Genomic DNA, 41,888 nt, shown 5'->3' with positions numbered 1-41,888 from the left:
TGGACGCCGGACCGCAACGCGGGCTTCTCGTCCTCCGACCCCGGCCGGCTCTTCCTGCCCACGATCATGGACCCGGTCTACGGCTACCAGGTCACGAACGTCGAGGCGTCCATGGCCTCGCCGTCCTCCCTGCTGCACTGGACCCGCCGGATGATCGAGATCCGCAAGCAGAACCCGGCGTTCGGCCTCGGCTCCTACACGGAGCTGCCGTCCACGAACCCGGCGGTGCTGGCCTTCCTGCGGGAGCACGAGGACGACCTGGTGCTGTGCGTGCACAACTTCTCCCGTTTCGCACAGCCCACGGAGCTGGATCTGAGCGCCTTCGCGGGGCGGCACCCGGTCGAGCTGTTCGGCGGGGTGCGCTTCCCGGCCATCGGCGACCTGCCGTATCTGCTGACCCTCGGAGGGCACGGCTTCTACTGGTTCCGGCTCCGGAAGGACGCCGCGTAGAACCCGGGGCGGGGCGGTTTCCCCCGCTCCGCCCGGGGCACGCATGAGTAACACCCCGCCCACCGGCGGCGCCCCCTGTGGCGCGCCGAAAGAGGGGAAGGACGCGACGCCATGTCGGAAGCCGTCACACGCACCGTCACGACACCGCCCGGGCTCCTTGCGTCACTGGATCCACTGCTGAGGGAGTGGCTGCCGCGGCAGCGCTGGTTCGCGGGCAAGGGCCGCCCGGTCACCGGGTTCGCCCTGGTCGCGGCCACCGAGCTGCTGCCGCCCGCCGCCAAGCTCGGCCTGTACCACCTGCTCGTACGCGCCCATCAGCCGCTCCAGCCGGGGCACGGCGGCCCCGAGCAGCCCGGCGACTGCTACCAGCTGCTCATAGGCGTGCGCGAGGCGCTGCCGCCCCGGCTGGCGCCCGCGCTGATCGGTCATGTCACACGGGGCCCGCTGGCCGGACATACGGTCTACGAGGCCCTGCACGACACCCGGCCCGCCGAACTGCTCCTGGAGGCGTTGCGCACCCAGGCCCGGATCGGCGGGCTCCGCTTCGAACGGGACCCGCGCCAGGAGATCCGGTCCGGCCTGGTGCCGCGCCTGATGACCGCCGAGCAGTCGAATTCGTCGGTCGTCTACGGAGATACGTTCATTCTGAAGCTGCTGCGCCGGATCGTGCCCGGGATCAACCCCGACCTGGAGCTGCCGCTGGCGCTGGCCCGCGAGGGCTGCCCCCGGGTGCCGCCGCCGACGGCCTGGCTGGTCGCGGACCCCGACGGCACACCGGGACCGCCGCCCGCGGGCGAACCGTACGTGCTGGGCGTGCTCCAGCCGTTCGTGCAGGGCGCGACGGACGGCTGGGAGCTGGCGCTGCGGGAGCTGGCCAAGGGCGAGGACTTCGCCGCCGAGGCGCGGGCGCTCGGGCGGGCCACCGCCGAGGTGCACACCGCGCTGTCCCGCGCGTTCCCCACGGTCACGCTGGGTCACGCCCAGCTTCGTTCGCTGGTGGACGGTATGGCCGAGCGGCTGGAGGCGGCCGTGCACGCGGTGCCGGCGCTGCGGCCGTACGCGGGCGGGCTGCGCTCGGCGTACACGGCGCTGGACGATCTGGCCTCCGAGGGCCGCTCCTGGACGGCTCAGCGGGTGCACGGCGACCTGCACCTCGGGCAGTGTCTGCGCTCCCCGGCCGGCCGGTGGTCGCTGATCGACTTCGAGGGGGAGCCCGCCCGGCCGCTGGCCGAACGGCGGATGCCGCAGCCGACCGTGCGGGACGTCGCCGGCATGCTGCGGTCCTTCGACTACGCGGCCCGTTCGGTGGACCCGCCGCAGCCGGACTGGGCCGTGCGATGCAGGGCCGCGTACTGCTCCGGGTACGCGGAGGCGGCGGGCCGGGACCCGCGCACCGAGCCGGTGCTGCTGCGCGCGTACGAGACCGACAAGGCGGTGTACGAAGTGCTCTACGAGGCCCGGCACCGCCCGGAGTGGCTGCCCGTACCGATGGCCGCGGTGCACAGGCTCGCCACGGCCGATCTGACCTGACCCATCCGACCCGCGTCCAGGAGGCTTCGCCCGTGACCCCCCGCCCCGAGTCCAGCGGTCCGCAGCATCCGGAGCGACCGGAGCAGCCGCGGCGACCGGCTGCCGTGCCGGCGAAGAAGGCGGCTCCGGCGAAGAGCCCGGCCGAGAAGGCGGGGAGCAAGAAGGCAGGGAGCAAGAAGGCGGGGAGCAAGAAGGCAGGGAGCAAGATGGGCGAGGCCAAGAAGGCCGGGACCGGAAAGGCCGCGGTGAAGAAGTCGGCCAGGAAGGCCCCGAAGAAGACGGTCGTGGTGGAGGCGGCCACCGCGCAGCCCCTCCCCCCGGACATGGAGATCGCCGTCTCCCCCGCCGTGACCGCCGGCGACCGTGACCGGCTGCTGAACGGAACCCATCACGCCCCGCACTCCGTGCTCGGCGCGCATCCGGTGCCGGGCGGGGTCGTCTTCCGGGCGTTCAGGCCGTACGCCCTCGCGGTGACCGTCGTCTCCGGGGGCCTGGCCGTCGAGCTGCACGACGACGGCGACGGCTTCTTCTCCGGTCTGCTGCCGCTGGGCGAGGTCCCGGCGTACCGGCTCCTCGTGACGTACGAGGGGACGGTGCACGAGACCGAGGACGCGTACCGGTTCCTGCCCACGCTCGGCGAACTCGATCTGCATCTGATCGGCGAGGGCCGCCACGAGGAGCTGTGGACGGTCCTCGGCGCGCACCCGACGACGCACCAGGGCGTCACGGGCACCCGCTTCTCGGTGTGGGCGCCGAACGCCCGCGGGGTGCGGGTGGCGGGCTCCTTCAACTTCTGGGACGCCACCGGTTTCCCCATGCGGTCGCTGGGCTCGACGGGCGTGTGGGAGCTGTTCGTGCCCGGGATCGGGGAGGGCGAGCTGTACAAGTTCGAGATCACCCGCCCCGACGGTTCGAAGACGCTGCGCGCCGACCCGCTGGCCCGCCGTACGGAGGTGCCGCCGGCCACGTCGTCGATCGTCACGTCGTCGGCGTACGAGTGGGGCGACGCGCAATGGCTGGAGCGGCGGGCCGAGGTGCCCGCGCACCGGGCGCCGTTCTCCGTGTACGAGCTGCATCTGGCGTCCTGGCGCCCCGGGTTGACGTACCGGCAGCTCGCCGAGCAGCTCCCCGCATATGTGAAGGACCTCGGCTTCACCCATGTCGAGCTGATGCCGGTCGCCGAGCACCCCTTCGGCGGCTCGTGGGGCTACCAGGTCACCGGGTTCTACGCGCCCACGGCCCGCCTCGGCACGCCGGACGACTTCCGGTACCTGGTCGACGCCCTGCACCGGGCCGGGATCGGGGTGCTGATGGACTGGGTGCCGGCGCACTTCCCGCGTGACGAGTGGGCGCTGGCGGAGTTCGACGGGCGGCCGCTGTACGAGCACGAGGATCCGCTGCGGGCGGCCCATCCCGACTGGGGCACGCTGGAGTTCGACTTCGGCCGGCGCGAGGTGCGCAACTTCCTTGTCGCCAACGCCCTTTACTGGTGCGAGGAGTTCCACATCGACGGGCTGCGGGTGGACGCGGTCGCCTCGATGCTCTACCTCGACTACTCACGCGAGCCGGGACAGTGGACGCCGAACGAGCGGGGCGGCCGGGAGAACCTGGACGCGGTGGCGTTCCTCCAGGAGATGAACGCGACCGTGTACCGCAGGGTGCCGGGGGTCGTGACTGTCGCGGAGGAGTCCACCGCCTGGGACGGCGTCACCCGCGCCACCCACCACGAGGGCCCGAGCGGCTTCGGCGGGCTGGGGTTCGGGCTGAAGTGGAACATGGGCTGGATGCACGACTCCTTGCAGTACATGAGCCACGGGCCGGTCCACCGCCGCTACCACCACGGCGAGATGACGTTCTCGATGGTGTACGCGTACAGCGAGAACTACGTGCTGCCGATCTCCCACGACGAAGTCGTCCACGGCAAGGGGTCGTTGGTGTCCAAGATGCCGGGCGACTGGTGGCAGCAGCGGGCCGACCTGCGGGCCTACCTGGGCTTCATGTGGGCGCATCCGGGCAAGCAGCTGCTCTTCATGGGGCAGGAGTTCGCGCAGGGCGCCGAATGGTCGGAGGCGCACGGCCCGGACTGGTGGCTGCTGGACCCGCACTACGGCGCCGAGGCCGACCATCGCGGGGTGCGCGATCTGGTGCGGGACCTCAACGCCGTGTACGGGCGCACCCCGGCGCTGTGGCAGGGCGACACCGAGCCGTCCGGTTTCCGGTGGGTGACGGGGGACGCGGCCGAGGACAACGTCTTCGCGTTCCTGCGCTACGACGCCGACGGCTCCCCGCTGCTCGCGGTGTCCCACTTCGCCCCGGTGGTACGGCACGACTACCGCGTCGGCGTCCCGGACGACGTGCCCGCTTGGCACGAGGCCCTGAACACGGACGCGGCCCGCTACGGCGGCACCGACGTCACCCACCCGGACCCCCTGAAGCCGGACCCCCAGGGCCGACACGGCTTCCCGGCCTCGATCCGCCTGACCCTGCCACCCCTGGCAACGGTATGGCTACGCCCGGCCTAGCATCAGCGGCCCTACGGGCGCGGGGCCGCATCCATGTGCGGCTACCGCCGCACGGACGCGACCGCCACAACACGCCCCCGACACCGGGCCCCGCCGCACCCTGACAGCACCGCGCGGGCCACACCCTCAGGGGCGCGGGCCCGCATCACCATGCGGCTACCGCCGCACGGGCGCGACCAGCCACAACGCACCCCGCACCCCGCACCCCGCACCCCGCACCCCGCACCCGCTACACCACATCCACCAACCCCTTCGGCAGCGCCTCAGCGTGCAGAATCCCCAGCCGCTGGGTGGCCCGGGTGAGCGCCACATACAGATCGCTCGTTCCATACCGCCCCGGCTCCACGACCAGCACGGAGTCGAACTCCAACCCCTTCGCCTGACGCGGGTCGAGCAGGACGACCGCCTGCGCCAGATCAGGTTCCGCACCCGCCGTCACCCCGTCGAGCCGGGCGGCCAGCCCACGATGCAACGCGCGCGGCGCGATGACCGCCAACCGCCCCTCCTCCGGCAGGAGTTCCGCAACCGCCCCGGCCACCGCCCCGGCCAAGTCATCCGTCGCACGCACCCAGGGCCGCAGGCCAGTGCTCCGCACCGAGCCCGGCGGCTCGAAATCCGGGTGCTCCGCACGGACGACCGCCGCGGCGACATCCATGATCTCGGCCGGCGTGCGGTAGTTGACGGCCAGCCGGTTGTGCTCCCACCGGTCCTCGACGTAGGGGGCGAGGATGTCCGCCCAGACGCCGACACCACCCGCCTCCGAGGTCTGGGCCGGGTCGCCGACCAGAGTCATCGCACGGGTCGGACTCCGCCGCATCAGCAGCCGCCACGCCATCGGGGAGAGCTCCTGCGCCTCGTCGACGATGATGTGCCCAAACGCCCAGGTGCGGTCGGCGGCGGCGCGTTCGGCGGCGCTGCGGTGGTCGTCCTCCTCGTGCCGTTCCGCGAAGCGTTCCGCGTCGATGATGTCGTGAGCGGACAGCACCTCGGAGGAGTCCGGGTCGGCGTCCTCCTTGTCCTCGAACTCGAAGGTGCGGGAGGCGTAGGACACGTCCAGGACGCCCTGCGCGAAGGCGATCTGCGTCCGCCGTTCGCGTTCGGCGTGCTCGCGGGCGAGCCGGTCGTCCTCACCGAGGAGTTCGGCGGCCTCGTCGAGCAGGGGCACGTCGGAGACGGTCCAGTGCCGGGTGACGGGCCGGCGGACCGCGGCGGCGTCCTCGTCGGACAGGTGGCCCTCGGGCGCGGCGAGGAGGTCGGCGACGAGGCGCTGCGGGGTGATCCGGGGCCACAACCGGTCGACGGCGGACCAGACTTCACGGTTGTCGGCGAGTTCGTCGCGGATCTGGGTGATGTCGCTGGGGTCGAGCAGGTTGGAGCCGTCGTAGGGGTCGGTGCCGATGCGTTCGGCGACCATGTCGGTGAGCGCGTTGAGGATGTGCCCCTCGAAGTGCTCCCGGGCCACGTTGTGCGGCAGGCCGGCGGCGCGGGTGCGCTCGCGGGCGACGTTCACCAGGCCGTCGTCGAGCATGAGGATCTCGCGGTCGTGCTCGATCGCGATCACGGGGTCGGGCAGCGCCTGCCGGTCGCGTACGGCGTCGGCGAGGACGTCGGCCATCGCGGCACGGCCCTTCACCGCGGCGGCCTCGGGGGTGTCGGTCCGGGTGGTCCGCACACCGGGGTACAGCTCGCCGACGGTCGCGAGGAGCACGCCGGTCTCGCCGAGGCTGGGCAGCACCTCGCCGATGTAGCCGAGGAACGCGGGGTTGGGGCCGACGATCAGGACGGCACGCCGGGCCAGCAGTTCGCGGTGCTCGTAGAGGAGGTAGGCGGCGCGGTGCAGGGCGACGGCGGTCTTGCCGGTGCCGGGGCCGCCCTCGACGACCAGGACGCCGCGGTGCGGGGCGCGGATGATGCGGTCCTGGTCGGCCTGGATGGTGCGCACGATGTCGCCCATGCGGCCGGTGCGTGCGGAGTTGAGCGCGGCGAGCAGGACGGCGTCGCCGGTCGGGTCCTCGTGGCCGGTGCGGGTGTCGTCGCCGAGGTCGAGGATCTCGTCGTGCAGGGCGGTGACCCGGCGGCCCTCGGTGGAGATGTGCCGGCGGCGCCGCAGCCCCATCGTGGTGTGGCCGGTGGCCAGGTAGAACGGGCGGGCGACGTCGGCACGCCAGTCGATGAGGACGGGGGTGCGTTCGGTGTCGTCGGCGCGCAGGCCGATCCGGCCGATGTGGTGGGTGTCGCCGGAGGTGAGGTCGATACGGCCGAAGCAGAGGGAGCCGTCTACGGCGTTCAGCGCGGCGAGCAGCCCGGAGCGCTCGGCGACGAGGATGTCCCGCTCCAGCCTGGCCTGCCTGGGGGTGTGGCCCTGTGCGAGGGCCTCCGTGACGGACACCTCGGCGTCGCCGCGCAGGGCGTCCACGCGTGCGTACAGTCCGTCGACGAATTGCTGTTCCTGCCGCAATTCATCGTCCGGCAATTCGGTGTTTGACAATTCCGCTCCCGCCCGGATACACTGTGGCTACTGAACTTCATTGCGGCTTCTTGCTTTTGAAGTCGCGAATCAATAAATATACGCAAAGAGAACCCCCGGGCGCAATTGCCCGGGGGTTCTCTTGTGTCAGGTGCCAGGTCAGAGCACGTCCGCCAGCTCCTCCAGGAGCCGCCGCTTCGGCCTTGCCCCCACCATCGACCGCAGCGGCTCCCCGCCCCGGAAGATGATGAAGGTCGGCATCGACAGCACCCTGTAGGCATGGGTCGTATCCGGATTGACGTCCACGTTCAGCTGGACGACCTTCAGCCGGCCCTCCTCCTCGGCGGCCAGTGCGCTCAGCACCGGCGCCATCTGCCGGCACGGCGGACACCAGTCGGCGGTGAACTCCACCAGCACCGGCAGCTCCGCCTCGATCACCTCTCGTCCGAAGTCCGCGTCCGTGACCTCCGGCACTCCGCTCACCGCAGCTCCCCTCCCAGTTCGCACACCGGTTCCGGACCGCCCGGAACCCCCGCGTCGGCGGCCAGCACGTCCCGCGCCGACTCCGCCCGCGCCAGCTGCTCCCCGACCTTCGCCCGTACGGCACTCAGCTCGCCGATCAGGGCGTCCAGCTCGTCCAGCTTGCGCCGGTAGACCTGGAGCGAGGCGGGGCAGGAGTCACCCTCGGGATGCCCGGCCCGCAGACACTCCACGAAGGGCCGGGTCTCCTCCAGACCGAACCCGAAGTCCTGGAGCGTGCGGATCTGCCGCAGCAGCTTCAGATCGCTCTCGTCGTAGGTCCGGTAACCGTTGCCGGTGCGCCGCGCGGACAGCAGCCCACGGGATTCGTAGTACCGCAGCGTGCGCGTGGTGGTCCCGGCGCGTGCGGCCAGCTCGCCGATTCGCATACGGACGAACGTAAGCCCTGACGCGGACGTCAAGGCAAGGGCTGCCCGGAGCCGGACATGACCGAGCGGCCGGGCTCACGGGGGTGGAGACCGGCCGCTCGGCGGCTGTGGAGGCCCGGATACGGGTGGCGGGCCTCCGGCCACCGGGCGGCTGAGCTACGGGGGGAGTGTCCCAGCCGCCCGGGTCTGCGGGGTGCGGTGCGGGCCGTCAGGCCTTGGCGAGCTCCTTCTCGCCGCCCTGCCCGGCGTGGACGTCGTCCGCGCCGGCGTGGTCGTCCAGGAGCGTCTGCTCGTCGAAGGGGGCCTTGCCGGCGAGGACCTCGTCCACCCGGTCCCGGTCGATCTCCTTCGTCCAGGTGCCGATCAGGACGGTGGCGACGGCGTTGCCCGCGAAGTTGGTGAGGGCGCGGGCCTCGCTCATGAAGCGGTCGATACCGACGATGAGGCCGATGCCGTCCACCAGGGCGGGCTTGTGCGACTGCAGACCGCCGGCCAGGGTGGCGAGACCCGCGCCGGAGACACCGGCCGCGCCCTTCGAGGCGACCAGCAGGAACAGCAGCAGCGGGATCTGCTCGCCGATCGACATCGGCGTACCCATGGCGTCCGAGATGAACAGCGAGGCCATGGTCATGTAGATCATGGTGCCGTCGAGGTTGAAGGAGTAGCCGGTCGGGACGGTGATGCCGACGACCGGCTTGCTGACGCCCAGGTGCTCCATCTTCGCGATGAGCCGGGGCAGCGCCGACTCGGACGAGGACGTGGACAGGATCAGCAGGAACTCGCGGCCCAGGTACTTGAAGAGCGAGAGGACGTTGACGCCCGCGACGACCCGCAGCATCGTGCCCAGCACCAGGAAGATGAACAGCACACAGGTGGTGTAGAAACCGAGCATCAGCACGGCCAGGCTCTTGAGCGCGTCGACTCCGGCCGAGCCGGTGACCGCGGCGATGGCGCCGAAGGCACCGATCGGGGCCGCCCACATGATCATCGCCAGGACGCGGAAGACGAGGCGCTGGATGTGCTCGATGCCGCGCAGGACGGGCTGTCCGGCGGAGCCCATGGCCTGCAGCGCGAAGCCGCAGAGCAGGGCGATCAGCAGGGTCTGCAGGACCTCGCCGGCGGTGAACGCCGAGACGATCGTGGTCGGGATGATGCCCATCAGGAAGTCGACGGTGCTCTTGGCCTCCGCGTCGACCTGCGCCTGGCCGGTCTCCTTGACGGCGTCGGTCACGGCGAGGCCGGTGCCCGGGTCCAGGATGTTGCCGACGATCAGGCCGATGGCGAGCGCCACGACCGACATCACCAGGAAGTAGGCCAGGGCGATACCGCCGACGGCGCCCACCTTGGCGGCCTTCCGCACCGAGCCGATGCCCAGGACGATGGTGCAGAAGATGATCGGCGAGATCATCATCTTGATCAGGTTCACGAACCCGGTGCCGAGCGGCTTCAGCTCGGTCGCGAAGTCGGGCGCGAGAAGACCGACGGCGATGCCGAGGGCGACGGCGATGATCACCGCTATGTAGAGAAAGTGCGTGCGGTCCCGCTTGGCTTTGGGTGCAGGTGCCGTAGCGGCAGTGGTGGTCACGGCGGCCCTCCTTGACGACGTCGTCGGCATCACCGGCGTGCGGCTCACGTCCGGGGAGATTCGGATCAGGGCCGGTGGACAGCCCTGGGGGAATGCCGTGACTATGTCTCGCCCTGTGAGCGCGGTCACCCTTCCGTTCATTTAGTTCACCGCACAACCGGAAGGCAGACTGGCAGGCATGCGCATCCCCCTCCCCCGGCCCCGCAGCCTCGCGGGTCAGCTCTTCGCCATGCAGGCCGTGCTCATCACGGTCGTCGTGGCCGGGTCCGCGCTGTTCACCTACGTCAGTGACCGCAGCCAGGCCGAACAGGCGGCGGAACGTCACGCCACCGCGGTGACCCGGTCCGTCGCCGACTCCCCGTCCGTACGGGAGGCGATCCGTACGCCCGACCCGTCCGCGAAGCTCCAGCCGTACGCGGTGGAGGTGGTGCGGGACACCGACGTCGACTTCGTCACGATCATGGATCCACGGGGTATCCGCTGGACGCACCCCGACCCGGACCAGATCGGCCTCGTCTTCCAGGGCAACACGGCCCCGGCGCTGGCGGGCCGTACGTTCACCGAGACCTACACCGGTACCCTCGGCCCGTCGGTCCGGGCGGTCACCCCGATCCTGGACGGCGAGCGGATCGTCGGCATGGTCAGCGCCGGCATAAGGGTCGAGCAGATCAGCCAGCGCGCCCAGGGACAGCTGACGGCACTGATCGTGGTCGCGGCCGGCGCCCTCGGACTCGGCGCGATCGGCACGTACGTCATCAACGCACGGCTGCGCCGGCACACCCACGGGATGAACGCGGACGAGCTCAGCCATATGCACGACTACCATCAGGCCGCGCTCCACGCCGTGCGCGAGGGGCTGCTGATGCTGGACGGGCAGTACAGGGTGGCGCTGATCAACGACGGCGGCCGGGAGCTGCTGGGTGTGAACCAGGACGAGGACGGAGCGGATGTCGTGGGCAGATCGGTGGCGGAGCTGGGCCTTCCGGCTCCGCTGACGGGCGCGCTGCTCGCCTCGGAGCCCCGGGTGGACGAGGTGCACCTGGCGGCGGACCGGGTCCTGGTGGTGAACACCTCGCCGGTCACCGGCGGCCAGCGGCGCGGCTCGGTGGTGACCCTGCGGGACGTGACCGAGCTCCAGTCGCTGACGGGTGAGCTGGATTCCGAGCGCGGCTTCACACAGGCACTGCGGTCGCAGGCGCACGAGGCGGCGAACCGGCTGCACACCGTGGTCTCGCTGATCGAGCTGGGCCGGGCGGACGAGGCGGTCGACTTCGCGACCGCGGAACTGGAACTGGCGCAGGCGCTCACCGACCAGGTGGTGGCGGCGGTGAGCGAACCGGTCCTCGCCGCGCTGCTGCTGGGCAAGACGGCCCAGGCGAACGAGCGCGGCGTGGAACTGGTCGTCTCGGACGACAGCCGCCTGGACGACGGCCTGCTCCCGGACACCCTGCCCGCCCGCGACCTGGTCACCATCCTCGGCAACCTCATCGACAACGCCGTGGACGCCGTACAGGGCGGCGTCGGCCCCCGGGTGACGGTGACGGCCCTGACCGAGGAGTCCGGCGCGGAGCTGATCCTGCGGGTCTGCGACACCGGCCCCGGAGTGGACCCGGACCACGCGGAGGCGGTCTTCCAGCGCGGCTTCACCACCAAACCGTCCGGCTCCGGCGGGCGCGGTCTGGGCCTCGCCCTGGTCAGCCAGGCGGTGGCCCGGCACGGCGGCTCCCTGTCGGTGGCCACCGCCGCCGGGGGAGGCGCGGCCTTCGAGGCCCGGCTGCCCCTGCGGGAGGCCGCCGTCACGAAGAGTCCGGGAGGCGCCGTATGAGCGGGGAGTCCATCAGAGTGCTGGTCGTCGAGGACGACCCGGTCGCCGCCGACGCCCACGTCATGTACGTCGACCGCGTCCCCGGCTTCGTCGCCGTGGGCAAGGCCCACACCGGCGCGGAGGCCCGGCGGGCGCTGGACCGCACCCCCGTCGACCTGCTCCTCCTCGACCTCCACCTGCCCGACGTGCACGGACTGCAGCTGGCCCGCTCCCTGCGCGCGGCCGGTCACCACGCCGACGTCATCGCGGTGACGTCGGCGCGGGACCTCGCGGTCGTACGCGAGGGGGTCTCCCTCGGCGTCGTCCAGTACGTCCTCAAGCCGTTCACCTTCGCGACCCTGCGGGACCGGCTGGTGCGGTACGCCGAGTTCCACGCGGCGGTGGGGGAGGCGAGCGGCCAGGACGAGGTCGACCGCGCCCTGGCGGCACTCCGCGCGCCGAGCCCGGCCGCCCTCCCCAAGGGCCTGAGCGCCCCGACCCTGGAACGGGTGACGGTGGCGCTCCGCGACGCGTCCGAAGGCCTGACGGCCACGGGGGTCGCCGACGCGGTCGGCATCTCCCGCATCACGGCCCGCCGGTATCTGGAGCATCTGGTGGACGCGGGCCGGGCGGCCCGGCGGCCGCAGTACGGGACGGTGGGCCGGCCCGAGTTGCAGTACCGGTGGGTGCGGGAGGCGGAGAAGGGGCGTTAGGGGGTGGTGGCAAGGGCACGGGCCTCGTCGGCTTCGGTGGGGGCGTCGGCCCGGGTGAAGGCATCGGCGGCCTGGCGCCAGGCTGCCCGGGCCTCGGCGGGGCGGTGGGCCGCCCTGTGGGCGAGGGCCAGGTTGTGGAGCGTCTGTCCTTCCCCGTACCAGTCCTCGAACTCCCGGCAGATCTCCAGGGACATGCCGTACGCCTCGATCGCCTTCTCCACCCGGCCCGCCTCGCACAGGGTGATACCGAGGTTGTGCCAGGCCTTGCCGCTCCGGTAACGGTCTCCGACGGCCCGGAGCAGGTCGAGGGCCCGGGTGATGGCGTCGGCCGACTCCTCCATCCGGCCCACTTCCCGCAACGCGCCGCCGAGGTTGTCCGACGCGATGGCCTCATGGTGGCGGTTGCCGACGGCCTGGTACAGATCGCGGGCCCGGGTGATGGCATCGGCCGACTCCTCCGTCCGGCCCGCATCCCGCAGCGCGCCGCCGAGGTTGTTCCACGCGCTCGCCTCATGGTGGCGGTCCCCGGTGGCCCGATACAGGTCGCGGGCACGGATGTGCGCGTCGACCGCCTCTCCTGCCCGGCCCACTTCCCGCAGCGCGAGCCCGAGGTGGTTCCAGGCAACGGCCTCGCTCAGCTGGTCCCCGGCGAGCTGAGCGGCCTCCCGTGCCGCCTCCGCGACGGCGACCCAGTCGTCGTAATGCCGCCGCCAGTCGAAGTACTCCCCCAGGCACTGGGCCAGCCGCACCGCCGCGTTCGCGAACCGTAACTCCCGCCCCCACCCCACCGCCGCCACCAGACCGGACCGCTCACCGTCCAGCCACGCCAACGCCTGCCCTCGTTCCGCGAAGCGCTCCGGCTCCTCCATCCCGGGCAGCCAGCGCAACCGGTCATCGGCCACGCCCGCCCACCGAGCGTAGAACTCCAGCACCCCCTCCCGCGCCGTCTCCCCTTCCTCCCTCAACTCGGCGTCGCCCGCCACCGTCCCCGCCCCGAACACCCGCACCAAGTCATGCAACCGCCACCAGCCGCGCTCACTCCCCCTCTCCACGAGGTGTGCACGGGCCAGGGCCTTCAGAGCCCGCACCGGAGACTCCTCGCCACCGACCAGCGCCGCGACGACCGCGTCACTCACCTCGGGTCCGGGCGCCAGAGAGAGCAGACGCAGCAACCGCGCCTGCTCGGACGGCAGTCGGCGGTACGAAAGCTCGAACGCGGCACGGACGCTGCGCTCGCCGTCGTGGAGGTGGTCGAGGCGATCGCGGGACTCGGCCATCTCGTCCACGAGTTCGGCGACCGGCTTGCCCGGGTCCTCCGCCAGCAGGGCGGCCGCGATCTGCAGGGCCAGCGGAAGGTGCCCGCAGAGCCCGGCAAGTCGCTCGGCCGTGTCGAGGTCGTCGGCCACCCGGCTGTCGTACGGGTCGGCGATCCGCAGTGCGCGGTCGAGGAGTTCGTACGCCTCCGCGGGGCCGAGCTGGTCCAACGGCACGAGTCGCGCCCCCAGTTGGGGCAGCCGGTCGCGTGAGGTGACCAGCACGTGGTGCCGGGGGTCACCGGGCAGGAGGGGCCGTACCTGGTCCGGCGAGGAGGCGTTGTCGGCCAGGACCAGCACCGGACCGCACTCGTGGGCCCGGCCGGCCAGCGTCGAGCGGTAGAGCGCCGCCCGTTCGTCCGTCGTGGTGGGGATGTGTTCCGGCGGGGTACCCAGGGCGCGCAGCAGGGCCTGGAGGGCACGGTCGGCGGTGACGGGGTCCCGGTCGTAGCCGTGCAGGTCGATGAAGAGAACGCCGCCGGGGAACCAGCCCCGTTCGCGGGCCAGGTGCGCGGTCTCGGCGGCGAGCGCGGTCTTGCCGATGCCGCCGAGACCGGACACGGCGGCGACGAGGGTCGCCGCCGGCTGCTCCCCGGCCGGGTCGAGCGCGCGCAGCAGTTCCTCCGTCTCCCGCTCCCGGCCGGCGAACCCACCGGGCCGCGCGGGCAGGCCGGCCATCGCCTCGGGAACGGCGGCCCCGCCGTGCTGGATCACGACCTGCACGCCGATCACCTCGCGCAGGAAGACCCCGCCCCGGAAGTCGGGGTGGTCACCGCCGTACCAGGACATCCCGCTTCCCGGCGCGGCCCGCTCCATGGCCCTCGCGACCGCGCCGGCAAGGCCCCGCGGATCGGCGGCGAGCAGGTCGGCCAGCGCCTCACCCCACTCCCGTACGGCATCCCGCCGTGCCGGATCCGCCGCCGCCCCGGCGATCTCCCGGGCGGATGCGCCGGCGTCGAGCCCCACTGCCCGCGCCAGCCTCTGAACCGCCCGGCGCCCGCCGTCCCCACCCGCGCCCCCTGCCAGGGCCACCAGCAGTGCCGCTTCCATAGGCCGTACTCGCTCCCGACGTATGACAGTGCGTCAAAAGTAACGCTGTGCGGCAGGCTTCACGCCGCCCTCGCGTACCACACGATCTGCGCGGCAAGCCCCGCCACGGCGAGTGCCTCCACCACGGACAAGGTGACCATCAGCCCGCCGCCGTCGCCGTTCACCCAGAACACGACCAGGGCGGCCAGCGGTACCGCGCAGAACGCCGTCAGGTCGATCACGGTCTGGATGGTCTTACGCGACCGGCGCCGGGTGTCGCTCCGGTGGTACGCCTCCCACCCGAACGTCGTGAAGCCGCTCCCGTGCGCGGTGAGGGCGGCCAGCCGGGGCCCCAGGTCGTCGCGGACGTAGAGGCCGATCGCCGAGATCTTCTCGTCGTTGACGAGGTAGGTCCAGCCGAGGACGACACACACCGGCGGCAGCGCCAGCAGCATCGAGGGCTGCTTGGCCTGGGCCGCGGCGGCGATGACGGCGGCCACCACGGCGAGGGTGACGTACAGCAGATTGTCGCGGAACCCGATCCGCGCCTTCTGCTCGTCCTTGACGCTCTGGTATTCGGCGAGCAGCAACTGCCCGACGGTGAGGTGCTGTTCCGGCACACCTGTCCCTTCTCCCAGCGGTAATTTATGACTATGCAGGAGATCCGGCCCACCGTTCTGGTCCTGACCGCACTTCCGCTCGAATACGCCGCCGTCCGCGCACACGTGGACGAGCGGGAGGAGCTGGTCCACCGCGACGGGACCCGAGTCGAGAAGGGCCGGCTACCCGGTACGCCCTGGCACGTCGCCCTCGCCGAGCTGGGCATGGGCGCCGAACGTGCCGCCGCTCTCACCACCCAGCTCATCAACTGGCTCGACCCGGAGGCGGTGTTCTTCGTCGGCGTCGCGGGCAGCTTGAAGGACGACGTCGAGATCGGCGACGTCGTCGTCGGCACGAAGGTGTACGAGATCCACGGCGGCAAGCGGACACCCGAGGGTTTCCAGGTCCGGCCGGAATCCCTGCCGGGCTCGCACGCGCTCGTCCAGGCGGCCCGTTCCGCCGTGCGGGACATGCCCGACGTACGGGCACACCTGCTGCCGATCGCCACGGGCGATGTCGTCCTGGCGGACGCCGAGTCGGAGATCGCCCGGTTCATCCGAAGGAACTACAACGACGCGGGCGCCATCGAGATGGAGGGCTCCGGAGCGGCTCACGCGGCCCATCTCAACGGCCAGGTGCACGCGCTGGTGGTCCGGGGCATCAGCGACCGCGCCGACGCCGAGAAGCACGAGGCCGACTCCTCGGGTTCGCAGAAGCGCGCGGCCGAGCAGGCGGCCTCGGTGACGGTGGCGGTGCTGCACAAGCACCGCCCCCGCGAGGGTTCCTCCGACTCCGAGGAGCGCCCCCATCGGCACGGGGACGGCGGAGCGACGTACGCCGGAGACCACATCGACTTCCGCGGCGGCACCTTCCACGGTCCCGTCACCGGCAAGCACGACGGCGGCCGGTAGGGGACCGTCCACGGCCCGGTCCTGCGGGCCACAGCCACCCTCCCGCCCGTCCGCTGGGCTTCACCGGCCGGTCGCAGGGCCTGGACCGCCTGCACCCGCACCTCTCCCCCAGCGCGGCCGTGCCGTGCCTGCACCCGCGCCGACGCCCCCACCGAAGCCGCCCAGGCCCGCGCCTGGGCCGGGGGCGATTGATTTGCGCCGCGCGGGAGTAAGTGGTTGAGGGGCCCATGTGTCGTACGGGGTTCCGAATCTCGAACGCATGGAGTCCCTGGGTTTGTTCGGGATGTCAACGGGGGGTTACGCATATGCCCGTTGAGCGTGCCGTTCGTGTGGTGCGGGGTCGGGGGGCGGGGTGCGGGCCGGGTGGGATCGAGGACCTGATCCGATGGTAGCCGTACCTTCGCACAATGCGTGATCCTGGCCGAACAGTCCGTAGTCAGCTTTCCTGTGCGGGCCTAATTTGTGGGCCGTGCATCGACTGCCCTCCGCTCGTACCGACCGCCATCCGCCCCCGCCGTTCAACGCGCCGGCCGCCCGTCGGCTGCGGGCCGGGCTGGGCATGGACCCCGACCATGTCGCCCACGCCCTGCGCGGCTCGTACGGGCTGCCGTATGTGACGTCCGCGCTCGTCGACGCGTGGGAGCGGGGGGCTGCCGCTCCGTCGCGTACCGAACTCAGTGCGCTTGCGGGGGTGTTGTGGTGTTCGCCCGGGGAGCTCATAGGGCGGCCGCGTACCTTGCGTGAGCATCGGGTGGCTCGGGGACTGGCGCCGGAGGATGTCGCGCGGGGGGTGGGGCATGAGCTTCATGTCTATCTGCGGATGGAGCAGACCGGTCGCTGGCGGGGCAGTGAGCGTCAGGTGGCGGCGTTGACCCGGCTTCTCGGCCTCTCGCTTGCCGACGTCGTCGCCGTCACCGGCAGGGAGGACAAGCTCGCGGAGCTGCTGCGGAGCGCGGTTACGGGGCGTTGGCAGCCGTACGTCCGGGCGGTGGGCAGGATCGCGCCGCTGGAACGGCGGCAGTTGGAGTCGGTTCTGCACCGGCTTCATCAGGAATACCGGGGGCACATGGCCGCCACCTTGAACTGGGCCGGGGACGACGACGCGGGGGAGAACGGGAGGGATTTCCTCAACCGGATCGTCGACCACTTCTGGGCTGCGGCGGACGTTCACTAGGGGTTTTCGCCCCCGCCGCCCCTTCCCTGGGGGCTCTGCCCCCAGACCCCCTTCGCGCAGTTCCCCGCGCCCCTGGGGGCAGCACCCTTCGCGCCCACGCGGCGGAGCCGTACATCGGCACGGCCCCGCGCCCCTTTCTTGGTGAGCCCTTAGAAGACCGACTCCGCCTCGTCCATTCGGTCCGACGGCACGGTCTTCAGTTCCGTTACCGCCTCGGCCAGCGGGACCATCACGATGTCCGTTCCGCGCAGGGACGTCATACGTCCGAAGTCGCCCCGGTGCGCGGCCTCCACCGCCTGCCAGCCGAAGCGGGTGGCGAGGACGCGGTCGTACGCCGTCGGGGTGCCGCCGCGCTGCACGTGGCCGAGGATGACCGGCTTGGACTCCTTGCCGAGCCGGCGCTCCAGCTCGTACGCCAGAGCCGTGCCGATGCCCTGGAAGCGCTCGTGGCCGAACTTGTCGATCTCGCCCTTGCCGTAGTCCATGGTGCCGTCGGCCGGGTGCGCGCCCTCGGCGACGCAGATCACCGCGAACTTCTTGCCGCGGGCGAAACGCTCCTCGACCATCTTGACCAGCTGCGCCGGGTCGAAGGGGCGCTCGGGCAGGCAGATGCCGTGGGCGCCGGCGGCCATGCCGGACTCCAGGGCGATCCAGCCCGCGTGCCGGCCCATGACCTCGACCACCATCACCCGCTGGTGGGACTCGGCGGTGGTCTTCAGGCGGTCCATCGCCTCCGTCGCGACACCGACCGCCGTGTCGAAGCCGAAGGTGCGGTCGGTGGAGGAGATGTCGTTGTCGATCGTCTTCGGGACGCCGACCACCGGCAGGCCCGCCTCCGACAGCATGTGCGCCGCCGTGAGCGTGCCCTCGCCGCCGATAGGGATCAGGGCGTCGATGCCGAAGTCGCGGATCATGTCGGACGCGTTCTCGCAGGCCTCGCGGAGCCGGTCGCGCTCCAGCCGGGAGGAGCCGAGTATCGTGCCGCCGCGCGCGAGGATGCCGCTGACCGCGTCGAGGTCGAGCGTGCGGTAGCGGCCGTCGAGCAGGCCGGAGTAGCCGTCCTCGAAGCCGATGACCTCGTCGCCGTAGTTGTCGACCGCCCGGTGCACGACCGACCGGATCACTGCGTTCAGACCAGGGCAGTCGCCGCCTGCGGTGAGGACTCCTATACGCATCGTGCTGTGTCTCCTGGTCGCTGTCGATACCTGTGAGCCAGTCTCGATTGTTTCATGTCCCCCGGAGCGGTGCCGACGCCCCACTGGTGGGCGCTGTAACCAGCGCCAGAGGTATTGTCAAGAGGGATCTACTCACCTCGGTGGGTGATTTTTATGGCCCCGCCGCGGCCCACCACGGCGCGCGGCGGAGCACGGTGTGACCCGGCGAAGCCCCTTGCGGCCCCCCGACGAAACGGAGAGCGCGCGTGACCCGCAGCGTGTACGTGACCGGCATCGACCGCGGCGACGGCCGACAGGTCGTCGACCTCGGCGTCATGGAGCTCCTGACCCGGCAGGTCGACCGGGTGGGTGTCTTCCGCCCCCTGGTGCACGACGGGCCCGACCGTCTCTTCGAGCTGCTGCGCGCCCGCTACCGTCTCTCCCAGGACCCGTCGACCGTCTACGGCCTCGACTACCACGAGGCGTCCGCCCTCCAGGCCGAGCAGGGCACCGACGAGCTGGTGTCCACCCTCGTCGACCGGTTCCACCGGGTCGCCCGGGACTACGACGTCGTCCTGGTCCTCGGCACCGACTACGCCGACACCCAGTTCCCGGACGAGCTGAGCCTGAACGCCCGGCTCGCCAACGAGTTCGGCGCCTCCGTCATCCCGGTCGTGGGCGGCCGTAAGCAGACCGCCGAGTCGGTGCGCGCCGAGACCACCAACGCCTACCGCGCCTACGACACCCTGGGCTGCGACGTGCTCGCCATGGTGGTCAACCGGGTCGACCGCGAGGACCGGGACGAGCTCGCCGAGCGGCTCGCCACCCGGCTGCCGGTGCCCTGCTACGTACTGCCGGACGAGCCCGCGCTGTCCGCGCCCACGGTCTCCCAGATCACGCACGCCCTCGGCGCGAAGGTGGTGCTGGGCGACGACTCCGGGCTCGCCCGTGACGCCCTGGACTTCATCTTCGGCGGCGCCATGCTGCCGAACTTCCTCGCCGCCCTCACCCCGGGCTGCCTCGTCGTCACGCCGGGCGACCGCGCCGACCTGGTCGTGGGCGCGCTGGCCGCGCACAGCGCCGGCACCCCGCCGATAGCCGGGGTGCTGCTCACCCTGGACGAGGTCCCCGCCGAGCACATCCTCACCCTCGCCGCCCGGCTCGCCCCCGGCACACCGGTGCTCTCGGTGCCGAGCACCAGCTTCCCCACCGCCGAACAGCTGTTCTCCCTGGAGGGCAAGCTGAACGCGGCCACCCCGCGCAAGGCGGAACGCGCCCTCGGCCTCTTCGAGCGGTACGCCGACACCGCCGACCTCACCAAGCGGGTCTCCGCACCCAGCAGCGACCGTGTCACCCCGATGATGTTCGAGCACAAGCTGCTGGAGCAGGCCCGCTCCGATCTGCGCCGGGTCGTGCTCCCCGAGGGCAGCGAGGAGCGCGTGCTGCACGCGGCGGAGGTGCTGCTGCGCCGGGGCGTGTGCGAGCTGACGCTGCTCGGTGACGTCGACCAGATCCGCAAGAAGGCCGCCGATCTGGGCATCGACCTCGGCGACACCCAGATCATCGACCCGACCACCTCGGAGCTGCGGGACACCTTCGCCGAGAAGTACGCGGCCCTGCGCGCCCACCGGGGCGTCACGGTCGAGCTGGCCTACGACGTCGTCTCCGACGTCAACTACTTCGGCACCCTGATGGTCGAGGAGGGGTTCGCCGACGGGATGGTGTCCGGCTCGGTGCACTCCACGGCGGCGACGATCCGGCCCGCCTTCGAGATCATCAAGACGAAGCCGGACGCGGACATCGTCTCCTCCGTCTTCTTCATGTGCCTGGCCGACAAGGTGCTCGTGTACGGCGACTGCGCGGTCAACCCGGACCCGGACGCCGAGCAACTCGCCGACATCGCCGTGCAGTCGGCGGTCACGGCGGCGCGGTTCGGGGTGGAGCCGCGGATCGCGATGCTGTCGTACTCGACCGGTACGTCCGGCTCCGGCGCCGACGTCGACAAGGTGCGCTCCGCCACCGAGCTGGTGCGCTCGCGCCGGCCCGATCTGCGGATCGAGGGGCCGATCCAGTACGACGCGGCCGTGGAACCGTCGGTCGCGGCGACCAAGCTGCCCGGCTCGGAGGTGGCGGGGCAGGCGACGGTGCTGATCTTCCCCGACCTGAACACCGGCAACAACACGTACAAGGCCGTGCAGCGCTCGGCCGGCGCCGTCGCCGTGGGACCGGTGCTCCAGGGTCTGCGCAAGCCGGTCAACGACCTGTCCCGGGGCGCCCTGGTCCAGGACATCGTCAACACCGTCGCCATCACGGCGATCCAGGCCCAGTCCCCGGCCGCCGACCCCGGCACCGTTCCCTCCCAGGCCCCGAGCGAGAAGGCAGCCGCCCAGTGAGCCCGTCCCGTGTCCTCGTCCTCAACTCCGGCTCCTCGTCGGTGAAGTACCAGCTGCTGGACATGCGCGACGCAAGCCGGCTCGCCTCCGGACTCGTCGAGCGGATCGGTGAGCGGACCTCCCTGGTCCGGCACACCCCGCTCGCGGCGGGTGGCGGGACCCGGGAACGTACGGGCCCGGTCGCCGACCACGACGCCGCCCTGAAGACGATGGCCGAGGAGCTGGCCGCCGACGGTCTTGGACTCGACTCCCCCGAGCTGGCCGCGATCGGCCACCGGGTGGTGCACGGCGGGAAGCACTTCACCGAGCCGACGGTGATCGACGACCGGGTGCTGGCCGAGATCGAGCGGCTGATCCCGGTCGCCCCGCTGCACAACCCGGCCAACCTCACCGGTATCCGCACCTCCATGGCGCTGCGCCCGGACCTGCCGCAGGTCGCCGTCTTCGACACCGCCTTCCACACCACGATGCCGGAGTCGGCGGCCCGCTACGCCATCGACGTCGAGACCGCCGACGCGCACCGCATCCGCCGCTACGGCTTCCACGGCACCTCGCACGCGTACGTCTCCCGGGAGACCGCGAAGCTGCTGGGGAAGACGCCCGAGGAGGTGAACGTCATCGTGCTGCACCTGGGCAACGGGGCGTCCGCCTCCGCCGTCCGGGGCGGGCGCTGTGTGGACACCTCCATGGGTCTCACGCCCTTGGAGGGGCTCGTGATGGGTACGCGGTCGGGAGACATGGACCCGGCCGTCATCTTCCATTTGATGCGTGTTGGCGGAATGTCCGCCGACGAGATCGACACTCTCCTCAACAAGAAGAGCGGTCTGGTCGGACTGTGCGGTGACAACGACATGCGGGAGATCCGGCGCCGGGTCGACGAGGGCGACGAACGGGCGAAGCTGGCGTTCGACATCTACATTCACCGTCTGAAGAAGTACATCGGCGCCTATTACGCCGTTCTCGGACGGGTGGACGCGGTGGCCTTCACCGCCGGGGTCGGCGAGAACGCCGCCCCGGTGCGGGAGGCGGCCATGGCGGGCCTGGAGGGGCTGGGCCTGGCGGTGGACGACGGGCTCAACGCCGTACGCGGCGGCGGGGCGCGGCTGATCTCGCCCGAGGGTGCGCGGGTCGCGGTGGCGGTGGTACCGACGGACGAGGAAATGGAGATCGCCCAACAGACATACGCACTGGTCGAAAGGAACAACTGAGAACAACTGAGCAGGGACTTTCTCATCTGTACCTTCCGCCAGACGGAATATTCCGTAGCGAAACAAACCGATAGGATCGCCCCATGCGCCGTTCGAAAATCGTCTGTACTCTCGGCCCCGCGGTCGACTCCCACGAGCAGCTTGTCGCCCTGATCGAAGCCGGCATGAACGTGGCCCGCTTCAACTTCAGCCACGGCTCGCACGCCGAGCACCAGGGCCGGTACGACCGGGTCCGTGCCGCCGCCAAGGAGACGGGCAGGGCCATCGGTGTCCTCGCCGACCTCCAGGGCCCGAAGATCCGCCTGGAGACCTTCGCCGAGGGTCCCGTCGAGCTGGTGCGCGGTGACGAGTTCACCATCACCACCGAGGACGTACCGGGCGACAAGACGATCTGCGGAACGACCTACAAGGGCCTGCCGGGCGACGTCTCGCGCGGCGACCAGATCCTCATCAACGACGGCAACGTCGAGCTGAAGGTGCTGGACGTCGAGGGCCCCCGGGTGAAGTCGATCGTCATCGAGGGCGGTGTCATCTCCGACCACAAGGGCATCAACCTGCCCGGCACGGCCGTGAACGTGCCGGCGCTGTCGGAGAAGGACATCGACGACCTGCGCTTCGCCCTGCGGATGGGCTGCGACCTGGTCGCGCTGTCGTTCGTCCGGGACGCCAAGGACGTCGCCGACGTGCACCGCGTGATGGACGAGGAGGGGCGCCGCGTCCCGGTCATCGCCAAGGTGGAGAAGCCGCAGGCGGTGGAGAACATGGAGGACGTCGTGATGGCGTTCGACGGCGTGATGGTCGCGCGTGGCGACCTCGCCGTCGAGTATCCGCTCGAGAAGGTCCCCATGGTGCAGAAGCGCCTGATCGAGCTGTGCCGGCGCAACGCCAAGCCGGTGATCGTGGCGACCCAGATGATGGAGTCGATGATCACCAACTCACGGCCGACCCGCGCCGAGGCCTCCGACGTGGCCAACGCGATCCTGGACGGCGCCGACGCGGTCATGCTGTCCGCCGAGTCGAGCGTGGGCGCGTACCCGATCGAGACCGTGCGGACGATGTCGAAGATCGTCCAGGCGGCCGAGCAGGAGCTGCTCTCCAAGGGCCTGCAGCCGCTGGTGCCGGGCAAGAAGCCGCGTACGCAGGGCGGTTCGGTGGCCCGCGCCGCCTGCGAGATCGCCGACTTCCTCGGCGGCAAGGGCCTGGTGGCGTTCACCCAGTCCGGCGACACGGCCCGCCGGCTGTCGCGTTACCGCGCCGTCCAGCCGATCCTGGCGTTCACCACGGACGAGTCGACCCGCAACCAGCTGGCGCTCAGCTGGGGCGTCGAGCCGTACGTGGCGCCGTTCGTGAACAGCACCGACGAGATGGTCGAGCTGGTCGAGCAGGAGCTGCTGAAGCTGAACCGCTTCAGCGAGGGCGACACCCTGATCATCACGGCCGGTTCGCCCCCCGGTGTCCCCGGCACCACCAACATGGTCCGCGTCCACCACCTGGGCGGCGCGACCGGCTGACCGTAACGGGCCTGTACGGCACCGAGGGCGCCCCCTGCTGAAGAGGGGGCGCCCTCGGTGTTCTCGCGGCTCCCGGAAGGGTCCTGGCGGGTGCCCTTCAGGTGGTGATGTACTGCTGCAGTCCCGGCACGTGCAGGGTGCCGCCGAACTGGCCGGCCTGCTTCACCGTCACCTTGGTGAAGTAGATCAGCGGGATGTCGAGCGGCGGCGGGTGCTCCGGGTCGAACGTGATCGGGATCAGTCCGAGCAGGTTGCCGGAGATGCTCTCCGTGTACATCACGGTGTCGCCGTCGCGGATGGTGGACGTCGACCCCTTGGCCGCCTGCACATGGTGGGTCGCGCCTGACTGCTTGTCCTGGACCGTCTGGTGCAGGTCCCCGATGTCGGTGCCGTTGGAGATGACGTACTTCAGCACCCTCTTGGTGGCGCCGCTCGCCGTCCGCACCTCGACGATGCCCTTGTACGAGGCGCCCTTCAGCGTCAGCGAGCTGGCGTTGAGGGTCCACGGGTCGTCGGGCAGCAGGAGCTTGTTGTCGACGCCGCCCTCGGTGTCGGTGGCGACGGGGCAGTCCTCGGGGTCGACCGCCGGGGACTCGGAGGGGCTGGGGGAGGCGGTGGCCTCGGGGGTCTCGGTCGCCTCCTCCACGGCTTCCTCGGCCGTGTCCTCGGCGGTGTCCGTGGCCTTGTCGCCGGCGTCCTCGGCCGTGTCCTGCGCCGCCGGTTCGGTGGCCTTCTCGGCGGTCTCCTCGGCGGCGTCGGCGGCGGCCTTCGCCTCCTCCTCGGCCTTGTCCTCGGCCGTCCCCCCGGTCGCGGAAGCGGACGGGGTGGGGCTCGTCTCGGCTTCCTTGTCCTTCGGGGTGAGGATGTCCTTGAGGGTGTCGCCGATGCCGTCCAGGAGGTTGCGGTCGGTCTTCGACGGCTCCGGCTCGGGCTCGTCCTGGCCGGCGTCGTCACCACCCGCGGTCGCGGAGGGGGCGGGCGCCGGCTCGTCCTTGTCGTCGGAACCTGAATCCGACGAAGAGGACGTGTCCTTGTCCGTGCCCTTGTCCGCCTCGGGGGCCTTGTCGGTGGCCTCGTCCGAGGGCTCCTCGTCCGGGGACGCGCTCTCGCTCGCCGACGCGGAGGGCGTGGGCGACGTGGAAGTGTCGTCCTTCTCGGCGCCCTTCTCGACGTCCTTGATGACCTCGAGACAGGCCTGGTACTCGTCGACGGTCAGGCTGTTCGCCGTGGGCGCCCCGTCGTTGCCGTCGGCGACGGCCAGCGTCGGCGTGAACCCCATGCCCATGAGAACGGCGGTGGGCATCGCCGCCAGCGCGATCACCTTGCCGCTCGGCACATGGAACCTGGTGAACAGCGGCTTCTTGGGGGCCGCGTGACGCGGCCCGCGCACCTGGTCAGCCGACACGGTGGCCTCCTGCGGCCCTGACGCCGTCGGCTTCCCCGTCTTCCCTCTTCTCAAAGGAAGCGGGCGGGAACTGCTCTCCTGTGGTGGGGTCCTGGACCGAGTCGTCCGGTATCGCGTCACCCGTCGGCGCGTTGGCGTCGTCGTGTTCCCCCGCCGCCTCGGCCGGCGGCTCACCGGGCGCCCAGGAGAGCGCGAGCGCGCCACCGATCAGCGCGAGCAGGAAGCCGATCAGAAAGCCGCCTATGTTGGAGATCACCAGCGACACGAGGGCCAGCAGGATCGCCGCGACACCCGCGAAGACCCGGGTGGCCGACTGGAACCACATCGTCAGGCCCAGCGTGAACAGCAGTACGCCGATGATCAGCGAGCCGGCGCCGGCCGTCGTCGCCATCGCGAGCGACATATGGCCCAGCTTGAGCGTCGCGTACGGGAAGTACGCGATGGGTATTCCGCCCAGCAGCGTGAACAGACCGGCCCAGAACGGCCGGGTGCCCCGCCAGTCGCGGAAGCGCAGTCGCAGCCGGGTGAAGGTCCCGGTGCTCTGGACCGGAGTCTCGGCACTCATGGAAAAGCTCCCTGGGTCCGGTGGAAGTACGTACCGGCTCGGCCGTAGGCGCGCAGAAGCCGGAAGTCTGAGTCTGTGAGATGGCCCGGTACGCGGACCGGCCGGGCGGTGGGGCGGAGAAGCGATGGCCTCCCCGCCCCCCGGGACAGCTCAGCTGCCCTGGGTCACCCTGGTGACGGAGCCGTCAGTAGCACTCCATCTTCGGGTCCATGCCGAGACGCATCGACAGGCCGTTCAGTGTGAACGTGCCGGCCGTCGTCGCCCACGCCGTCTGCTCGACGCCGTAGAGGTCGGCCGACTCGGCCTGCTGGGCGAAGCCGCCCTTCAGTACGTTCTCGTCCTTCTTGACGTCGGGACCGCGGTTCTGATCCTGGACCGCCACGCCGATGTCGATGTTCGTGAACGTCGCGTCGGCGTCGAGCTGGGAGACGTCGATGTACAGGTTCTTGGCCGTGACCGGCTTGTCCCTGCCCGCGTCAAGACGAAGGTAGACCGTCTTGTTGAGGACGGGAATCTTCGTCGCCACCGACTGGCACATCTTGGTGATCTCGGCGTCCTTGAACGACGAGATGGCGACCGGGACCGGCTTCTTCCCTCCTTCACCATCGGTCGACGCGTAGACGGTGTCGATGCCGCCGTACTGGGCGAAACCGTCACCGTGCAGGTGACCGGCCGTCACCTTGAACTGCTGGCCGGAGACGCTGAACGACGCCGCGAGGGCGCCCTGCGCCAGGCCGACACCCACCGCCGCCGTAGCGAGCACGCTGGGCACCATGACCACAGCGAACCGCGTCCATCTGGTCCCGCCACGCACCTGGGACTCCATATTTCCTCCTTCTCGGACGTACATCTCCTGCCCCGGCTCATTGCCGTCAACGGCGGTTCGGCCGGGCAGGGATGGGAGAAGTGCTACGTCCTCGGGAAGGAGAGCGCCTGAGCTCGGCGGCACGTACAACGCGCCCGATCACCGGCGATCACCCCCGAGCGACAACCACTGGTCGCGCCTGACACGCATCACGCACAACCCTGCTGGACAGGCTTCGCCGGGTGGACGAAGACCCCCCTGTCCAAGAGCCGGCGTCATTGCCGCCGGCTCTGCTCGGTGGGGACCCAGGAGTTCCCGCGACCCGACCGGCTGTCGGGGTACGGGTAATGGACCGAGCGTCGCCGATCGTGGTGCATTCTCGCCGTCGGCACAAGGGGCTTCATTACTCGCTAGTAACGGCCGGGTAACCCCGCAACGACCCGCCGGTCCCGCTCGGCGACGCTGGGTGCACCGCAAGGGGGGTGCAAAACCATGGATCGAGGGACAGAATCCGACAGAACACCGCCCGCGACTTACTCGCAGTAACAGCGGCCGCGATTACCAAGTTTTGGCAAAGCGCGGCCGCAACGGCATCGATGAGCCATTCGGCCCCTCGAACCCCGCCGCCCCGAACGCCGGGCGAAACGACCGGAATCGGGCAAGGAAAAGGGGGTGGTTCAGAACAGGGCCCGCGCCAGCGCCCGGCGAGCGGCGATCACCCGCGGATCATCGGCGCCGACCACCTCGAACAGCTCCAGCAGTCGTACGCGTACGGCGTCACGGTCGTCGCCCGCGGTGCGCGCCACCGTCTCGATGAGCCGGCCGAAGGCGTCCTCCACATGACCGCCCACCAGATCGAGGTCGGCGGCGGCGATCTGCGCGGCGGAGTCCTTCGGCTTCTCGGCGGCGTCCTTCCGCACCTTCGCCGGGTCCAGCCCCTGCACCCGCTGCAGCAGTTCGGCCTGGGCCAGCCCCAGCGCGGCCTCCGGGTTGCCCGGGTCGTCGGCCAGCACGTTCTTGTACGCCTGGACGGCACCGGCGAGGTCACCGCTGTCCAGCGCCTGCACGGCGGCCTCCAGCAGGGCGTCGTACGGACCGGCGGGCTCGTCCGAGGCCTCCGCGGGGGCGCTGCCGCCCGGTACGGCGTCGGGGTCGACGGCGAGACCGGTCAGGCCGAAGCGCTGCTCGCCGACCTGCACCAGCTGGTCCAGGGTCTGGCGGATCTGGGCCTCGCCCGCGGCGCCCTGGAAGAGCGGCAGGGCCTGCCCCGCCACCACCGCGAAGACCGCCGGGATTCCCTGGATCCCGAACTGCTGCATCAGCATCTGGTTGGCGTCGACGTCGATCTTGGCGAGCAGGACGCGCCCGTTGTACTCGACGGTGAGCCGCTCCAGCAGGGGGCTCAGCTGCTTGCAGGGCTCGCACCACTCGGCCCAGAAGTCGATGACGACCGGGACCTCGGTGGACCGCTGCAGGACATCGCGCTCGAAGCCCGCCTCGTCGACGTCGATGACGAGATCGGCGGGAGAGATGGCGCCCCCGCCACCCTGCCGGGCGGCTTCCGCGCGCGCCTGCTCCGCCTTCGTCTTGGCCTCTTGGGCCGCCTTCACCGCGGCGAGGTCGACGACTCCGCTCATGGACATGTTCCGTGGCTGCATGCGTCTATCCTCCCCCGTACGGCCCGTGTGTGTGAAAACGCCCGGGAAAGCCAGGCGTACGTGTGCGGTTGGCGCCGGGTCCCCACCCCACGCCGGTGGTCGTCGCTGGGGCACGCCGGTCGAGCGTGCTTTCGCTACGGGTCGTAGCGTAATACTGACGGGGGCCCGCTGAACAGGGCGCACCGGTGATCTCTCCCACATCCGGCCGCACGGAATCCGCCGTTATCGTCATGCCATGCAGAGCCGCACCCCAGCCAGTCGCACCGGGCGCCCGCGCAGTGCCGCCGCGGACACCGCGATCCTGGCCGCCACGCGGGCGGCTCTGGTCGAACTCGGGTGGTCCAAGCTCACGTTGAGCGACGTGGCGACCCGCGCCGGCGTCGCGAAGACCACCCTCTACCGCCGCTGGGCGGGCAAGAACGAACTGGTCGTGGACGCGGTGGCGGAACTCTTCGACGAACTGACCCTCCCCGACCGCGGCTCGCTCGCCGCCGACATCGAGGGCGTGGTGCTCCAGTTCGCGACGATCCTGGCTCGTCCGGAGGCCAGGAACGGGCTGATGGCGGTGGTGGCCGAATCCACCCGTGACGACGCCCTGCGGGAACGTATCCGCGCCTCGATCGTGGACCGGCAGAAGCGGCTCGTCCTGGCCGGCCGGGCACGCGCACAGGCACGGGGCGAGCTGCCCCCGGAGTCCGACGCCGAGGAGGCGTCCCGCACGGTCGACCTGATCTTCGACATGGTGGCTGGCGCGGTGGTGCACCGCACCCTGGTGAGCGCGGAACCGGCCGACGAGGAGTGGATCCACGGCTTCACCCGGGTCCTGCTGTCGGGCCTGTCCGCGGCGGGGCCCTGAACCGGCCAGGGTCGGCCGGTAGTCGACTGTCTCCGTTTCCGGGGCGCTGCCAGGATCGTGATCACCCCGCAACGGGGCGTACCGGACGCCGAGCAGCCAGGGAGGCGCGTATGACCGGGACCCGACCCGCCGCCGCACGGATCGACACCTCCAGGCCGCACCCGGCCCGGGTGTACGACTGGTTCCTCGGCGGGAAGGACAACTACCCGGTCGACGAGGAGCTGGGCCGGCAGATCATGAGCGTCGACGGTACGGCGCGGCACATCGCCCGTACCAACCGCTGGTTCATGCAGCGCGTCACCCGGTGGCTGGCCGCTGAGGCGGGTGTCCGCCAGTACCTGGACATCGGTACGGGCATCCCCACCGAGCCCAATCTGCACCAGATAGCGCAGGACATCGCGCCCGAGTGCCGTGTCGTCTACACGGACAACGACCCGATCGTGCTGAAGCACGCCGAGGCACTGCTGCACAGCACGCCCGAGGGCGTCACCGACTATGTGCAGGCCGATGTGCGCGAGCCCGCCCGCATCCTCGAACAGGCCCGCGAGAAGCTGGACCTCGGGCGCCCGGTCGCGCTGTCCCTCGTCGCGCTCACGCACTTCCTCGGTGACGAGGACGACCCGTACGGGCTGGTGACGCGGCTGGTCGAGGAACTGCCCTCCGGCAGCTACCTGGTGCTGTCCCAGCTGACCGCGGACTTCGACCCGGAGGCGGTCGGCCGCGGGGTCGAGATGTACAGGGCGGGCGGCGTCACGCTCGCACCGCGCAGCCATGCGGAGGTCGCCCGGTTCTTCGAGGGCCTGGAGCCGGTGGAGCCGGGCCTGGTCCAACTCACCCACTGGCACCCGGAACTGGCGGAGGGCGAGACCACCGACGAGCACGCGGTGATCTCGCTGTACGGCGCGGTGGCCCGCAAGCCGTGACCTGATCACGCGGCACGCGCGGAACCGGTCAGGGATGTGCGTCGAGCCGCACATACGGAGTTCCGAAGTGCCGGCGCCGCGCCGCGCCGCGAAATCCCGACGGACGGCGCCGCGCGCCTTCCTCTCCGGTCGTCCGACCGGTGCGCCGCCGTGATCCAAGGCGCTCCGCGCCGCAGAATCCTGCCGGGCGGCGCCCTGCGCCGTCCCCTCCGGTCGTCCAACCGGTGTACCGACGTTGTTCATTGGGACACAGAAGGGCACTACCTTGCGCATACTCAGACGCGCGCTGGGCACCACACTCACCGCAGCCCTCGGCTCCCTGCTGCTGACCGTTCCGGGAGCCACCCCGGCTTTCGCGGCGGACCCCGTGCCACTGCCGATGTACTCACTCGCCGACATGGAGGTCGACGGGAGCAACCAGCGGGTCTTTCTCAGCATGCCCGCGGGAACGGACGGCCGGGTCGTGGTGACGGACTACGACGGCGGAAACAGCACCTGGCTGGACGGCCTGCCGGGCGCCGGCGGGCTGGCCCTCTCGCCCGACTCCCGGACCCTCTACGTGGCCGCGCGGGACATCGACACCATCGTCGCGTACGACACCACGACGCTGACGGAGACCGCACGGTACTTCGTGGGCGAGGACACCGCCCCGTGGAGCCTGGCCTTCGCGGGCGGGAAGCTGTGGTTCGGATACGGCTCCGGCGGCGACCTCGGGTCGGTCGACGTGTCCGGTGCCGAGCCGGTGATCGGGCTCGGTCTGGACGGTTCGCTGGACTGGGGTGCGGACCTCGTCGCCTCTCCCGCCGATCCCGGCGTGCTGGTGGCCGGCACGGGCAACCCCAACGCCAACACCCTCACGGTGTACGACGTGAGCAGCGGTTCACCCGAGGTGGCCGCTCGGCGGGTCCTCTCCGGGACGCAGATGAACGGCTTGCGGGACCTGGCAGTGACACCCGATGGCCGGAGCATCGTCGTGGCCGCCCTCATTTCGACCGGCTACCAGGTCTTCCGCCTCGACGACCTCTCGGACCAGGGAACCCACGCGTCCTCGTCCTCTCCCCTGACTGTCGCCGTCGCGCCCGACGGCACGGTGGCCGGAGGAACCTCCAACAACAGCGCCGACGTGCCGGACCTGTCGTTCTACGCGCCGGGCGTTCCGGCTCCGCTGACCACGGTCGAGCTGGCCGGTGCCACCGAGAGACTGGTGGAGGAAGGGCTGGCCTGGGCGCCGGACGGGAGCCGGGTCTTCGCCGTGACGCAGCAGACCGGTGTCATGGGACTCCGGTTCCACGCGCGGCAGGTCGACACCACCGTGCAGACCACCCTTGCCCTCGAGGCGCCCCCGACCAGCAGGGTCAGGCAGGAACTGACCGTCACCGGCACCCTGGCTCCGGCGGCCGGCCTCGCTCCCGGCACCACCGTCGCGGTGCGGCGCTACGACGCCGCCGCTCCGGACGGCACCTCGCTGGGCACCGTCCCCGTGTCGGCCGACGGCACCTTCACCGTGACCGACAGGCCGCGCAGGCCCGGGCAGGTGAGGTACGGCGTGACGTACGCCGGTGACGCCTGGCACACCGCGGCCTCCGCCGAGGTGACCGTGGAGATCACCCGCCGCTGACGCGGCTCCGGCACGGAGACCGCCGTGGCCCAGCCACGGCGGTCTCCCCGCTGCGCGGTCCCGGCGCAGGTCAGAAGCCCGCGGGCTCCGTGTACACGCCCCACTCGTCGCGCAGCACGCCGCAGATCTCGCCGAGGGTCGCCTCCGCGCGTACGGCGTCCAGCATCGGCTCGATCATGTTGGCGCCGGAGCGGGCGGCCGCGATCATGGCGTCGAGGGCGCCGCGCACCTTCGCGTCGTCGCGGCCGCTCTTGCGCTCGCCGAGGGTCCGTACCTGCTCGCGCTCCACCTCGTGGCTGACCCGCAGGATCTCCAGGTCGCCGGTGACGGACCCGTGGTGGACGTTCACGCCGACGACCCGCTTGTCGCCCTTCTCCAGCGCCTGCTGGTAGCGGAACGCCGACTCGGCGATCTCGCCGGTGAACCAGCCGTCCTCGATACCCCGCAGGATGCCGGAGGTGATGGGCCCGATGGGGTGCCGCCCATCGGGGTGGGCCCTGAGCCCCCGCTCCTTGATCTGCTCGAAGATCTTCTCGGCGTCCGCCTCGATGCGGTCGGTGAGCTGCTCGATGTACCAGCTACCGCCCAGCGGGTCGGCGACGTTGCCGACGCCGGTCTCCTCCATCAGCACCTGCTGCGTGCGCAGGGCGATCTCGGCGGCCTGCTCACTGGGCAGTGCGAGGGTCTCGTCGAGGGCGTTGGTGTGGAGGGAGTTGGTCCCGCCGAGCACGGCGGCCAGCGCCTCCACGGCGGTCCGTACGACGTTGTTGTACGGCTGCTGCGCGGTCAGCGAGACACCGGCGGTCTGGGTGTGGAAGCGCAGCCACTGCGCCTTGTCGCTCTTCGCGCCGTAGACGTCCCGCATCCAGCGGGCCCAGATACGCCGGGCCGCACGGAACTTGGCGATCTCCTCGAAGAAGTCGAGGTGCGCGTCGAAGAAGAAGGAGAGGCCGGGCGCGAACACGTCGACGTCGAGCCCGCGGCTGAGCCCCAGCTCCACGTACCCGAAGCCGTCCGCGAGCGTGTACGCCAGCTCCTGCGCGGCCGTCGCCCCCGCCTCGCGGATGTGGTAGCCGGAGACGGAGAGCGGCTTGTACGCCGGGATGCCGGCGGCGCAGTGCTCCATCAGGTCGCCGATCAGACGCAGATGGGGCTCGGGCTGGAAGAGCCACTCCTTCTGCGCGATGTACTCCTTGAAGATGTCCGTCTGCAGCGTGCCGTTGAGCACGCCGGGGTCGACGCCCTGGCGCTCGGCGGCGACGAGGTACATGCAGAAGACGGGCACGGCGGGCCCGCTGATCGTCATCGACGTGGTCACGTCACCGAGCGGGATGTCCTTGAACAGGACCTCCATGTCGGCCGCCGAGTCGATCGCCACCCCGCAGTGGCCGACCTCGCCCAGGGAGCGCGGGTCGTCGGAGTCGCGGCCCATGAGCGTCGGCATGTCGAAGGCGACGGAAAGCCCGCCCCCGCCATTGCCGAGGATCATCTTGTACCGCTCGTTGGTCTGCTCGGCGTTCCCGAATCCGGCGAACTGCCGGATGGTCCACGTCCGCCCCCGGTAGCCGGTCGGATACAGCCCGCGGGTGAAGGGGTACTCCCCCGGCCAGCCGATCCGCTCGAACCCCTCATAGGTGTCCCCGGTCCGGGGCCCGTACACCGGCTCCACGGGATCGCCGGAGAGCGTGGTGAAATCCGCGTCGCGCTTGCGAGCGGCGTCGTACCGGGCCTGCCAGCGTCGGCGGCCCTCCTCGATGGCGTCAGCGTCCATACCCCCGAATTTACTAGGACGTCCTACTAATGGATAGTGGTGCAGGTCAGGACACCTGCATAGGAGGGCACAGCGCACCAGCTACGCTCGATGTCATGAAGAAGAGCGTGTTGACCCGGTACCGCGTGATGGCCTACATCACCGCAGTCCTGCTGGTTCTGCTGACCGTCGGCGTGATCGGAAAACGCCTTTTGGACATGGACGGCTTCGACAGCTTCGTCACGGTGGTCGGAATCGCTCACGGCTGGCTGTACGTGCTGTACCTGATCTTCGCCTTCGACCTGGGCAGCAAGATGAAGATGCCGGTGGGGCGCCAGCTCTGGGTCCTGCTGGCCGGCACCATCCCCACTGCGGCCTTCTTCGTCGAGCGCCGGGTGACCCGAGAAGCCGAGCCGCTCATCGCGAAGCCCGCCGGCACCGAACCCGTGGCGGCCTGACCCCCGCGCGGAGTCATGGCGTCTCACTTCTTGATGTAGTGACACTGCGCGGCGCGGAGTTTGCCGTTGATGTGCAACTTGGCACATGCCTTGCCGTACGTCGGCAGCGTCTGCGGCGCGGCATGCCTCAGCGGGGCCCCCGCACACTCCGCGTGGGTGGCCCCACGAGAGGTCTTGTACGTCTTGTTGTCCGTGTCGGCATAGGCGAAGTCGATTCTCCAGTTGCAGAACTTGGAGAACGTCGCCGCGACTCCTACGCAGTCCACACCGGCGAACTGCTTGGTGATCCGCTTGCCGGATCCTTTGACGGCGTGGGTCAGGAAGCAGCCGACAGGAATCTTCACCGCCGCACCGCGCACTTCATAGGTGAAGCTGCCGATGGCCGAGGACCCCGTGGCGCTGGCGTGGGCAGGCGCCGCCGCCCCCAGGGATCCGGCGACTGCGAAGACGCATGCTCCGAAGGCGGCCAGCGCACCGCGGACAGGGTTGAGGAAACGCATACCGGGACTCCTAGAGGACCGGAGCGGACGACGATCGCCCGCGGTCCCGAGGATCCCGGCACGACTCGGTGGCCAAGCGTTTCCGCTGCCCAGCGAAGGAAGAAATCACCGTCAAGCGGTACTTCCCGGTCAACTCCCCCTGACAGTCGTCACTCCTCCGCGAAGTCCCCCGCCGCCACCCGCAGTGGCCGCAGGATCGCGAAGAGTTCGCCGCATTCCTCCGCGTCGTACGCGCTCAGGCCGAAGTCCATGGACATCAGGTCGCGGGTGGCGGCCTCGACGACCTCGCGGCCCTTCTCCGTGATGGTGGCGAGGGTGCCGCGGCCGTCGTTGGGGTTGGGGCGCCTGGCGACCAGGCCGGAGCGGACCAGGCGGTCCACGGTGTTCGTCACCGACGTGGGGTGCACCATCAGACGCTCGCCGATCTTCGACATCGGCAGTTCGCCGGACTTGGAGAAGGTCAGCAGCACCAGCGCCTCGTAGCGAGCGAACGTGAGTTCGTACGGCTTGACGACCGCGTCCACCTCGGCCAGCAGGATCTGGTGCGCCCGCATGATCGAGGTGATCGCGGCCATCGACGGCACGTTGCCCCAGCGCTGCTTCCAGAGTTCGTCGGCGCGGGCGATGGGATCGAACGAGAGACTGAGCGGCTTCGACACGGACCAGACCCTACCGGCCGGTCATATGTCGGTCAGCCCTGTCTCACTCATCGGTACCGCCGGTCAGCCATCACCTTGCGCCAGATGCCGCTCGACGGTCTCCACCTTGGACGTGAGGCCGTCCACCACCCCCGGGCGGATGTCCGCCTTGAGGACCAGGGAGACGCGCGGGGCGCGGGCCTCCACCGCGGCGACCGCTCGCTTGATCACGGTCATGACCTCGTCCCACTCGCCTTCCACCAAGGTGAACATCGCGTCCGTGCGGTTCGGGAGGCCCGACTCGCGGACCACGCGGACCGCGTCGGCGACGTACTCCCCCACGTCCTCGCCGACGCCGAGCGGTGTCACGGAGAAGGCGACGATCATGCGCCCACGACTCCCTCGTTACGGGCGCGGGAGGCGATCACCGCGTCCTCGGCCTCGCGCTTGAGGCGGCGGTCGGCGAAGAAGCCGCCGGTCGGGAGGACCGACATCAGGAAGTAGAAGGCGGCGGTGCCCAGGGACCACTTCGCGCGGTTCCAGGCGTCGGCCCAGAAGATCACGTAGAGGACGAAGAGGATGCCGTGGACCGCGCCCATCACCGGGACGGCGTTGAAGTCGGTGGTCCGCTTCAGGACCGAGCAGACGAGCAGCAGCAGGAACGAGATCGCTTCGGGGCCCGAGACCAGGCGGAGGCGGCGGAGGGCGGAGGCGGTCTTGATGTCCACGGGTCACCTTCGGTGGGAGAGACGTCGGCGTCGACAGGTCGTACGGCTTGTACCAGGCGGCTTGCACCAGGACGTTTGTGAACGTACGCACAAGCGTCCCGCCATTGTGGCAAACGCCGTCCACGATCACCGGAGGGGGTCCCGTAGGGGTCCGTTCAGGGTTCGACTCCCCCTTCGGGATCTGTCCGTACGGGCGAAGGTGGGGCTAACGTCGCAAGCGTGGCGATGTTCCGACTTCAGAGCAGCAAGGTGCTCGCCGTCGACATGACCGGGGATGCCGTGAAGGCGAAGAACGGCTCCATGGTCGCGTACGACGGCGACATGGCCTTCAAGAAGCTCAGCGGTGGTGGTGAGGGGCTGCGGGGGATGGTGACCCGGCGGCTCACGGGTGAGCAGATGACGCTGATGGAGGTGAAGGGGCACGGGACCTGCTTTTTCGCGGACCGTGCCTCCGAGATCAACCTGGTGTCCCTTCAGGGGGACAAGCTGTACGTGGAGTCCAGCAATCTGCTGGCGACGGACGGGGGGCTGCGTACGGGGACGAGTTTCACGGGGCTGCGCGGGGCCTCGCAGGGCAACGGGCTGTTCACGACCACGATCGAGGGGCACGGGCAGGCGGCGATCATGTCGGACGGGCCGGCCGTACTGCTCCGGGTCAGTCCGCAGTACCCGCTGACGGTGGACCCCGGCGCCTATGTGGCCCATCAGGGGAATGTGCGGCAGTCCTTCCAGTCGGGTGTGTCCTTCCGCACCTTCATGGGCGAGGGCGGTGGCGAGGCCTTCCAGATCCGGTTCGAGGGCGACGGGCTGGTGTATGTGCAGCCCAGTGAGCGGAACACGGTCGCGGGGGATGTCTGACATGGGCTTCCGGGAGATCAACTCGAAGATGATCGAGGCCACTGTCGCGCCAGGTCAGCGGCTGTTCAGCCAGCGCGGCGCGATGCTCGCGTACAAGGGCGAGGTGAGCTTCACCCCGAACCTGCGCGGCGGGCAGGGCGGAGTGATGTCGATGATCGGGCGGCGGGTGGCCAACGAGGACACACCGCTGATGACCGTCGAGGGCAGCGGCACCGTGCTGTTCGGGCACGGCGGCCACCACATCCAGGTGATCGGCCTCGCCGGCGACACGCTGTACGTCGAGGCCGACCGGCTGCTCGCCTTCGAGGGCACGCTGGAGCAGGGCACGGTGTTCCTCGGCTCGCAGGGCGGGGTGATGGGCATGGTCCGGGGGCAGGTCTCCGGGCAGGGGCTGTTCACGACGTCCCTCAAGGGGCACGGGGCCGTCGCCGTGATGGCGCACGGCGGGGTCATCGAGGTCCCGATCACCCCGCAGCGGCCGGTGCACGTGGACCCGCAGGCCTACGTCGCCCACCACGGGGACGTCCGCAACAGACTGTCGACCGCCCTCGGCTGGCGGGACATGGTGGGCCGGGGCTCCGGCGAGGCCTTCCAGTTGGAGCTGAGCGGCAGCGGTGCCGTGTACGTCCAGGCGTCGGAGGAGAAGCTGTGAGCGCCCCTGTCCACGACCCGACGACGCTGCCGTCCGACGACAATGTCGATCACTACACCTTCTGCGTGGAGCTCAAGGGCACCCAGTGGTTCATGCAGAAGGGGAAGATGATCGCCTACTACGGATCGATCGAGTTCAACGGGATCGGGCACGGGCGACTCGACCGACTTGTCCGTACGTCGTTCCATTCGCCACTGCACGCGAGCGACTGGGTCGTGGCGGAGGGCTCGGGCAAGATGCTCCTCGCCGACCGGGCCTTCGACGTGAATTCGTACGACCTCGAGGACGGCAACCTGACCATTCGCTCGGGCAACCTCCTCGCTTTTCAGCCAAGTCTCGCGCTCAAACAGTCGATCGTGCCCGGCTTTCTGACACTGATCGGAACCGGAAAGTTCGTGGCGGCGTCCAACGGCCCGGTGGTGTTCATGGAACCCCCGATCCGGGTGGACCCGCAGGCCCTGGTCGGCTGGGCGGACTGCCCGTCCCCGTGCCATCACTACGACCACGGCTACATGACCGGTGTGATGGGCGGTCTACGTGCGATGACGGGCCTCGGCGGGGCCTCCGGCGAGGAGCACCAGTTCGAGTTCGTGGGGGCCGGCACGGTGCTGCTCCAGTCGTCCGAGGCGCTGATGGCGGAGCAGGCGACGGGGGCCACTCCGCAGGAGCCGGGGGTACCCGGCGGGGGTGTTCCGGGAGGCCACGGGCAGGGGGCTGGCGCACCGCGCCTTCCCGGACAGCTGGGAGACCTCCAGCGTCGCTTCGGGCTGTGAGCGGTAATGTGCGGGGTGTGACATCGAACGCCTGCGCACGGCGTCACACGGAAGCCTTATTAGTTCGCCATTCAACTTCCTTAGGTAGACTTCATTCATGGAGACCGAGACGGCCACCCGCTGGCTGACCAACGCGGAGCAGTGCGCCTGGCGCACCCACCTGGAGGTCAACATGCTGTTGACGTACCAGCTCGAGAAGGATCTGCAGCCGTTCGGCCTGACGATGAACGACTACGAGATCCTGGTGAACCTGTCCGAGTCGGAGGAGCGACGGATGCGGATGAGCGACCTCGCCGCCGCCACGCTGCAGTCCAAGAGCCGCCTCTCGCACCAGATCACCCGCATGGAGAACGGGAACCTGGTCCGGCGGGAGAACTGCGAGTCCGACCGCCGCGGGCTGTACGCGGTCCTCACCGAGCACGGCATGGAGACCATGCAGAAGGTCGCGCCGCATCATGTGGCGTCCGTGCGGCGGCACTTCATCGACCTGCTCTCCCCCGAGGCCCTCACCGAGCTCGACAAGGCCCTCAAGCCCATCGCCGAGCATCTGCGGGGGCAGCGGGGTCGTCTCTGACGGCTCTCACCCGGCGAGCGGCAGGCGGAGTTCGAAGAGTGCTCCGCCGGCCGGCGCGGCACCCGCCGTGAGCGTTCCGCCGTGCCGTACTGCGACGTCCCTGGCGATCGCCAGCCCCAGTCCCGCGCCACCGTCGTCGCGGCTGCGGGCGGCGTCCAGCCGTACGAACCGTTCGAAGATCCGCTCCCGGTCGGCCTCGGCCACCCCGTCGCCGTCGTCCGTCACCGCGAGCACGGCCCAGGTGCCCTCCCGCCGTACGGTCACGGTGACCCGCTCGCGGGCGTGCCGGCGGGCGTTGTCCAGCAGGTTGCCGAGCACCCGGCCCAGTTGCCCCCGTGACCCGGACACCTCCGCGGGCTCCGCGTCCACCGTCACACCCGTACGGCCGGCCGACTCCTCGCGGGCCAGTGCGGCGAGGTCGACCCTGGCGTCGGCGGGGCGCTCCCCGGCGTCCAGGCGGGCGAGCAGCAGCAGGTCGGCGGCGAGGTGCTGGAGTCGTACGGTGTCCTCCACCGCGCCGTCCAGGTCGAGGAGTTCGGGGTGGGCCGCGGCCACCTCCAGCTGGGTGCGCAGGGAGGCGATCGGGCTGCGCAGTTCGTGGGAGGCGTCGGCGACGAAGCTGCGCTGGCGTTCCACGGAGGCCTCCAGCGCGGCGAGTGTCGCGTTGGTGGTGCGGGCGAGGCGGGCGATCTCGTCGTGGGTCGCCGGTTCGGGGACGCGGCGGGAGAGGTCCTCGGAGGCGGTGATCGCCGCCATCTCGCCGCGGATGCCCTCCACCGGCCGCAGGGCGCGGCCCGTGACCAGCCAGGTCACGCCGCCGACGACCGCCAGGAGCAGCGGGAAACCGATGAGCATCACCGTCAACGCGGTGCGTACGGCGCCGTGTTCGGCGGCCAGGGGGGCACCGGCGTGGACGGTGAGACGGCCGTGGTCGGGAGTCTCGACCTCGACCGCGGCGAAGCGGTAGTCCTCGGTGTCGCCGTCGATGGTGGCCGTGCCGTTGCTGAAGGCCGGCTCGGTGGCGATCTCTCCGGGGGGCAGGGACTCGCCGGAGTCGTCGTCCGAGTCGGCGGAGTCGTCCGAGTCGTCGGAGTCGTCCGAGTCGTCCGAGTCGTCGGAGTCGTCATCGTCGCCGTCATCGCCGGTCGGCTGTGGTGACGATGATGGCTGTGGTGTCACGTCCGGTGTCGCCGTGCCGGTGATCCGGTTCAGGTCCTCGCTGGCCGCGACCAGGCGGCCGTCCTCGTCGACGATCTGCACCGGGCTGTCCTCGCCGTCCAGGCCCGACAGCTTGTCGTACGGCATCCGGGCGGCGAGTTCGGAGGCGACCGCCCGTGCGGAGCGTTCCGCCTGGGTGCCCGCCTCGCCGATCAGGTTGGAACGCAGGGAGAGCAGTACGGCGGTGCCGGCCGCGACGAGGGCCACCGCTACGACGAGGGTGGCGCCGAGCGTCGCCCGTGCCCGGACCGAGCCGAACAGGCGGCTCACGGTGCCGTCTCCAGCCGGTAACCGGCGCCACGCACGGTACGGATGAGCGCGGGGCGGAGCTTGCGGCGCAGGGCGCTGATGTAGACCTCGACGATGTTGGGATCGCCCTCGTAGGCGAAGTCCCAGACGTGTTCGAGGATGTCGGACTTCGACACCACCTCGCCGGCGCGCAGCACCAGGTGCTCCAGGACCGAGAACTCCTTCGCGGTCAGGGTCACTTCGTCCTCGTCCAGGAAGACGCGGCGGGCGGCCGTGTCCACCTTGAGGTCGCCGTGCACGTGGACGGGGGACGCCCCGGTGGTCGGCCTGCGGCGCAGCAGTGCCTTGATCCTCGCGACGAGGACGACGTACGAGAACGGCTTGGTGAGGTAGTCGTCGGCGCCCGTGTCCAGGCCCTCGGCCTCGTCGTACTCACCGTCCTTCGCCGTGAGCATCAGGATCGGCACGTCGTGGCCGGCGGCGCGCAGGGCCGCGCAGACGCGGTAGCCGTTCAGGCCCGGCAGCATGATGTCGAGGATGAGGAGGTCGTACGTGCCCTCCGTGGCCCGGTGCAGGCCCTCGCGGCCGTCGTGGACGACGTCCACGGCGTAGCCCTCGGCGGTGAGGCCCCTGGCGAGGGAGATGGCGAGGCGTCTTTCGTCCTCCACGATCAAGAATCGGAAGGGGCGGCGCGAAGCGCCTCCGGCAGGGTGGTGGTGGGAGACGGGCGGGCGCATGCGTCAAGGGTCGCAAAGCGAGGCTGAAGATCACTTCAGGTGGGTTCAGGTTCCTCTCAGTGTTGGTCGGCGAGAGTGAGGACGTCGAAAACGAAGCGACTCGGGAGGAATTCACATGAAGCGCAACATCGTGATCGCCGTCGTCACCGCTGCGGCCCTGGTCGGGGGCGGTACGGCGACAGCCATCGCGGTCTCGGGGGACGGCGACGGCGGGGCGGCGCCGGTGGCGCTCGGCGAGCAGCGGACGGGGGACGATGACGGGCGGGGGGACGACCGGGACGATGACCGGGACGACCCGGGCGACCGGGGCGATGACCAGGACGACCGGGGCGATGACGGACGTGGCGACGACCGGGACGACCGTCCCGCCTCGGGTGACGTGACCGCCGCCGAGGCCATCGCCGCCGCGTTGAAGCACAAGCCGGGTACGGCCGTCTCCGCCGAACTGGACGACGGGGCCTGGGAGGTCGACGTCCTCGGTGGTGGGGACATCTGGCACAGCGTGTGGATCGACCCGGCCACCGGCAAGGTTCTCGGCGCCGAGCGGGACGACGAGGACGACGCCGACGAGGTGCGGGCGGCGTTGAAGGGGGCCTCGGTGACGGCCGGGCAGGCGGCGGAGGCGGCGGAGGCCAAGGGGGTCGTGACGGCGGTGGAGCTGGACGACGACGACGAGCGGGGGTGGGAGGCCGAGACGCGTGCCTCCGGCGGGGGCGATGACGGCCGGGACTGGCGGGTGGGTCTGACCAGCGGCAAGGTCACGGCCGACCGGGACGACGACTCCGACGACGACTGAGGGCGGTGGGCGTCGGGGGTTTTCGCCCCCGCCGCCCCTTCCCGTCCCGTCCCCGGGGCTGCGCCCCAGACCCCCATCGGCCCTGAACGGGCCTCGTCCTCAAACGCCGGACGGGCTGTTCGTGAGGCCCTGCACCAGTTCGTCCGCCGCCCTGTACGGGTCCAGGTCCCCCGTGATGATGCGCTCCGCGAGGGCGTCCAGGCGGCGGTCGCCGTGGAGGTCTCCGATGCGTTCGCGGAGGGCTGTCACCGCGATCGTCTCGACCTCTCGGGATGCCCGGGCCAGGCGGCGTTCCGTGAGGACGCCGCCCGCCTCCATCCACGCGCGGTGCTTCTCCAGGGCCTCGACCACCTCGTCGATGCCCTCCGCACGGGCCGCGACCGTCTTCACGATCGGAGGGCGCCAGTCGCCGGGGGCACGGGATTCGCCCAGGCCGAGCATGTGGTTCAGTTCGCGGGCCGTGGCGTCGGCGCCGTCACGGTCGGCCTTGTTGACGACGTAGACGTCGCCGATCTCCAGGATCCCTGCCTTCGCCGCCTGGATGCCGTCGCCCATCCCGGGGGCCAGGAGCACCACCGAGGTGTCGGCCTGGGAGGCGATCTCCACCTCCGACTGTCCTACGCCGACCGTCTCCACCAGGATCACCTCGCAGCCCGCCGCGTCCAGGACGCGGATGGCCTGCGGGGCCGCCCAGGCGAGTCCTCCCAGGTGGCCGCGCGTCGCCATGGAACGGATGTAGACGCCCGGGTCGGAGGCGTGCTCCGACATGCGGACGCGGTCGCCGAGCAGGGCCCCGCCGGAGAAGGGGGAGGACGGGTCCACGGCGAGGACGCCGACCCGCTTGCCCTGTTTGCG

Annotated in this window: 38 protein-coding genes (1 of these 38 running past the window's edge); 19 read left to right on the top strand and 19 right to left on the bottom strand. The window is 70.7% G+C overall.

Annotation, left to right across the window (positions count from 1 at the left end):
* The 3 genes from ACGFR9_RS07930 to glgB form a co-directional block, all read left to right on the top strand.
* Positions 1-450 (top strand): alpha-glucosidase C-terminal domain-containing protein (locus ACGFR9_RS07930; RefSeq protein WP_393203974.1); only part of this gene is annotated, 450 nt, incomplete at its 5' end.
* A gap of 111 nt (positions 451-561) precedes the next feature.
* Positions 562-1,980 (top strand): maltokinase, encoded by a 1,419-nt coding sequence (locus ACGFR9_RS07925; protein WP_393203972.1) that lies wholly within the window; start codon positions 562-564, stop codon positions 1,978-1,980.
* A gap of 32 nt (positions 1,981-2,012) precedes the next feature.
* Complete coding sequence (glgB, locus tag ACGFR9_RS07920) at positions 2,013-4,502, top strand: 1,4-alpha-glucan branching enzyme (protein WP_393203971.1); 2,490 nt, start codon at positions 2,013-2,015, stop codon at positions 4,500-4,502.
* A 229-nt stretch (positions 4,503-4,731) separates the two neighbouring features.
* Here glgB and ACGFR9_RS07915 read toward each other — a convergent pair whose 3' ends face one another.
* The 4 genes from ACGFR9_RS07915 to ACGFR9_RS07900 all read right to left on the bottom strand — a co-directional run bounded on the left by ACGFR9_RS07915 (position 4,732) and on the right by ACGFR9_RS07900 (position 9,462).
* Positions 4,732-6,960, bottom strand: a complete 2,229-nt coding sequence (locus tag ACGFR9_RS07915; protein ID WP_393204028.1) for a HelD family protein — start codon at positions 6,958-6,960, stop codon at positions 4,732-4,734.
* Positions 6,961-7,128: 168 nt separating this feature from the next.
* Positions 7,129-7,452, bottom strand: coding sequence for a thioredoxin family protein (locus tag ACGFR9_RS07910; protein ID WP_393203969.1), 324 nt, complete (start codon positions 7,450-7,452; stop codon positions 7,129-7,131).
* Complete coding sequence (locus ACGFR9_RS07905; RefSeq protein WP_311642276.1) at positions 7,449-7,877, bottom strand: MerR family transcriptional regulator; 429 nt, start codon at positions 7,875-7,877, stop codon at positions 7,449-7,451. The genes ACGFR9_RS07910 and ACGFR9_RS07905 overlap by 4 nt, the downstream gene beginning before the upstream one ends.
* A 208-nt stretch (positions 7,878-8,085) precedes the next feature.
* Entirely contained in the window at positions 8,086-9,462 is a 1,377-nt protein-coding gene (locus ACGFR9_RS07900; RefSeq protein ID WP_393203967.1) for a cation:dicarboxylate symporter family transporter, read from the bottom strand.
* Between the two features lie 178 nt (positions 9,463-9,640).
* Here ACGFR9_RS07900 and ACGFR9_RS07895 point away from each other — a divergent pair, with 178 nt between their 5' ends.
* Both ACGFR9_RS07895 and ACGFR9_RS07890 read left to right on the top strand, forming a co-directional pair.
* Positions 9,641-11,287, top strand: a complete 1,647-nt coding sequence (locus ACGFR9_RS07895; protein WP_393203965.1) for an ATP-binding protein — start codon at positions 9,641-9,643, stop codon at positions 11,285-11,287.
* A complete protein-coding gene (locus ACGFR9_RS07890) occupies positions 11,284-11,979 on the top strand; it encodes a response regulator (protein WP_393203963.1) in 696 nt (231 codons plus the stop codon). The genes ACGFR9_RS07895 and ACGFR9_RS07890 overlap by 4 nt, the downstream gene beginning before the upstream one ends.
* On the opposite strand, the gene ACGFR9_RS07885 is transcribed toward ACGFR9_RS07890, so the two are convergent.
* Positions 11,976-14,342, bottom strand: a complete 2,367-nt coding sequence (locus ACGFR9_RS07885; RefSeq protein WP_393203961.1) for a tetratricopeptide repeat protein — start codon at positions 14,340-14,342, stop codon at positions 11,976-11,978. The two genes, ACGFR9_RS07890 and ACGFR9_RS07885, sit on opposite strands and share 4 nt — an antisense overlap.
* Before the next feature lie 59 nt (positions 14,343-14,401).
* Positions 14,402-14,941: a hypothetical protein gene (locus tag ACGFR9_RS07880; RefSeq protein WP_393203959.1), complete on the bottom strand. Its 540-nt coding sequence runs from the start codon at positions 14,939-14,941 to the stop codon at positions 14,402-14,404.
* A gap of 33 nt (positions 14,942-14,974) precedes the next feature.
* Here ACGFR9_RS07880 and ACGFR9_RS07875 point away from each other — a divergent pair, with 33 nt between their 5' ends.
* Together ACGFR9_RS07875 and ACGFR9_RS07870 are read left to right on the top strand one after the other, a co-directional pair.
* Complete coding sequence (locus tag ACGFR9_RS07875) at positions 14,975-15,832, top strand: 5'-methylthioadenosine/S-adenosylhomocysteine nucleosidase (RefSeq protein WP_393203957.1); 858 nt, start codon at positions 14,975-14,977, stop codon at positions 15,830-15,832.
* A 460-nt stretch (positions 15,833-16,292) separates the two neighbouring features.
* Positions 16,293-17,006, top strand: coding sequence for a helix-turn-helix domain-containing protein (locus tag ACGFR9_RS07870; protein WP_393203955.1), 714 nt, complete (start codon positions 16,293-16,295; stop codon positions 17,004-17,006).
* Positions 17,007-17,155: 149 nt separating this feature from the next.
* On the opposite strand, the gene ACGFR9_RS07865 is transcribed toward ACGFR9_RS07870, so the two are convergent.
* Entirely contained in the window at positions 17,156-18,181 is a 1,026-nt protein-coding gene (locus tag ACGFR9_RS07865; RefSeq protein ID WP_393203953.1) for an ATP-dependent 6-phosphofructokinase, read from the bottom strand.
* Between the two features lie 245 nt (positions 18,182-18,426).
* Here ACGFR9_RS07865 and pta point away from each other — a divergent pair, with 245 nt between their 5' ends.
* From pta to pyk, 3 genes are all read left to right on the top strand, one after another.
* The gene (gene pta / locus ACGFR9_RS07860; protein ID WP_393203951.1) at positions 18,427-20,553 is read left to right on the top strand and encodes a phosphate acetyltransferase; all 2,127 of its coding nucleotides are present in this window, start codon (positions 18,427-18,429) and stop codon (positions 20,551-20,553) included.
* Positions 20,550-21,761, top strand: a complete 1,212-nt coding sequence (locus tag ACGFR9_RS07855; protein WP_393203949.1) for an acetate kinase — start codon at positions 20,550-20,552, stop codon at positions 21,759-21,761. Before pta ends, ACGFR9_RS07855 begins: the two co-directional genes overlap by 4 nt.
* An 83-nt stretch (positions 21,762-21,844) precedes the next feature.
* On the top strand, positions 21,845-23,272 hold the full coding sequence (gene pyk, locus ACGFR9_RS07850; protein ID WP_030223913.1) for a pyruvate kinase: 1,428 nt from the start codon (positions 21,845-21,847) through the stop codon (positions 23,270-23,272).
* A gap of 97 nt (positions 23,273-23,369) precedes the next feature.
* On the opposite strand, the gene ACGFR9_RS07845 is transcribed toward pyk, so the two are convergent.
* The 4 genes from ACGFR9_RS07845 to ACGFR9_RS07830 all read right to left on the bottom strand — a co-directional run bounded on the left by ACGFR9_RS07845 (position 23,370) and on the right by ACGFR9_RS07830 (position 27,705).
* Positions 23,370-24,677 (bottom strand): hypothetical protein, encoded by a 1,308-nt coding sequence (locus tag ACGFR9_RS07845; protein ID WP_393203947.1) that lies wholly within the window; start codon positions 24,675-24,677, stop codon positions 23,370-23,372.
* Positions 24,667-25,242: a DUF6114 domain-containing protein gene (locus ACGFR9_RS07840; protein WP_393203945.1), complete on the bottom strand. Its 576-nt coding sequence runs from the start codon at positions 25,240-25,242 to the stop codon at positions 24,667-24,669. Before ACGFR9_RS07840 ends, ACGFR9_RS07845 begins: the two co-directional genes overlap by 11 nt.
* A gap of 184 nt (positions 25,243-25,426) precedes the next feature.
* The gene (locus ACGFR9_RS07835; RefSeq protein ID WP_393203943.1) at positions 25,427-26,068 is read right to left on the bottom strand and encodes a DUF6230 family protein; all 642 of its coding nucleotides are present in this window, start codon (positions 26,066-26,068) and stop codon (positions 25,427-25,429) included.
* A 656-nt stretch (positions 26,069-26,724) separates the two neighbouring features.
* Positions 26,725-27,705 carry a tetratricopeptide repeat protein gene (locus tag ACGFR9_RS07830; RefSeq protein WP_393203941.1) on the bottom strand — a complete coding sequence of 327 codons (981 nt, stop codon included), beginning with the start codon at positions 27,703-27,705 and terminating at the stop codon, positions 26,725-26,727.
* 235 nt (positions 27,706-27,940) lie between these two features.
* Here ACGFR9_RS07830 and ACGFR9_RS07825 point away from each other — a divergent pair, with 235 nt between their 5' ends.
* The 3 genes from ACGFR9_RS07825 (at position 27,941) to ACGFR9_RS07815 (ending at position 31,102) form a co-directional block, all read left to right on the top strand.
* Positions 27,941-28,561 carry a TetR/AcrR family transcriptional regulator gene (locus ACGFR9_RS07825; protein ID WP_393203939.1) on the top strand — a complete coding sequence of 207 codons (621 nt, stop codon included), beginning with the start codon at positions 27,941-27,943 and terminating at the stop codon, positions 28,559-28,561.
* Between the two features lie 110 nt (positions 28,562-28,671).
* On the top strand, positions 28,672-29,484 hold the full coding sequence (locus tag ACGFR9_RS07820; protein WP_393203937.1) for an SAM-dependent methyltransferase: 813 nt from the start codon (positions 28,672-28,674) through the stop codon (positions 29,482-29,484).
* A 265-nt stretch (positions 29,485-29,749) separates the two neighbouring features.
* Entirely contained in the window at positions 29,750-31,102 is a 1,353-nt protein-coding gene (locus tag ACGFR9_RS07815) for a hypothetical protein (protein WP_393203935.1), read from the top strand.
* A gap of 70 nt (positions 31,103-31,172) precedes the next feature.
* Here ACGFR9_RS07815 and ACGFR9_RS07810 read toward each other — a convergent pair whose 3' ends face one another.
* Positions 31,173-32,873: a methylmalonyl-CoA mutase gene (locus ACGFR9_RS07810; RefSeq protein ID WP_393203933.1), complete on the bottom strand. Its 1,701-nt coding sequence runs from the start codon at positions 32,871-32,873 to the stop codon at positions 31,173-31,175.
* A gap of 95 nt (positions 32,874-32,968) precedes the next feature.
* Between ACGFR9_RS07810 and ACGFR9_RS07805 the strand changes: the two genes are divergently transcribed.
* Positions 32,969-33,310 (top strand): DUF3817 domain-containing protein, encoded by a 342-nt coding sequence (locus tag ACGFR9_RS07805; protein ID WP_393203931.1) that lies wholly within the window; start codon positions 32,969-32,971, stop codon positions 33,308-33,310.
* A 23-nt stretch (positions 33,311-33,333) separates the two neighbouring features.
* On the opposite strand, the gene ACGFR9_RS07800 is transcribed toward ACGFR9_RS07805, so the two are convergent.
* The 4 genes from ACGFR9_RS07800 to ACGFR9_RS07785 all read right to left on the bottom strand — a co-directional run bounded on the left by ACGFR9_RS07800 (position 33,334) and on the right by ACGFR9_RS07785 (position 35,176).
* Positions 33,334-33,810 (bottom strand): hypothetical protein, encoded by a 477-nt coding sequence (locus tag ACGFR9_RS07800; protein WP_393203929.1) that lies wholly within the window; start codon positions 33,808-33,810, stop codon positions 33,334-33,336.
* A gap of 149 nt (positions 33,811-33,959) precedes the next feature.
* Positions 33,960-34,469, bottom strand: a complete 510-nt coding sequence (locus tag ACGFR9_RS07795) for a MarR family winged helix-turn-helix transcriptional regulator (RefSeq protein WP_393203927.1) — start codon at positions 34,467-34,469, stop codon at positions 33,960-33,962.
* 63 nt (positions 34,470-34,532) lie between these two features.
* Complete coding sequence (locus ACGFR9_RS07790; protein ID WP_393203926.1) at positions 34,533-34,835, bottom strand: MTH1187 family thiamine-binding protein; 303 nt, start codon at positions 34,833-34,835, stop codon at positions 34,533-34,535.
* A complete protein-coding gene (locus tag ACGFR9_RS07785) occupies positions 34,832-35,176 on the bottom strand; it encodes a DUF3817 domain-containing protein (RefSeq protein ID WP_393203924.1) in 345 nt (114 codons plus the stop codon). The genes ACGFR9_RS07790 and ACGFR9_RS07785 overlap by 4 nt, the downstream gene beginning before the upstream one ends.
* A 225-nt stretch (positions 35,177-35,401) precedes the next feature.
* On the opposite strand from ACGFR9_RS07785, the gene ACGFR9_RS07780 reads away from it, so the two are divergent.
* The 4 genes from ACGFR9_RS07780 to ACGFR9_RS07765 all read left to right on the top strand — a co-directional run bounded on the left by ACGFR9_RS07780 (position 35,402) and on the right by ACGFR9_RS07765 (position 38,033).
* Positions 35,402-36,034, top strand: coding sequence for an AIM24 family protein (locus ACGFR9_RS07780; protein WP_393204026.1), 633 nt, complete (start codon positions 35,402-35,404; stop codon positions 36,032-36,034).
* A gap of 1 nt (position 36,035) precedes the next feature.
* Positions 36,036-36,686, top strand: a complete 651-nt coding sequence (locus tag ACGFR9_RS07775; protein WP_393204024.1) for an AIM24 family protein — start codon at positions 36,036-36,038, stop codon at positions 36,684-36,686.
* Positions 36,683-37,459: an AIM24 family protein gene (locus ACGFR9_RS07770; RefSeq protein WP_393203922.1), complete on the top strand. Its 777-nt coding sequence runs from the start codon at positions 36,683-36,685 to the stop codon at positions 37,457-37,459. Before ACGFR9_RS07775 ends, ACGFR9_RS07770 begins: the two co-directional genes overlap by 4 nt.
* 97 nt (positions 37,460-37,556) lie before the next feature.
* On the top strand, positions 37,557-38,033 hold the full coding sequence (locus tag ACGFR9_RS07765) for a MarR family winged helix-turn-helix transcriptional regulator (protein ID WP_393203921.1): 477 nt from the start codon (positions 37,557-37,559) through the stop codon (positions 38,031-38,033).
* Positions 38,034-38,039: 6 nt separating this feature from the next.
* On the opposite strand, the gene ACGFR9_RS07760 is transcribed toward ACGFR9_RS07765, so the two are convergent.
* Both ACGFR9_RS07760 and ACGFR9_RS07755 read right to left on the bottom strand, forming a co-directional pair.
* Complete coding sequence (locus tag ACGFR9_RS07760; RefSeq protein ID WP_393203919.1) at positions 38,040-39,521, bottom strand: sensor histidine kinase; 1,482 nt, start codon at positions 39,519-39,521, stop codon at positions 38,040-38,042.
* Positions 39,518-40,237 (bottom strand): response regulator transcription factor, encoded by a 720-nt coding sequence (locus tag ACGFR9_RS07755; protein ID WP_393203917.1) that lies wholly within the window; start codon positions 40,235-40,237, stop codon positions 39,518-39,520. The genes ACGFR9_RS07760 and ACGFR9_RS07755 overlap by 4 nt, the downstream gene beginning before the upstream one ends.
* Positions 40,238-40,352: 115 nt before the next feature.
* On the opposite strand from ACGFR9_RS07755, the gene ACGFR9_RS07750 reads away from it, so the two are divergent.
* Complete coding sequence (locus tag ACGFR9_RS07750) at positions 40,353-41,033, top strand: PepSY domain-containing protein (RefSeq protein WP_393203915.1); 681 nt, start codon at positions 40,353-40,355, stop codon at positions 41,031-41,033.
* 99 nt (positions 41,034-41,132) lie between these two features.
* Here the strand turns inward: ACGFR9_RS07750 and meaB are convergent, their stop codons facing one another.
* On the bottom strand, positions 41,133-41,888 hold the 3' portion of the coding sequence (gene meaB / locus ACGFR9_RS07745) for a methylmalonyl Co-A mutase-associated GTPase MeaB (RefSeq protein ID WP_393203913.1). Its footprint extends 213 nt past the window's final position; 756 of the gene's 969 nt are visible here — the last part of the coding sequence; its start codon lies beyond the right edge, outside the window; it ends in the stop codon at positions 41,133-41,135.

The organism is Streptomyces sp. NPDC048584, from assembly GCF_043199595.1.
In the GTDB taxonomy this organism is placed as follows: Bacteria; Actinomycetota; Actinomycetes; order Streptomycetales; family Streptomycetaceae; genus Streptomyces; species Streptomyces edwardsiae.
Note: the sequence above shows the minus strand (reverse complement) of the source record. Positions and strands in the feature narration are given on the sequence as shown.

Excerpts from the sequence above, each read along its gene's own strand:
- ACGFR9_RS07925 (WP_393203972.1), top strand. The coding sequence starts at position 562 with ATGTCGGAAGCCGTCACACGCACCGTCACGACACCGCCCGGGCTCCTT.
- ACGFR9_RS07905 (WP_311642276.1), bottom strand. The coding sequence starts at position 7,877 with ATGCGAATCGGCGAGCTGGCCGCACGCGCCGGGACCACCACGCGCACG.
- ACGFR9_RS07895 (WP_393203965.1), top strand. The coding sequence starts at position 9,641 with ATGCGCATCCCCCTCCCCCGGCCCCGCAGCCTCGCGGGTCAGCTCTTC.
- ACGFR9_RS07890 (WP_393203963.1), top strand. The coding sequence starts at position 11,284 with ATGAGCGGGGAGTCCATCAGAGTGCTGGTCGTCGAGGACGACCCGGTC.
- ACGFR9_RS07885 (WP_393203961.1), bottom strand. The coding sequence starts at position 14,342 with ATGGAAGCGGCACTGCTGGTGGCCCTGGCAGGGGGCGCGGGTGGGGAC.
- ACGFR9_RS07875 (WP_393203957.1), top strand. The coding sequence starts at position 14,975 with ATGCAGGAGATCCGGCCCACCGTTCTGGTCCTGACCGCACTTCCGCTC.
- ACGFR9_RS07865 (WP_393203953.1), bottom strand. The coding sequence starts at position 18,181 with ATGCGTATAGGAGTCCTCACCGCAGGCGGCGACTGCCCTGGTCTGAAC.
- pyk (WP_030223913.1), top strand. The coding sequence starts at position 21,845 with ATGCGCCGTTCGAAAATCGTCTGTACTCTCGGCCCCGCGGTCGACTCC.
- ACGFR9_RS07840 (WP_393203945.1), bottom strand. The coding sequence starts at position 25,242 with ATGAGTGCCGAGACTCCGGTCCAGAGCACCGGGACCTTCACCCGGCTG.
- ACGFR9_RS07835 (WP_393203943.1), bottom strand. The coding sequence starts at position 26,068 with ATGGAGTCCCAGGTGCGTGGCGGGACCAGATGGACGCGGTTCGCTGTG.
- ACGFR9_RS07830 (WP_393203941.1), bottom strand. The coding sequence starts at position 27,705 with ATGCAGCCACGGAACATGTCCATGAGCGGAGTCGTCGACCTCGCCGCG.
- ACGFR9_RS07825 (WP_393203939.1), top strand. The coding sequence starts at position 27,941 with ATGCAGAGCCGCACCCCAGCCAGTCGCACCGGGCGCCCGCGCAGTGCC.
- ACGFR9_RS07820 (WP_393203937.1), top strand. The coding sequence starts at position 28,672 with ATGACCGGGACCCGACCCGCCGCCGCACGGATCGACACCTCCAGGCCG.
- ACGFR9_RS07810 (WP_393203933.1), bottom strand. The coding sequence starts at position 32,873 with ATGGACGCTGACGCCATCGAGGAGGGCCGCCGACGCTGGCAGGCCCGG.
- ACGFR9_RS07805 (WP_393203931.1), top strand. The coding sequence starts at position 32,969 with ATGAAGAAGAGCGTGTTGACCCGGTACCGCGTGATGGCCTACATCACC.
- ACGFR9_RS07800 (WP_393203929.1), bottom strand. The coding sequence starts at position 33,810 with ATGCGTTTCCTCAACCCTGTCCGCGGTGCGCTGGCCGCCTTCGGAGCA.
- ACGFR9_RS07790 (WP_393203926.1), bottom strand. The coding sequence starts at position 34,835 with ATGATCGTCGCCTTCTCCGTGACACCGCTCGGCGTCGGCGAGGACGTG.
- ACGFR9_RS07780 (WP_393204026.1), top strand. The coding sequence starts at position 35,402 with ATGTTCCGACTTCAGAGCAGCAAGGTGCTCGCCGTCGACATGACCGGG.
- ACGFR9_RS07775 (WP_393204024.1), top strand. The coding sequence starts at position 36,036 with ATGGGCTTCCGGGAGATCAACTCGAAGATGATCGAGGCCACTGTCGCG.
- ACGFR9_RS07765 (WP_393203921.1), top strand. The coding sequence starts at position 37,557 with ATGGAGACCGAGACGGCCACCCGCTGGCTGACCAACGCGGAGCAGTGC.
- ACGFR9_RS07755 (WP_393203917.1), bottom strand. The coding sequence starts at position 40,237 with ATGCGCCCGCCCGTCTCCCACCACCACCCTGCCGGAGGCGCTTCGCGC.
- ACGFR9_RS07750 (WP_393203915.1), top strand. The coding sequence starts at position 40,353 with ATGAAGCGCAACATCGTGATCGCCGTCGTCACCGCTGCGGCCCTGGTC.